This window comes from Maribacter taeanensis, assembly GCF_047345145.1.
In the GTDB taxonomy this organism is placed as follows: domain Bacteria; phylum Bacteroidota; class Bacteroidia; order Flavobacteriales; family Flavobacteriaceae; genus Maribacter_C.
On the sequence record NZ_JBLFER010000001.1, the window covers coordinates 57672 to 115342 of the forward strand.

The 57671-nt window shown below is 37.9% G+C and carries 38 protein-coding genes and 1 tRNA gene (2 of these 39 cut by a window edge); 22 read left to right on the forward strand and 17 right to left on the reverse strand.

Features of this window, described 5'->3' with window-relative positions; translation table 11 throughout:
• On the reverse strand, nucleotides 1-1228 hold the 5' portion of the coding sequence (locus ACKWCD_RS00300; protein WP_413981923.1) for an arylsulfatase. It extends 566 nt beyond the left edge of the window; only the first 1228 of its 1794 coding nucleotides appear in the window; it begins with the start codon at nucleotides 1226-1228; the stop codon falls past the left edge of the window.
• 144 nt (nucleotides 1229-1372) lie between these two features.
• On the opposite strand from ACKWCD_RS00300, the gene ACKWCD_RS00305 reads away from it, so the two are divergent.
• The 15 genes from ACKWCD_RS00305 (at nucleotide 1373) to ACKWCD_RS00375 (ending at nucleotide 10571) form a co-directional block, all read left to right on the forward strand.
• Entirely contained in the window at nucleotides 1373-2095 is a 723-nt protein-coding gene (locus ACKWCD_RS00305; RefSeq protein WP_413981924.1) for a M15 family metallopeptidase, read from the forward strand.
• A 63-nt stretch (nucleotides 2096-2158) separates the two neighbouring features.
• Nucleotides 2159-2232 (forward strand) — tRNA-Pro (locus tag ACKWCD_RS00310).
• Between the two features lie 190 nt (nucleotides 2233-2422).
• Entirely contained in the window at nucleotides 2423-3574 is a 1152-nt protein-coding gene (locus ACKWCD_RS00315; protein ID WP_413981925.1) for an NADH-quinone oxidoreductase subunit B family protein, read from the forward strand.
• 11 nt (nucleotides 3575-3585) lie between these two features.
• Nucleotides 3586-3861: a hypothetical protein gene (locus ACKWCD_RS00320; RefSeq protein ID WP_413981926.1), complete on the forward strand. Its 276-nt coding sequence runs from the start codon at nucleotides 3586-3588 to the stop codon at nucleotides 3859-3861.
• A 12-nt stretch (nucleotides 3862-3873) separates the two neighbouring features.
• Complete coding sequence (locus ACKWCD_RS00325; RefSeq protein WP_413981927.1) at nucleotides 3874-4200, forward strand: hypothetical protein; 327 nt, start codon at nucleotides 3874-3876, stop codon at nucleotides 4198-4200.
• Complete coding sequence (locus tag ACKWCD_RS00330) at nucleotides 4197-4487, forward strand: hypothetical protein (RefSeq protein WP_413981928.1); 291 nt, start codon at nucleotides 4197-4199, stop codon at nucleotides 4485-4487. The genes ACKWCD_RS00325 and ACKWCD_RS00330 overlap by 4 nt, the downstream gene beginning before the upstream one ends.
• A gap of 1 nt (nucleotide 4488) precedes the next feature.
• Nucleotides 4489-4779, forward strand: coding sequence for a hypothetical protein (locus ACKWCD_RS00335; RefSeq protein ID WP_413981929.1), 291 nt, complete (start codon nucleotides 4489-4491; stop codon nucleotides 4777-4779).
• A gap of 7 nt (nucleotides 4780-4786) precedes the next feature.
• Nucleotides 4787-5062, forward strand: a complete 276-nt coding sequence (locus ACKWCD_RS00340; RefSeq protein WP_413981930.1) for a hypothetical protein — start codon at nucleotides 4787-4789, stop codon at nucleotides 5060-5062.
• A gap of 29 nt (nucleotides 5063-5091) precedes the next feature.
• Nucleotides 5092-6966: a nickel-dependent hydrogenase large subunit gene (locus tag ACKWCD_RS00345; protein ID WP_413981931.1), complete on the forward strand. Its 1875-nt coding sequence runs from the start codon at nucleotides 5092-5094 to the stop codon at nucleotides 6964-6966.
• Entirely contained in the window at nucleotides 6959-7498 is a 540-nt protein-coding gene (locus ACKWCD_RS00350; protein WP_413981932.1) for a hypothetical protein, read from the forward strand. The genes ACKWCD_RS00345 and ACKWCD_RS00350 overlap by 8 nt, the downstream gene beginning before the upstream one ends.
• Before the next feature lie 4 nt (nucleotides 7499-7502).
• Nucleotides 7503-7904 (forward strand): helix-turn-helix domain-containing protein, encoded by a 402-nt coding sequence (locus tag ACKWCD_RS00355; protein WP_413981933.1) that lies wholly within the window; start codon nucleotides 7503-7505, stop codon nucleotides 7902-7904.
• Entirely contained in the window at nucleotides 7901-8194 is a 294-nt protein-coding gene (locus tag ACKWCD_RS00360; protein WP_138657691.1) for a hypothetical protein, read from the forward strand. Before ACKWCD_RS00355 ends, ACKWCD_RS00360 begins: the two co-directional genes overlap by 4 nt.
• Before the next feature lie 34 nt (nucleotides 8195-8228).
• Nucleotides 8229-8999, forward strand: coding sequence for a DUF6503 family protein (locus ACKWCD_RS00365; RefSeq protein WP_413981934.1), 771 nt, complete (start codon nucleotides 8229-8231; stop codon nucleotides 8997-8999).
• 12 nt (nucleotides 9000-9011) lie between these two features.
• On the forward strand, nucleotides 9012-9509 hold the full coding sequence (locus ACKWCD_RS00370; RefSeq protein WP_413981935.1) for a hydrogenase maturation protease: 498 nt from the start codon (nucleotides 9012-9014) through the stop codon (nucleotides 9507-9509).
• 78 nt (nucleotides 9510-9587) lie between these two features.
• Nucleotides 9588-10571, forward strand: coding sequence for a DUF6503 family protein (locus ACKWCD_RS00375; protein WP_413981936.1), 984 nt, complete (start codon nucleotides 9588-9590; stop codon nucleotides 10569-10571).
• 7 nt (nucleotides 10572-10578) lie between these two features.
• On the opposite strand, the gene ACKWCD_RS00380 is transcribed toward ACKWCD_RS00375, so the two are convergent.
• The 14 genes from ACKWCD_RS00380 to ACKWCD_RS00445 all read right to left on the reverse strand — a co-directional run bounded on the left by ACKWCD_RS00380 (nucleotide 10579) and on the right by ACKWCD_RS00445 (nucleotide 45387).
• Nucleotides 10579-11349 carry an ATP-binding protein gene (locus ACKWCD_RS00380; protein ID WP_138657694.1) on the reverse strand — a complete coding sequence of 257 codons (771 nt, stop codon included), beginning with the start codon at nucleotides 11347-11349 and terminating at the stop codon, nucleotides 10579-10581.
• Nucleotides 11350-11370: 21 nt separating this feature from the next.
• Nucleotides 11371-11628 (reverse strand): HypC/HybG/HupF family hydrogenase formation chaperone, encoded by a 258-nt coding sequence (locus tag ACKWCD_RS00385; RefSeq protein WP_138657695.1) that lies wholly within the window; start codon nucleotides 11626-11628, stop codon nucleotides 11371-11373.
• Between the two features lie 27 nt (nucleotides 11629-11655).
• Entirely contained in the window at nucleotides 11656-12321 is a 666-nt protein-coding gene (locus tag ACKWCD_RS00390) for a TetR/AcrR family transcriptional regulator (RefSeq protein WP_413981937.1), read from the reverse strand.
• A gap of 7 nt (nucleotides 12322-12328) precedes the next feature.
• Nucleotides 12329-14449 (reverse strand): TonB-dependent receptor plug domain-containing protein, encoded by a 2121-nt coding sequence (locus ACKWCD_RS00395; protein WP_413981938.1) that lies wholly within the window; start codon nucleotides 14447-14449, stop codon nucleotides 12329-12331.
• Between the two features lie 58 nt (nucleotides 14450-14507).
• Nucleotides 14508-15545 (reverse strand): hydrogenase expression/formation protein HypE, encoded by a 1038-nt coding sequence (gene hypE, locus ACKWCD_RS00400; protein WP_413981939.1) that lies wholly within the window; start codon nucleotides 15543-15545, stop codon nucleotides 14508-14510.
• Nucleotides 15546-15584: 39 nt separating this feature from the next.
• A complete protein-coding gene (hypD, locus tag ACKWCD_RS00405; RefSeq protein WP_413981940.1) occupies nucleotides 15585-16685 on the reverse strand; it encodes a hydrogenase formation protein HypD in 1101 nt (366 codons plus the stop codon).
• Entirely contained in the window at nucleotides 16669-18999 is a 2331-nt protein-coding gene (gene hypF, locus ACKWCD_RS00410; RefSeq protein WP_413981941.1) for a carbamoyltransferase HypF, read from the reverse strand. Before hypF ends, hypD begins: the two co-directional genes overlap by 17 nt.
• A gap of 407 nt (nucleotides 19000-19406) precedes the next feature.
• The gene (locus ACKWCD_RS00415; RefSeq protein ID WP_413981942.1) at nucleotides 19407-25010 is read right to left on the reverse strand and encodes a T9SS type A sorting domain-containing protein; all 5604 of its coding nucleotides are present in this window, start codon (nucleotides 25008-25010) and stop codon (nucleotides 19407-19409) included.
• 8 nt (nucleotides 25011-25018) lie between these two features.
• Entirely contained in the window at nucleotides 25019-30577 is a 5559-nt protein-coding gene (locus ACKWCD_RS00420) for a T9SS type A sorting domain-containing protein (protein WP_413981943.1), read from the reverse strand.
• Nucleotides 30578-30590: 13 nt separating this feature from the next.
• Nucleotides 30591-32705, reverse strand: a complete 2115-nt coding sequence (locus tag ACKWCD_RS00425) for a hypothetical protein (RefSeq protein ID WP_413981944.1) — start codon at nucleotides 32703-32705, stop codon at nucleotides 30591-30593.
• Nucleotides 32698-37647, reverse strand: a complete 4950-nt coding sequence (locus ACKWCD_RS00430) for an Ig-like domain-containing domain (RefSeq protein WP_413981945.1) — start codon at nucleotides 37645-37647, stop codon at nucleotides 32698-32700. The genes ACKWCD_RS00425 and ACKWCD_RS00430 overlap by 8 nt, the downstream gene beginning before the upstream one ends.
• A 32-nt stretch (nucleotides 37648-37679) precedes the next feature.
• Entirely contained in the window at nucleotides 37680-38678 is a 999-nt protein-coding gene (locus ACKWCD_RS00435; protein ID WP_413981946.1) for a hypothetical protein, read from the reverse strand.
• A 1-nt stretch (nucleotide 38679) separates the two neighbouring features.
• Nucleotides 38680-42999, reverse strand: coding sequence for a hypothetical protein (locus ACKWCD_RS00440; RefSeq protein WP_413981947.1), 4320 nt, complete (start codon nucleotides 42997-42999; stop codon nucleotides 38680-38682).
• Between the two features lie 12 nt (nucleotides 43000-43011).
• Nucleotides 43012-45387, reverse strand: a complete 2376-nt coding sequence (locus tag ACKWCD_RS00445) for a hypothetical protein (protein WP_413981948.1) — start codon at nucleotides 45385-45387, stop codon at nucleotides 43012-43014.
• Between the two features lie 890 nt (nucleotides 45388-46277).
• On the opposite strand from ACKWCD_RS00445, the gene ACKWCD_RS00450 reads away from it, so the two are divergent.
• Complete coding sequence (locus tag ACKWCD_RS00450; protein WP_413981949.1) at nucleotides 46278-47633, forward strand: exopolysaccharide biosynthesis polyprenyl glycosylphosphotransferase; 1356 nt, start codon at nucleotides 46278-46280, stop codon at nucleotides 47631-47633.
• Nucleotides 47634-47725: 92 nt separating this feature from the next.
• On the opposite strand, the gene ACKWCD_RS00455 is transcribed toward ACKWCD_RS00450, so the two are convergent.
• Nucleotides 47726-48667, reverse strand: a complete 942-nt coding sequence (locus ACKWCD_RS00455) for a glycosyltransferase family protein (RefSeq protein WP_413981950.1) — start codon at nucleotides 48665-48667, stop codon at nucleotides 47726-47728.
• Between the two features lie 568 nt (nucleotides 48668-49235).
• On the opposite strand from ACKWCD_RS00455, the gene ACKWCD_RS00460 reads away from it, so the two are divergent.
• From ACKWCD_RS00460 to ACKWCD_RS00485, 6 genes are all read left to right on the forward strand, one after another.
• Entirely contained in the window at nucleotides 49236-50051 is an 816-nt protein-coding gene (locus tag ACKWCD_RS00460; protein ID WP_413981951.1) for a polysaccharide biosynthesis/export family protein, read from the forward strand.
• Between the two features lie 149 nt (nucleotides 50052-50200).
• On the forward strand, nucleotides 50201-52612 hold the full coding sequence (locus tag ACKWCD_RS00465) for a GumC family protein (RefSeq protein ID WP_413981952.1): 2412 nt from the start codon (nucleotides 50201-50203) through the stop codon (nucleotides 52610-52612).
• Nucleotides 52613-52631: 19 nt separating this feature from the next.
• Nucleotides 52632-53915: an O-antigen ligase family protein gene (locus ACKWCD_RS00470; protein WP_413981953.1), complete on the forward strand. Its 1284-nt coding sequence runs from the start codon at nucleotides 52632-52634 to the stop codon at nucleotides 53913-53915.
• A 13-nt stretch (nucleotides 53916-53928) separates the two neighbouring features.
• The gene (locus tag ACKWCD_RS00475) at nucleotides 53929-55023 is read left to right on the forward strand and encodes a glycosyltransferase family 4 protein (RefSeq protein WP_413981954.1); all 1095 of its coding nucleotides are present in this window, start codon (nucleotides 53929-53931) and stop codon (nucleotides 55021-55023) included.
• Nucleotides 55024-55390: 367 nt separating this feature from the next.
• A complete protein-coding gene (locus tag ACKWCD_RS00480; RefSeq protein WP_413981955.1) occupies nucleotides 55391-56479 on the forward strand; it encodes an MBOAT family O-acyltransferase in 1089 nt (362 codons plus the stop codon).
• Nucleotides 56480-56483: 4 nt separating this feature from the next.
• Nucleotides 56484-57401, forward strand: coding sequence for a hypothetical protein (locus ACKWCD_RS00485; RefSeq protein ID WP_413981956.1), 918 nt, complete (start codon nucleotides 56484-56486; stop codon nucleotides 57399-57401).
• A 112-nt stretch (nucleotides 57402-57513) separates the two neighbouring features.
• Here ACKWCD_RS00485 and ACKWCD_RS00490 read toward each other — a convergent pair whose 3' ends face one another.
• A protein-coding gene (locus tag ACKWCD_RS00490) for an SGNH/GDSL hydrolase family protein (protein WP_413981957.1) crosses the window boundary here: on the reverse strand, nucleotides 57514-57671 show its 3' end. Its footprint extends 994 nt past the window's final position; only the last 158 of its 1152 coding nucleotides appear in the window; the start codon falls outside the window, past its right edge; the stop codon is at nucleotides 57514-57516.

A 57671-nucleotide genomic window follows, 5' to 3' on the forward strand; every position in this document is an offset into this window, starting at 1 on the left:
AAAGGTCATTTTTCTGTTCTCTATCCTTAACCATATCGTATAGTCTATCTTCATTATCTAAACGATATTTTTGGGTTCTAACGCTCGTTTTTCCGCTCCAATGGTTGAAGATTAGTCGGTCTTTCCATTTTGGTTTAGATTCCAATATTAAGGGAGCTAAGCTTATTCCATCCAAGGGCTTTTTGATATTTATAGGTACGCCGGAAAGACTTGCCAAAGTTGGTAGTATATCTATTGCACTTCCGATTTGTGATATAGTTTTGTTCTCTGCTACTGTGCCTTTCCATTGCAGTAGAAATGGTGTTCTAACTCCCCCTTCATCTGTAGAACCTTTTCTTCCACGCATATTTCCGTTCCATCGCCACCCATTGGGTCCATTGTCCGAGAGATAAATGACAATTGTATTCTCCCTAAGTTGAAGTTCTCTTAATTTGTCAATTACTCGTCCCACATTATAGTCAATATTTTCTACCATGGCTAAAGCGGCCTTCGTATGATTGATCGTTGTTGATTCTTTACCCAAGTATTTTAAATTGAGATCCCTTTCCTTGAATCTATCCCAAAATTTATCTGGTACTTGCATGGGGCTATGTGGAGTATTTAAAGGGAGGTATAAAAAGAAAGGGTTCTCTTTATTTTTAGTTATAAATTCTATTCCGTGATTAATCAAATCATCTACTAAGAATCCATCACCTTTTACAATTTTGCCATTGTGTTCTAGCATCGGACTGAAATAGTTTCCCCAATGCCCTGATGCGAATCCGTAATAATCATCGAATCCTCTTGTGTTTGGGTGGTAAGGGGCTTGCATACCGTTATGCCATTTTCCATAAGCCGCAGTTTGATATCCAGCCTGTTTGAATACCTCTGCAACTGTGGTTTCGTGCAAGTTCATGCGTTCTCCACCTGCTGAGGTGCTATGCACACCAAGTCTGGTGAATTGTCTTCCAGTAAGCAGTTCAGCACGGGTAGGGGAGCAAACAGGCTGCACATAAAAGTTGTCAAAGGAAACGCCATTTTTGGCTAAGGCATTAATATTAGGTGTATTGATATCAGTATTACCGTTCATGTTTAAATCACCCCAACCCAGATCATCGGCCATGATGATAACTATGTTGGGTTTTCTAGGCGCTTCTTTATTTGCAGAACCTTGGCTTTTAGATTCTTCCTTACAAGAGGCTATCAGCAATAGAAAACCTATGGAAATGGGTAGAATATTCTTTAGCATAAAAACTTGATTGGGTATAGTTCTTAAAGGAATCTCTTAAAAGTGCAAAAAAAAAGAAGCAAACCCAAATGCTTTAGCCATTACCTTACTTCAATGGGAAATCTTATTTTTTTGACATAAATTCATACATTCTAAAAGATTTCAATGCGATATTTATCTCTCATAATTTTTATTAGCTTCCTATTTTGTTCTTGCAAGAAAAAAATTTCGCCTGAAAAGGAGAATACAAATGCAACAGAAGAAACTGTAGAAACTTCAGATATCATTGGAGAGAAGAAACCAGTCCTTAAAAAAAAGTTCAAATCTTTGAGTGGTCTCGCGGATTCTACTTTTGTCCGATTGGCAGATTTTAGCGATGGTTTTGTCTATGATATGCGTTATGCGACGGATAATAATTTTCTAGAAGCACAGGTTTATGATTGTGCTGAATGCTATACCCGTGTAAAAACAGTCAAAGCATTATTGGCAGCGAATAAAGCATTTAAGACGAAAGGTGTAAAGATCAAATTCTATGATTGTTACCGTCCGAACTCCGTCCAATATAAGATGTGGAAAATAGTTCCGAACCCCCAATATGTTGCGAACCCAGTTAAAGGTTCTATTCATAATAAAGGGGGAGCTGTTGACATTACTCTGGTTACTTTGGATGGAGAAGAATTGGATATGGGCACCGACTTTGATTTCTTCGGAAAGCGCGCTTATCATGATAATTTTGATTTACCACAAGAGATTTTGGATAATCGGAAGCTCCTAAAAGAGACTATGGAAAAGCATGGTTTTTGGTCGACAAGAACAGAGTGGTGGCATTACAATTTGCAGGGCGCACATAAAGACCCGGTTGCTAATTTCAAGTGGAAATGTGATTAGTCAATTTTTTTGAAAATCATAGATAGATATCTCAACTACTTTTCTATTTTTGCAATCCGATTTCGGGATGTAGCGCAGTCCGGTAGCGCACTCGGCTGGGGGTCGAGTGGTCGCAGGTTCAAATCCTGTCATCCCGACGATACGAAAAAGTGATATCAAAAATGATATCACTTTTTTTGTTTTCAGGAGTGGACCAAAATTGAGTTTGGGGCAGCTTCAAGTAAGTACCCTTTCTTCCTCAATTCAAAACAATTAGAAAATGTTTTCTATACTCAAAAGGCATTTTAATTGTTGATTTTGCAGTATTTCCCCTAAATTTATAGGGATATGACACAATCTTTGGTAAATCATTTTCAAGGTCCCATTCCTAACGTTTTTGACGTAGTGCATGCTTTTTGGATTGCAGGAGGCAGCTGCGATGGATGTTCTATTGCTACTGTGGGGGCTACAAGTCCATCCGTCGAAAACCTCTTGAATGGTACGATTCCTGGGGCAGCAAAAGTAATTTTACACCACCCAGTGTTAGCCGTGAATGCAGGTGAGGCATTTATAGAACCGTTCAGGCTAGCTGCAAAAGGAGAGCTTGGTGCTCCATTTGTAGTACTGTGCGAAGGCTCAATAATGGACGAAAGTTTGGCTGCCGAAACCGGAGGTTATTGGTCAGGGCTTGGTGCTGATGAGGATGAAAATGGAGATCCACAACCTATTCCTTCTTCTAGTTGGGTTACCCGAATGTCAGAACATGCTGCGGCAGTAATAGCAGTAGGTACTTGTGCAACTTGGGGAGGTGTTCCAGCCGCAGCTAATAATCCCACCAACGCGGCGAGCGTTATGGATTTGCTAGGTGAAGACTATAGAAGTATCTTAGGGTTACCAGTTGTAAATATACCAGGATGTGCGCCACAAGGAGATAATATTACAGAGACCATTGCCGCAGTACTTTTATTCTTAAACGGATTGGCTCCCCTCCCTGAGTTCGATGAACTCGGAAGACCTCAATGGTTGTTTGATGAAACCGTTCATAGAGGTTGTACCAGAGCAGGATTTTATGAGGAAGGTACTTTTGCCGAAGAACATGGCGATAAAGAATGTCTTGTTGAAATTGGTTGTTGGGGTCCAGTTGTACAATGTAACATAAATAAAAGAGGAGCTATTAATAATGCCGGCGGATGTATGAATGTTGGTGCACCATGTATCGGTTGTACGATGCCAGGTTTTCCAGATAGCTTCGCACCATTTTATAAAACGCCGCCAGGAACAATGGTTTCTTCTAGCATTTCCAAAGTAACGGGTACGGTTATTCGTAATTTGAGGGAAATGTCAATGGCGAATCTAAACAGAACCACAAAATGGGACGAAGATGGTCATGTTCCTTCAGGATGGGGTCATGTTAAAGAACCTAATCTAGTAAAGAAGGTGGTAAAGTATGCATATCAAAAAATGCAGTTTAGTGATAGCCCAAAACCAGGTTCCAATTAAAAGTCATTGCAATGGAAAACGAAACTCTTTTTAACGAATGGTTGATCGGACTTGTAGTAGTCTCGCTCATTGTTGTGATTGCTGCCGTACTTCTGATTTTAGTATTCTTAGCGGCAAAACGAATCTTAAGATTGGCTGGGGCTGCTTTGGAAATAGTTACTCAAATAAAAAACAATACCCTACCCATTTGGGAATTGGAAACTACCAACAAAGTAGCAGTTGATATTCAAAATGAGGCGGAAGCAATTCAAGCACATGCTACTTTGGTAGCAGAAGCTTTGGAATAGAATATATAAAGTATGAGCACAGGAATACAATTATGGATAATCTCATTGGTCATCGGACTAGTAGTCATTGGCGTAGTAGCTTTACTTCTCAGTTTGGTTAAGAAAACGGCCATTAAGATTGATGATACCGCGGCAGACATTTGGACACAAGGAAAACTAACAGCAAACAATACGATTCATATTCCCTTGTTCTTGACCAAAACGAACCAAGTGGCTGGTAAAATATTGAAAGCCGCAGTAGCAATTGTTGGTGGTTCAAAAGCCATAACGCAACATATTGAGGGTTGTCCAGGCTGTCCTCATTGTATCCTGCAATCCTCTGAAAATAATGTCCTATGAGTGTACTATTAATGGTAATTACAATTTTAGCGGTACTCCTTTTGGTGTTTGTTTTGGTGTATTATTTACGAGGAATAATCAAACTCTTAACCAGTATTGGAGGTAGTGGCTCCAGTTATTTAGCCAAACTAAGACTTGGTCTTAGAGCAATCGAAACCGAAACAGGACATCTTCCTGTTCAAGTTACAAAATTGAATGGGGGCCTGACCAAAGTTGCGGGTGGATTAAAAGTGGTTGACGAAGAATTAAAGGCATCAATCGATGCAGCATTAAAACAAAAAGTGTAGTATGGAAGCTGTAAATATATTATGGTTGATATTATTGATAGTTACGGTACTTGTGCTGCCCTACCTAATATATTTGTTACATAAAACTTGGCAGGCATCTAGATCTATTGAGCGATATTTTAAGGAAATGAAAGAGGCGGGTATAGGGATTGCTAACAATACAGAACATGTCAAGGCCTTAAATGATACAATTGGTGTTGCATCTGGTATTTTAGGAGTTGCTGGTTCTATCAATGAAGGCGCGGATACCCTAAAAACTGCATTAGCTACGCGAGCTGAAAAAATAAATTAAAAATTCAATGAATTCGATGACACTATTTATGGCTACTTTAATTATCGTTACCTTGTTGGTGTTGGTATTGGTTATATATCTGATATTGATTATCGTTGCCCTAAGAAGAGCAGGTACCCATTTAGAAGGTTTGGCCGGAGGGCTTCAAAAAATACAAGATGATACTGAGCCTTTAGGAGAAAAAGTAGGGGTTATTAATGGTGCTTTAGGACAACTGCATGGTGGATTATCTTCTGTAGATTCTCATTTAGTGGCCATTGCAAAAGTTTTAAAACTAGTCTGATTAAATTAATTTAAATAAGAATATCGCCTATGTGCTTTAAAAATTTACCGATTGCATTTGATGAAGATGGAAATGCCTATTTAAAGGAAGGTCTTAAAGATCCTTATGAGCACAAAGTGGTCGATTTGGGTGAAGAACAGGAAGTTTTAAAGGGCTTGTTGGAACGCAACGGATTTATCAGAAATATAGATTATGATCCAGTAACCCGTGTTGCTGGGGCACTCGCTTTTCACAGCGTTGTGGACTTGGAAAAAAAGAAAGTCTTATCTACAAATTCCATGGCAACTCTATTTCGTGGTTATGAGGTTATTCTTAAAGGAAGAGACCCAAGAGATGCTGCTTATATTAGTAGTAGGGCTTGTGGAGTATGTGGTGGCGTGCACGCTACAACAGCAGCTTTAGCTATTGAAATGGCTTTGGATATCAAGCCACCACCACTAGGCATTGTTATGCGTAATATTTTATTAGCAATTGAATACCTATACGATCATCCGCTACACCTTTTCTTATTGGCTGGTCCTGACTATTCTGAAGAATTGGTTCGCGAGACCAATCCTGAACTCATAGATTTGGCAGCAGAGACTAAAGCAAAAAACAAGGATGTTCATGGCTATGATACCGTTTTGGATATCATGAAAGATTTGAACCCGCTCAAAGGTAAATTATACCTCGAGGCACTGAGTATGACTCGTGTTGCCAGAGAAGCATACGTTTTAATCGGTGGTAAATATCCGCACCCTCAGTCAGTTGTGCCGGGTGGACTTTCGGTTACGGTGACTGCTTCTGTATTGAATGAAGTGTACAGTAGGTTGATTAAATTTTTCGATTATAGCCAGAAGGTTACTGGCATCTGGGATGATGTCTTTGATTTCTTTTTGGAAAGTAATCCAGAATATGCAAAATGTGGAATTCGACCAGCGACCATGATGGATACCGGAGTTTGGGATAGACCAGACCATTATGATGCCTCCTTTGAAAATTGTGATAAATGGGGAGAAGCAAGATGGTCTACTCCAGGAGTTTTGGTTGATGGTGAAGTAGTTACTACTAAACTTACCGAATTGAACGCGGGTATTGAAGAGTTTGTTGAGCATTCCTATTACGAAAAATGGGACGGACATCGTTTTAAAGAAGATGCGAATGGTATGCCATTGAGTCCAAATCATCCTTGGAACAAAGAAACAATTCCGAAACCCGGAAAGCAAAGTTGGAAAGATCGCTATAGTTGGGATACAGCACCAACCTGGGACAGAATGCCGATGGAAGCTGGTGCCTATACCAGAATGTATATGACTGCAAAAGCACAAAAAGCACCTGCTAGCAAATTTTTGGAAAACACGGGTACGAGCATGAAAATAAAAGTACCGAAGCACTTTTTACCTGAAAAAACATTGGAATGGAAAATTCCAGAACATTGGAACGCATTTGAACGAAATAGAGCAAGGGCGTATTGTATTCCTTACTCAGCTATGGTTGCCATGGAAAATTGGTTGCTTGCGATGGATCTCATCAAGAACGGAGAAACAAAAGTTAGTGTACCCTATGAAATTCCTAAAAAAGGAACACATATCGGTTTTGGCGCTTGGGGTGCAGGTAGAGGTTTCCTTACACATCACCTTATTGTTGAAAATGGTGTCATAGAAAATTATCAAATCATTACTCCTTCAACATTAAATGCGGCACCAAGAACCCCTTGGGGCGAAATGGGTCCGTATGAAGAAGCTGTATTAAACACGCCCATACTTGAAAAATTCGATAAACCAGAAGATTATAAGGGCATCGATATTTTGAGAGCTATCCGTAGTTTTGATCCTTGTATGCCTTGTACTACGCATATAATGGCCAAGGATTCTGATCATATGGTAACAAGGGAGGTAACAACCTGTGCCTGTGGTGTTGAATAATATCCTAGTTGGTACGGTTGGTTATCATTTATTACGCAATCATTCGGTAGGTCCCATTTTACTTCCGCAACTAAACGGAAAGACATGGAATGGCAAAGTTACTGTCGAAGAAATGAACTGGGGCCCTATCGCCATTGTTCAGTATTTTCAAACACTTGAAATTCCATTTGAGCGCATTATCTTTTTAGTTGCTATAGAGCGTGAGGAACGTGAAATTGGTGACATCTCCGTTTATCAATGGTTAGGAAAACTGCCTGACGAAAAGCAAATTCAGGCTTGTGTTGGTGACGCAGCAACAGGGGTGATTTCGGTTGAAAACCTCCTTGTGATAGGTGAATTCTTTAAAATTTGGCCCAAAGAAGTATTTTTAGTCGATGTCGAACCCGGCCCAGAACAGGCAGGGGAGCACCTTACTGACGAGGTAAAAGTTAAGATTCCTGAAATTTTCCGTATTTTAGAAGAGCTAACCTTAGATGGAGAAGTTTTGATGGAAACTAAAAAACTACAAGGGGACACCCTATTCGAAGAGTAAGAATATGAACGATAAAATAGAAGACACCCCATTACGTTCCCTTTTTTGGAAGGATGAGATACTTCAAGTTCTATACTGGATGCGTGGCGAAGGTATTGGGTCAGAAGTAAGTTTAGCTCAGATACTTCCTTTTTTAAATACTTCCTATCAAAATTTGGAATTCCATCTAAACAAAATTAAAGATCAAGGTTTGCTTGTAGGTGAAAAGAAAGATGGTATTATCCATTACAAACTATCTGAATCCGGCAAAAAAGAAGGAGGACGTCAGTTCGCCGAAGCGTTTCAAGGTATGCAAAAAGCTGGACACGGCGAATGCGGTCCTGATTGCGAGTTTTGTTATGGTACGGATGGCGTAAAGCTGGAAAATTGTGTTCATAATTGTGCCAGTAGCCCCCAATCGATATGAGACCAATCCTTTTCAATAACGTAGAGTTCAAAGAAATCATGGAGTATGTGCAAGAATTGGTAAAACAAGCAGACACTATCCCTGATGAAGAAACAAAGGAACTTACCAAAGAAATATTGAAGTACTTTGATTTAATGCATCGCGAGCCACTATCGCGAATGTTGCAGGCAATTGAAAGCAGCTATCCCGATTTAAAAGATACCCTTAAACAAGACTATACCATAAATACATTGTTGGAATTATATGATTTTGAGAATACAAACCTCCCGAATATTGAAAAAGAGACCTAGCGTATTTTTTATAGTATTAGTTAGCTTCCTCATATTGAGTTGCAAAAGAGAAGTAAAAGAAGAAGCTGTAAAGCACGAACAAGCAAATCGTGAATTGAACGAGGCTGAAAAATTGGTCAATGAAGCCATAAAACATGCTGGGGGCATGAACAAATGGGCCTCTAAAAAAACCTTGACTTATACTAAGAATATTCAAAGTTATGATTCTATAGGTAACTTGATTCGCACTGTAGCACAAGTGCATAGGTATCAGTTAAAGCCTTCGTTTAAAGCAAATATGAGCTGGGAGCAAGATGGAAAGAAACATGAAATAGTAAATAATGGAAAACAGTCATGGAAACTGGTTAACGGAAAAATTCAAGATGATAAGGCCGCTGTAAATATTGCTTGGAATTCTTCATTCGGTTCTCAGTATATGGTAAGTATGCCATTTAAATTAAGGGCGCCCGGAACAATATTAAACTATGAAGGGATTGATACATTATCAAATAACCGAATAGTGCATAAGCTGAAAGTTACCTATGAAAAGGGAGCTGGAACTTCAGGAGGAATGCATACTTGGTGTTATTTTTTAAATACAGATAATTATCAATTCGAGGCTAATTTTTTAGACCATGGCAAAGGATTTTCATATACCGATTATGAGACCTTTATAGAAGTTGACGGCATAGAAATTACCAAAGAAAGAAAAAGTTACGGATCGAATGCAAGTATGGAGACTACCTATCTAAAAACCATTTACAGTAATTCTGACATTAAGTTTGATGCGGAATTCCCTGACAATCTATTCCAGGTCAATAATTAGAATTTTTATAAAGTGCAAAAAAAAATCCTCATTGCGGGTGTTGGAAATGAACTAAAGCAAGATGATGCTTTTGGGATTGAATTTGCTAAAATATTTAGACCCAAGGTCGCTCATTTAGATAACATCATGGTCATGGAAGTGGGCATTGGCGGTATTCATTTGGTGCAAGAATTGCATGCTGGTTATGACATTTTGGTTTTAGTAGATGCTGTGGCCTGGGGAGAAGAAGCAGGGCATATCTATTTTCGGGAAATGGAAAAGGTATCTGATATTGAGGAGATGCCTGTTTTTGAAAAACGGGTATTTTTGGCGGACATGCATTATACGAATCCAATTAGGGCCTTAATGCTCGCAAAAGCACTGAAGGTCTTGCCCGAAGAAGTTTATATTCTAGGCTGTGAAGCTGCAGAACATGATGATTTCGCCATAGGAATGACAACTGTGGTTACCGAAGCAATTCCCAAGGCAATAGACAAATTGCTAAGTTGGATGTCTATTAAAACTTCGTAATTTCAGAATTATTGAGCGCGCTTTATTGTTTTAGTATTAAATACAATTTTTGTAACTTTAGAATATAAATAGAATCTTATGAGTCAGGAAGTTAAGTCACCCCAAGGCCCTAAAAAAGTTGAGAAAAAATCCGAAGAAAAAATTCCTTGGTGGTTTAATCTGCAGGTAAAAGATTTGGTAAAACCCATTACCATAAAACGCATGCAATTATTATCTGCTGGGGCATTGCTACTTGCATTAATTGCTGGCGGATTTTATGCATGGGAAAACTTCTTGAGGGAGCCCACTGGAGCTGAATTTGTTGATGAAATTGTTGATGCTGCGGGTGGTCTTGATACATGGAAAGGTATTGAACACGGACAGTTTACACGCACGCATAATTTGTATGACGATTCAGGAGAATTATTAAAGTCTACTGAGGAGACCTTCTATTTTAAAAGAGGAAAAGAAGGCTTAAAGTTACAAGTAAAATCTGTTGGCTCTGACGATAGCGAAGTAGTTGTAGGTAAAGATGACGAAGGATTTTGGGCAACAAAGGACAACCAAACCGTGGACCCAATGATTGCAGCTAAGGATGAAGGAATGATGTGCGATTCTAAATTTTGTGACCCGCAATGCGCTTCTAGCATGGCATTCTTTAGATTTTCAATGCCATTTAAACTAAAAGATAATGGCGTAAATGCTAGTTTAGCTTCAACGGGATTTAATATTGCCGAGTTGAATTTGTTAGGCGGTTCTGGTAAAGAACCAACTTTACTCGATATTTCCTATGACCGAACAGTAGGAAAGGATAGCTGGCGATTTTATGTAGACCCTCAAGATAAGTTGATTCACAAAGTTGAATATTACAACAAGTCTGATAAGGGAGAAATACGACCCGAAGAAATTTATTGGACGGACCATAAAACCGTTGATGGCATAACCTTTAGCCATAGATGGACTAGGTATTGGCCTAATGGTAAGGTTATGGATGAATATGTTTATTCAGATGTAAACTTAGATAGTGAATTGCCTGACGGATTTTTCAATAGAAGAAATTCTTCGGCAATTGCAAACCGATAAAAAAGGCTTATCCAGCTAGGATAGAATCACGTAATTTTTCTAGAGCTTTTACCACTTTAGCCTCAGGGTCGAAATCCATGACAGACTTTCCCTTTAGATCGGCTGCGGTTACCTGTTCGTCAAACGGCACAAACACCGCGATTGGGAGATTTATTTTAGCACAGTACTCACGTATTGCCATTTCATCCTCTTTAGTACGGACCTTATTGGCAATGGCCTCCACTTGACCTATACCCAATTGTTCTGCCATTTCAGCAAATCGCGAGGCTGCTTCCAAAGACCTGTAGTAAGGTTCAACCACGGTATAGATTTTATCTACGTGCTTTGAAGTACCCCTTGTCATATGCTCTAGAGATGCCTCTGTATCCAAAACCATAACTTGACCTTCTTCAGAGGTCATTGCAGCATTGACCAATTCACGAACTACAGTATTAGGACCGCACAAGCAACCGGTACCTGCTTGCTCGGGTTTACCTACCATCAGCAAAGTCACATTATCCGTTACCTTTTGCCCATAGGTTTCCAAAACTTCTTGAAAAGGAATCTTTACCTGAAATTTCCATTTACCATCTTCGGTCTCGACTCTCTCAATAATGTCAGTACTCAAATTTGGAGGACCAGCGTCCGATTTGTCAATACCTAGAACAATCGATAAGTTCGGGTTTGGGTCACCATCAATAGCGAGTACTTGGTCGCCTTTGGCCCCAAAAATTCTACAAAGTGTTCCACTAATAGTAGTTTTTCCAACGCCGCCTTTGCCTGCTATTGCTATCTTCATTACAATTTGAATTAAGTATTATTATTCGTCGTCAGGTCGAATATCGTCTAAATCATCCGTTCCTAACAGAAAATCCATGGTACGTTTTGCCTCTTCTTCATCAACTACACTCATTGCGACCCCTACATGAACCAATACATAATCGCCCTCTTTGGCCTCTGGTACCAGACCTAGGTTGATTTTTTTTACAATACCGTCAAAAGAGACTTTTCCAATCTTGAAGACACTTTCGATATTATCTACAAAGCCTATGATTTTTCCGGGTACTGCGAGACACATTTTTTCGAAATTTAGTTTAAACTAGTTCTAAGTGAATTTACGGAAATCCAGCGAATATGGGTCTCCAGAATGAAATTTTAATTGAGGAAGAATTATGGCTTCGCATTCCATCCATCCTGCTTCAGTAAATAGTGGGAAAAGTTGTGTCCAAATAAATTCCTTGAAATGACCTTCCCCAATTTCGGTCTTACCGCGAACTTGTCTTTGCGTGAGCCAAAAGGTAATAATCATCCATATGGATTCTGAGGTATGTAAATAATGATTTTCACCTTTTTCAGGTTTCAAAATGTCCTTATCCATATTAAGCAAAAGCCATTCATGGATTTGAGCTATCATTTTCTCCATGTATTCCAATCGTTTGGAGTGCATTTTGGGATAGGCTCTTTCCATTTCAAGCATATCCAAAAAGTAAAACGAATACTGATTGAGTATAAAAAAATAGCGCCCTAAATGATTATCAAAGTCGATCAGGGAAGGAAAGTTTTGGTCTATCGAAAGTAATAGTTCCAATTCTTCACCCAATTCAGCATCGATGGCCTGAATTATGGCCTTTTTACTATAATAATGATAGGCTAGGTTTCCCACACTTATGCCTGTGTTATCTGCAATGTGCTGCAAGCGCACATTGACCAACCCTTTTTCATTAAAGAGTTGGATAGCTGATTTTAATATTTTTTGTTTTGTACTGTTCAAAGGCTATTTAATGTTTCCCTGCAACCCCTAATCTAATAATAAGTTGGGCATTAATGCTGCGTCCGGGAGCAAAAAATCGGGTTTGATTGCCTGGTGTTCCTCTAAAGACATGGCTTTGGTATTCCTTATCCGTAATATTATCCGCGGACAAGATTAACTTGGCGTGGGGAAATTTAGGAAAAGCATTGTGCAGATTTACACCTACACTCAGATTGAAAAGCGTATAGGCATCCGTTTCCCTTTCCGTAAGGGCAGGCCTGTTTTGTTTACCTGTTAAAATACCTTCCACACGTCCAAAGAAGGCGTCTTGGTTGTCTCGCAACTGAAACCCTAACAGATTCTGATCGGCGGGCATAAAAGCAAGGTCGTCATCAGTTATTTTATTTTTTCCCCTAATGTATGACCCAGTCCAGAAAACGCTGGACAACTTCCCGATGACATAGCTAAGTTGGTATTCAAAACCTGTTAGCGTAGCTTCTCCCACGGCCTGATTTTGTACAGCGGGAGTGCCTTGAAAATCAACACTGACAGGAACATAAAGATTATCTAAAAAGTTTTGATAAAAATTGGCGCCAAATTTAAATTTGTCACCATCGTAGGAATAGCCTAGCTCATAGAACGTTCCTTTTTCTGGCTCTAAATCTGGATTGGGAATAACTCCATCAGCAAAATTGTACTTAGAAAATAGGTCAGGCCCTCTAAAGGAATTCGCTAAATTGATAGAGAAATCGGATTTTTCCGAAGCATGGATTTTAGCTCCAATATTACCCGTTAAGGCACTATTGTTATCAGAAGTATTATCATCAGTATATAAATCGGCTATCTCTGGAATAAAAAATGGTTCTTCCTCAATTTCATTTTTTACATTGTCATAACGAAGCGCGATTAGTAAATCAAAGGCATCACTGACTTTCCACTCCTCTACAGCAAACAAACCAATTGAAGTCGCATAACTATCGGGCTGTATTTGACCTGGGGGAGGGGTTACTTGGTTTACTTGGACTCCCATGGGATTGAATATATCTACAATTAACTCTCGCTTTGTTCCAAAACGGTGCTCTTTAAGATAATCTGCCCCTACCGTCAATTTGGAATTTTCTGCCAATCGCAATGCCGCAAAAGCCTTTGCACCACCAAAATTTACATCAACATCTAAATTGACATCAATTCTTCTATTGATGTCCATAGTACTCGGAAAAAAGACATTGGTTACCTGAGCTATGTGAAGGCGTTGTTGTTTCGAGTATGCACTAAAGCCGACTTCTTCTAAAGTTGAAGACAAGTTCTTGCCGCTATAGTTAAAATTGTACCCTGTCTGTTCATCTGGTGAAAACGTTCTTACTCGTATTGGTGGGCCAGGTGCTCCGAGTCCGCCTGGGAATCCAACATCTTCATTTTTAAAATACTTTCCGCTAAACTCAAAGCGATGATTCTCTGCTGGCGAATACCCTATGTTCCAATCGAAATAATTAGAACTAAATTGGCTGTTTGGCACTTCTCCACCGGGTGTTTCAGTATTACTGGCATCACGAATACCGCCTCCAATTAAAAAGTCAAAACCATTACCTCTTCCTTCAACTTCAAGTCTTCCGCGGGAATAGGAATTCACAGATTGATAACCGCCATAAAAACTGGCACCTACTTTGAAGTCCTTACCATATCCATTTTCTGCCTTTCTCGTAATTACATTAACAAGTCCACTTACTGCATCACTTCCCCAAAAAGCTGAGGCTGGGCCCTTAATGACTTCTACCCGTTCCACTTGCCAGGGATCAATCAATGAATAAGTTCTAATACGGCCACCAACAAATGAATTTCCGTCAATTAGAATGGGAGCTCGTTCTCTTGACAATCCTCTGATAATAGGAGTACTGGTTATACCACCGTCGTTTTGAATGACAACTCCTGGAGTGTATTTTAAGATTTCCGTTGCGGAGGGCGGTTGTGTTTCAAGGATAGCTAGTTGATTGATTACGGCAACATTAACCGGTAAATTTTTAAGTGGTGAAGAAGACCTTAGTGCGGTAACTTCTACGGGGTCTATTTTTACGGTATCCTGAGTCTGTTCTTGACCATAAAAAAAAGTAGTAGCAAGCACAAAAAATGCGCTGATAGTGTAGTTTTTCATTTGGTTTGTTATTTAGAGCCTAACAATATAATAAAAAATAAAAAACCTTGTAAATTGGTTAGCAAATGCGGGGAAGCTGTTCGCCTACCAACATGCTTACTACACGCTTGCCACCAATAGCACTGGTTATCACCACCTGTTTTGCATGATTTTCTACCACTTCTCCTATGATAGATGCGTTTGAACAATGTTCTATTTTTCGTAGTTTCTCAATAACTTTTTCGGCTATTTCGCCACCAACTGCTGCCATAAAAATACCTTCATTGGCCACATAGAGGGGGTCTAAACCGAGTAATTCACATGACGCACTAACCTCTTTTTGTATTGGTAGTTGTTTTTGGTTGAGTTCTACACCCAGGTTTCCATCCCTTGCAATTTCATTAAGAACAGTTGCCACACCGCCTCGTGTTGGGTCTTTTAGCAAGTGTATGTCTTCTCCAAAATCATCTAACAAACCTGATACTATATGATTTAAGCATCTTGTATCACTTTTGATAGTTGTTTCAAACTCAAGACCTTCCCGAACGGACATGATCGCCATCCCATGGGTAGCAATAGAATCACTAACAATGATTTTATCACCAGGTCTAACATGCTCTAATGAAATTTTCGCATTGTCATGCACTTGACCTACGCCGCTTGTATTTATAAATATTTTATCTCCTTTTCCCTTTTCAACCACCTTAGTGTCTCCGGTCACGATTTGTACCCCAGCCTTTTCAGAAGCCCACTTTATGGCAACCAGAATATCCCAGAACTCAGTCATCTTTAAACCTTCTTCAATTATAAAGCTGAGCGAAAGATACTTTGGCACAGCACCACACATGGCCAGGTCGTTTACCGTTCCATTTACAGCCAATTCACCAATATTACTATCCGGAAAGAAAATAGGGGAGATTACAAAACTATCTGTTGAAAAAGCGGTCTTGCCTTTTAATTCCAGTATTGCCCCATCATGTCGTTGCTGTAAATGCTCATTGTCAAAGAGATGAAAAACCCCCGAATCTAATAGTTTGTTAGTCAGTAGTCCGCCGCTTCCATGACCAAGTGTAATAATGTCGAAATCCAATTTAGGCATCGGACATTGCAATTGCATTTTTATGGGAGTTTTAGACATTCTTTGGAATAAGGTAGGTTACGAAATAGTTTCTATTGCTCCGCTAAAGTGATAGTATGCAGCGCAAGCTCCTTCAGAACTTACCATTGGAGCTCCCATTGGGTTTTGGGGAGTACATTTTTTTCCGAACTGCGAACATTCCATTGGTTTTTTAATTCCTTTAAGCACTAGACCGGCAATACATTCTTTTGGCTCCTCAACCTTCTGAATATCAATACTGAATTTAAGATTGGCATCGAACGAGACATATTCCGGACGCAATTCAAAACCACTCTTTGGAATATTTCCGATACCACGCCATTCTCTATCGGTTATTTCAAAAATTTTATGAAGCAGTTCTTGAGCTTTACGATTCCCTTCTGGCTTTACTACGCGACTATATTGATTTTGCAATACTGCTTCACCTTTCTCTAATTGTTGAACGGTAAGTAAAATACCTTGTAAAAGATCAACAGGTTCAAAACCCGTTACTACCATTGGAATCTTATAATGTGCTACTAAGGGATAATACTCTTCCATCCCCATAATAGTGCATACATGGCCAGCCGCAAGGAAGGCATCTATTTTACTTTCTTCATCTTGAATAACTGCTTCCATTGCAGGGGGTACCAAAACTTGGGAAGCCAAAATGGAATAATTTGTCAAGCCTAAATCATCAGCCTTATCAATCGAAAGCGCGTTAGCCGGAGCTGTTGTCTCAAAACCAACAGCAAAAAAGACTACTTCTTTGTCTGGGTTTTCACTCGCTAATTGAACAGCTTCAAGTGGCGAATATAAAATACGAATATCAGCACCAGCAGCCTTTGCTTGCAACAGACTCTTTTTTGAACCCGGTACGCGAAGCATATCTCCAAAAGAGCAAAGGATAACATTTTTTTCTTCAGCAAGGTATATTGCTTTATCAATTAGGTTTAATGGAGTAACACAAACAGGACAACCAGGTCCGTGAATCATTTGCAATTCTTTGGGTAACAAATCCATAATTCCATTTTTTACCAGACTATGGGTTTGACCACCACAAACTTCCATGATGTTCCAAGGTTGAGTGACGGTAGCACAAATTTCATCTAAATATTTTTTTGCCAAATCGGCATCTCGGTATTCACTTAGAAACTTCATCTTTAGTTGTAATTTGATAATAGGCCAATTGACCCAAAGCAATGTTTTCGTCGTTCGGCGATACTTCTTTATGAAAATACAGCTCAAATTTGTTGCCTAAATACTGCTGTACTAAATCGACCAGGAGTGCATTTTGAAATACGCCGCCGCTAAAAGCTAACTTTACTATACTTTTTGTGGCTGCAAAATTTTCAATCATCTTCACCAAAGTGAAATGAAATTGAAATGCAATCTGATCTATACCCACCCCATCGTTAAGGTCTTTCATTATGCCTTCAATAATTTCTTCGGTGGATACTTCTTCAATATACGATAATTGAGAAACATAGCTTGTATGTTCAATTATTTTGCTTTTTTCATAATACTCTTGAGCAAGGGTTTCGAGTTGCAATGCAGCCTCTCCTTCATAACTTTGGATATCTATAATTCCTAATAAACAAGCAACAGCATCGAATAGTCTACCCATACTAGATGCCTTTAGCACTTGCTTATTGCCAAGCATTTTTTGGTATAACTGCCATTCTTGTTTGCTAAACTTTTTCTTTAACATTTCCATCGCTTTGGCATTTCCATAGGAGTGAGTCAGGGCTGAAATTCGGGGTTCTAAGGCCATTTTGTCTCCCACAATAACAGATACATAAGACAGGTGAGCCATGCGGTTAAACGACCCATTTTCAAAAGTTAAGAATTCCCCTCCCCAAATATTGCTATCATCGCCGTAACCAGTCCCATCCCATATAACTCCCAATACTTTTTCTGATTTAGTCAGGAGTGAATGTTCCGATAAAATTGCTGCGAAATGGGCGAAATGATGTTGTATAGGTACAAGATTTGCTCCAAGGGTATCTGCCAACTGTTTCCCATATTCGGTAGAATAATAATTAGGGTGACTATCAACAAGAATGACCTTAGGTTGACATTTGAGAAAGGTCATGAAATGCTTGAGCGTTCTTTTATAATTCTCAGTACTTTCGAAATAGGCTAAATCTCCCAAGTACTGACTTAAGTATAACAAGCTTTGATAAAACAATCCAAAAACACTTTTTTGTGAAGCACCCATAGCCAAAATTGTAGTGTTTTCATCATTTGATATCGAACCAAAATAGTTCGGTGCCAAACCTCGGGATCTTCGAATAAGTATCGGCTGTTTTTTTATGGGACTAAAGCGTAGTACACTATCATCTTGAGATGTTACAATTTCTCGATTATTACTAAGCACGTAGTCCCAAATACCAGCTAGATCAGAAAATACCATTCTATCTTCAAAAACAATGGAAGCATTGCTCAGGTTAGCGCTGGTTGCAATTATTGGTTTTCCATGTTCTTGTAATAGAAGCTCATATAATGGAGTGTATGGTAACATCACCCCAATTTGGTCAAGACCAGGTGCTACTCCATTTAGCGCAGTATTAGCTTGTTTCTTTTTCAATCGCAATAGAACAATCGGAGCTACTTCCCCGGTAAGCGCTTTACTTTCAGCAGTTGAAATTATAAACTTTTGTTCGGCGTATGCTAGGTTGGGATACATGCATGCAAATGGCTTTGAGGGCCTATGTTTCCGTTTTCTTAAGGTTTTGATGGTTTCCGCATTAGAAGCATCGCAGGTTAGGAGGTAGCCTCCAATTCCCTTAATGGCAACAATTTTTCCTTCCTTCCATAAAGCAACTACTTTCTTAATTGCCAATTCTGGATTGCTTTCAACTTCTTTCCCCAAAGTGTTTGATAGACTTAATCGAATTCCACAATCAGCACAGGAATTGGTCTGGGAATGATATCGTCTATCTTTTGGATTTAAATACTCCTCATTGCAAGTCGGACACATTTTGTAATCATCCATTGCAGTAAATTCTCTTTCAAAGGGGAGTTTTTTGATTAAGGAATAGCGCGGGCCACATTCCGTACAAGTAATAAATGGATAAAACCCTCTTCGATCAGAGTTATTCAAGACTTCTTTTCGACAGTTTTCGCAGATGGCAAAATCTGGCGGAAGCATCATTGCCGCAGTTTTTGCTTCTTTTTTTTGTAAAATTTGGAAGCCTTCAAAACTTCGGTCATCAATTTCATAAAGCTCATGTCCAGTGATTTTCGTCAGAGTGGGCGCAGCCTCAATTAGTTTTTTGTAAAACGGAATTGCCACTTCCTTGCTAGCCAAAAATTCAACATGTACTCCATTAATATCGTTGTATACAATTCCGTTTAGTTTCTGTTTGGTAGCCAATCGGTATACATAGGGCCGAAACCCTACGCCTTGTACTCTTCCTGTAATATGTATATGCCAAGAATTCAATATCCTACCAATATAGGAAATTATCATACGGTTATTGTTCGTATGGTATAATAGAAAATAAGAATTTATTATATGAAGTGAGAGCGAAAATAGCTTTACTTCATTTCGGTAAAACCGGATATAGGTTTTGAAGGTATTTAGTCTCAAGTAATTTTATTCACGAAATGAATAAAACCAATAAAGTAACAATACAAATAATATGTGATGATTATTTGTATTGATTTATTACGTAATTTAGTATAGCAAAAGACACATAAAATTTGTATCCAATTGTGCCATTTCGAACCGAGTTTAGAGTTCGGTTTACCATTTAAAATGAAGGCTATAAAAGTCTGATAGTTAACATATTGTGATGATGGAATTAGTTCTGTCATCCCGACGATACGAAAAAGTGATTTGTACTAGCAAATCACTTTTTTTGTTGCCCGTTTGTATTACCTCACAATAATTTTTCTAAGTGTGTTTCCTTGTTCAGTTTCAAGTAGTACTGCGTACACTCCTGGAGGAGTCCCAGATATATCAAATTCCATTAAGTAGTTGTCGGTTCCTCTATCTTTTTTAGATGCTATCATTTGGTTGTTTGCGAAGCTGAATATTTTGATGGCGATATTTCCTCTTTCAGCCAGACTAACATCTGCTGTGAACTGCCCAGAAGTAGGGTTGGGGTATAGAATAAAGTCTCCAATGGGTTGAGTGTCGTTTTTAGAGTCTGTAGATACTGATGCGTCTCGTTCAACGATGATTACGGTTTTAGTTTGACTCTCAGAACAATCTCCTTTTTGGGTGATAAGGGTTACTTCGTATTCTCCAGGAGTATCGAATACCATTTCTGCCTCGTCTTGATTTTGGTTTATAACTGTAGCCTCTGTGGGTAATATCCATGCGATGGAATCTGGTCTTGGATTACTGGTATCTACTGCATAGACGGGTTCCCCTGTAAAAGCTTGAGAGGACATCACGAGTTCTGCGCCAATTTCTTCTGAGCTTGTAGTGATGGTAATACTTCCAGTAGCAGTACATCCTGAAGGGGAAGTAACATTCACACTGTAAATACCTTGATCTGCAATAGTTACTATAGGCTGAGTACTTGTAAATCCGTTATCGGCGCTCCATAGATATGTTGATGCTGGATCAGCAGCTGTAACATCAAGTTCGATGGATTGATCTAGACATAAGGTTCTGTTCTCTCCAAGTTCGACAGATAAAGGCTCTGGGTCTTCTAAAATATATGTGCGTTCAACGGGCCCGTTAGGAAGCCCTGTTACTGTTACGCTATAGCTTCCTGCAAGCAGATCGGTTATGGTATCAGTGGTTGCCCCGTTGCTCCACTGATAGGTGAAGGTGCCATTCCCTTCATTAACCAGTAAGCTAATACTACCGTTGGCCTCACCCGTACAGATGGGATTAACAAGGGTCTCTTCTACAATATCGGGTTGATTTATTTGATAGGTCTCTGTAAGATTACATCCGTTGGCATCGGTTATGGATACGGTATAAAAATCAGCAGCAAGGTTGGTAATGCCAGCGGTACTTCCCGCATTGGAATTATCGGAATCTCTAGTCCAAGCAATAGTATAGGGCAGGGTTCCTCCCGAGAGGGTTAACGTGATACTTCCGTCTGCGGCAAGATATGCGGATGCATCTGTTTGCGCTACATTGTCAATTGTTAGAGGATCTAAAGGTTCTGCAATATTCACATCGATATCAGTGATACAACCATTTGCATCTACTACATCAAGGGTATAATCTCCTGAAGGGATGTCAGTAAGGTCTTGTGTAGTACTTGTATTATTCCACGAGTATTGATAGGGAGGTGTTCCTCCAGTAATGGATACATCAATAGCACCTGTTGCCAAACCTTGACATAGAATATCTGTTTTACCCTCTAGTACAATGGAGAGTCGATCAGGTTCTGTAACGACTATGCTGGATGCATCAACACTAATGGAATTAGCATCAGTAACGCGCACAAAATACTCTCCAGCGCCTAAATCAGCAATGATATCTGAGGTCTCGGTAAGTAGGGTGTTACTTCCACCATTTACTTGGAACCATTCGTAGGTATAACTACCATCAGGGAAAGACACACCACCTTGTACATTAGTGATAAGTTCTGCAAAGGCGTCGTCTTTACACTCTAAGAATACACTTTGGGTTATAGAAGCTAGGAGAACTCCGGGTTCAGCAATGACAAAAGACTGGGTATAGGTACATCCTGTATCAACAGCTGTATTGTAGTTGGCATCTTGAATAACTAGGGTATAAGTACCCCCTGCTAAATTGGATATATCTTCATCAGAAGAAGTAAACCCATTATCGGCTGTCCATATAAAATTATAAGGCGGTGTGCCTCCAAAAGGAAGAATAGCTATTGCCCCATCATTTGCACCAGCGGCAGAAAGACTGGTTTGCTGGTCAATATCGAGCCCCATTTCTTGTGGCTGGACTACTGTTATGGGGTTAGGCAAAATAAACTCACAATTATTTAGATCTCGAACCACGGCAGGATAACTTCCAGCGATAAGATCAGTAAAAGTATTACTCGTACCAAAAGCTCCCCCATCAAGAGAATAGGTATAGGGAGGAGTTCCTCCGGTTGCGTTTATCTGCACGCTACCATCATTGGCACCGTTGCAAGTAACATCAAAGGCAGCTCCCGTAGCATCTAATGCTTCTAAAGGCTCGTCAACAACAATATTTATGGATTCTGGCGGATTGGCCGACGCATCGGATACGGTTAGGGTGTATGTTCCTGCTACGATATTTTGTAAGGTATTGGTATCGGCTCCTGTGATTACGCTACCACCAATACTCCATGTATAGGTTATCGGGGCATTACCCGATACGGTAGCAACAATACCTCCTGTGGCATCTCCTTTACATTCCACATCTGTAGCTATGATGGTATCTATGGACAATGGCCCTGGTTCAGAAACAGAGAAACTTTGAATAAGATAGCATCCACCGGAATCAGTAGTATGATTTGCATCACGAACTACTAAGGTGTAGGTTCCTGCGATGAGTCCTGTAATATCTTCGGATGTGCTTGAAAAGCTAGGTCCTGTCCAAGTGATGTCATAGGGCATTGTTCCACCTGCAATGGAAATAGCTAAAGCCCCATCTGAACCACCAGATACAGATACGTCTGTTGTATTATCAAGGTCAAGGGTTACTATGAGTTCATCGGGTTCGCCAATAAGGGCCGTAGTTCCAAATCCACAACCATTAAAATCGCGCACATCAATGGAATAGGAGGCGGGTGTTAGATCTGTAAAAGTGTTACTTGCTTGAAAAGCTCCTCCGTTTAGGGAATAGGTATAAGGTGCGGTTCCACCTGTAGCATTGACTAAAATACTACCATTAGTACCCCCAAAGCAAGACACATCGGTTGGTAGGGCAGTAGCGTTTAAGGCCAAAGCTGGTTCTGTTATCGTTACATCAAGAGTTACCTCAGGTGTTGGTGTGGCATCGGTGAGTCTTAGGGTATAGGTACCTGCTTCTAGACCGGTAATAGTTGCTTGATTGGGCGCCGAAAACCCAGGATCTCCCTGTCGCTCCCAAACAAAATTAAAAGGAGGTGTACCTGTTACCGTAGCGGTTATAGCACCCGTAGCTTCTCCTTTACATGATACATCAATCTTGCCATTGGTAAGTGATGTAATCCCTAAAGGCCCTGGTTCAGTAATGATAATGGGAGCAGCAAGACTTGCGCTACAACCATTGCCGTCAATGACGGTAAGGCCATAGTCACCCGCTGGTAAGTTAATCAAACGGGTATTTGTTGATCCTGCAGGTGGCGTAAAGGCTGTACCGTTACGTGTCCAGTTATAGGTGGTTGTACCTATATTATTTGCTATGGCTACTTCTAGCTCTCCGGTGGTACCTGCGTTGATGGTATTATCCACATGAGAGGCTACTACTTCTGATAATGTGATTGCTGGTGGTTCGATGATGCTTAAGGTTCCTGAATACGATACTTCACAATCATTGGCATCACGGATGAAAAGTGGGTAGTTGCCTGCTACGGTTATAGGAATGTTTCCTGAAGCATCAAGATTGGTAAAACCTCCAGAATTAGCAATACGATAACGATAGGGAGCTGTTCCTCCATTTACGGTCACATCAATGGATCCGTCATTGCCTCCAAAGCAAGAAATAGCATTAGTAGTAGCACTTGTTATGGATAGTTGTGTTGGGTTGTTCAATACAATTGACCTGGAAACGGTAGATGCGGGTATGGATAAATCCCCACCTGCCGAGGCCACGGTTAGTTCATAGGTGCCTGCGTTTAATCCAGAGAGGCTTGATCCACTGCCAGATATTGCAGTGCCATTGCGTCTCCAAGCATATTGATAAGGTGTTTGTCCCCCTGAAATACTCATAGCAATAACCCCATCGGAGTCTCCAAAGCATGAAATTTCATTAGTTATATTGGCTGAGACAACACTGGGTACTTCAACGGCAGACACTACTATGGATGTTGGGAAATTTACACTACACGGATTGGAATCTGTGACGGTTAGTGTGTACGAACCATTTTGTAAGTCAGGTATGATGTTCGTGCCGATACTTAAACTTCCAGTATCTGGAGTCGGTCCTGAAATAGAATAGGAGTAAGGACCGCTACCACCTGAGATACGAACCGCAATTGAACCGTCAGTTGCTCCTGGATAGGAGGCCATATCCGATTCTTGGGCAAATTCAATGATTAATGGGTTCGTTACTGCATTGATAGTAACATCAATAGGAGTAGGGGAAATACATTCTACACCGCCCGCTACGGTTATTCTGCTTCTAAAAGTATAACTGCCCGGAGTAAGGTTATTGAAAGTTGCACTGTTTTGCCATGTTCCATTATTCACAGAGTACTCGTAGTTGGTAGCTGTTCCTCCGTTAGCTGTAAGGGTAACCGATCCGGTATCACCTGGACAAACCGGTTGAGATGTCGATACTTCAGATACCGTTACCACACTTGGTCGGTTGATCGCAAAATTCCCTGTCTCCCCAGTACTGCTGGGTACCATATTACCCATGCCATCGTCAAAAAAGGTTTGATAGGTAATGGTATATGTACCAGCTTCGATATTGGAAAAGGTATAGGAGTTATCAGCGGCAAAATTGGTCACGATAACATCAGCTTCTGGAATAGCGAAACCTTCAGGGGTTATACCACTTAAAGTAGCGCGAAATTCCTCTCCGCTTCCACTATCAAGCGCCCTATCGAAATTTAGTTTGGCACTACCATCATCACTATCAGAACAACTTACATCGATAGGAATTGTGTTGTTTAAAACGGGAGGGCAGGGTATGTAGGAATAGGTGAGTATATCGGAGAATCCTCCTCCGCCATAGTTAATTCTAACTCTAACATTTTCTCTTATGTTTAGTCCCATAAAATCAGAATAGTCAAAAGAAAAACTAAGTGGATTTAACCCGTTGGGTAATAATGTTTGCCATATAGAACTTCCTTGAACTTGATACTGTACTCCATACTGCATCTCTGCATCAGTACAATATCCTTCACCTACTATTAGGTTTTTAGTACTACATGTCGAAAGTAGATTACTTGTTGAATTATAGTTATTCAACTCTGCTAAGGGAGGTAATTTGGTAATCCTTAAGTATCCTCCTGAGGCTGTGGGAAATAAGCTTATGATATCAGCTTCATTATAACATCCTATAGGTATGCGGGTATTACTAGTTCCACTTCTAGTACATGAAGATGCTGTATTGGGACCCGTATATCTTGTTTGGATATTGATGTGAGTATACTCAATATTACTATTAACAACCATATTCGCCCCGTCACCGCCTCTTGTTACAGCTGTCCTGCAACCTTCAACTTGATAAGATAAAATACGATTTGATGAAGTATATGCAGGAGGTGTAACTAAGTAGGCATTAATATCCATTCCTGGACCACTATGAGATCCAAAGGCACCAATGCGCGCTTCAATTCTATATTTATATTGTGCGTTAGCATTTACACTACTTAAAAGCAGTGCGAAAACCCCAAGAAGGAATACAAGTTTTCTCATAATTTTAATCACCTCACAATAATTTTTCTAAGTGTGTTTCCTTGTTCAGTTTCAAGTAGTACTGCGTACACTCCTGGAGGAGTCCCAGATATATCGAATTCCATTAAGTAGTTGTCGGTTCCTCTATCTTTTTTAGATGCTATCATTTGGTTGTTAGCGAAGCTGAATATTTTAATGGCGATGTTACCTCTTTCTGGCAGATCAACCTGTGCGGTGAATTGTCCTGAAGTAGGGTTGGGGTATAGAATAAAGTCTCCAATGGGTTGAGTGTCGTTTTTAGAGTCTGTAGATACTGATGCGTCCCGTTCAACAATGATTACGGTTTTGGTCTGACTCTCAGAACAATTTCCTTTTTGGGTGATAAGGGTTACTTCGTATTCTCCAGGAGTATCGAATACCATTTCCGCCTCGTCTTGATTTTGGTTTATAACTGTAGCCTCTGTGGGTAATATCCATGAGATGGAATCTGGTCTTGGATTACTGGTGTCTACTGCATAGACAGGTTCTCCTGTAAAAGCTTGAGAGGACATTACGAGTTCTGCGCCAATTTCTTCTGAGCTTGTATTGATGGTAATACTTCCAGTAGCAGTACATCCTGAAGGGGAAGTAACACTTACGCTATAGATACCTTGGTCTGTAATAGTCACTATAGATTGAGTACTTGTAAATCCGTTATCGGCGCTCCATAGATATGTTGATGCTGGATCAGCAGCTGTAACATCAAGTTCGATGGATTGATCTAGACATAAGGTTCTGTTCTCTCCAAGTTCGACAGATAAAGGCTCTGGGTCTTCTAAAATATATGTGCGTTCAACGGGCCCGTTAGGAAGCCCTGTTACTGTTACGCTATAGCTTCCTGCAAGCAGATCGGTTATGGTATCAGTGGTTGCCCCGTTGCTCCACTGATAGGTGAAGGTGCCATTCCCTTCATTAACCAGTAAGCTAATACTACCGTTGGCCTCACCCGTACAGATGGGATTAACAAGGGTCTCTTCTACAATATCGGGTTGATTTATTTGATAGGTCTCTGTAAGATTACATCCGTTGGCATCGGTTATGGATACGGTATAAAAATCAGCAGCAAGGTTGGTAATGCCAGCGGTACTTCCCGCATTGGAATTATCGGAATCTCTAGTCCAAGCAATAGTATAGGGCAGGGTTCCTCCCGAGAGGGTTAACGTGATACTTCCGTCTGCGGCAAGATATGCGGATGCATCTGTTTGCGCTACATTGTCAATTGTTAGAGGATCTAAAGGTTCTGCAATATTCACATCGATATCAGTGATACAACCATTTGCATCTACTACATCAAGGGTATAATCTCCTGAAGGGATGTCAGTAAGGTCTTGTGTAGTACTTGTATTATTCCACGAGTATTGATAGGGAGGTGTTCCTCCAGTAATGGATACATCAATAGCACCTGTTGCCAAACCTTGACATAGAATATCTGTTTTACCCTCTAGTACAATGGAGAGTCGATCAGGTTCTGTAACGACTATGCTGGATGCATCAACACTAATGGAATTAGCATCAGTAACGCGCACAAAATACTCTCCAGCGCCTAAATCAGCAATGATATCTGAGGTCTCGGTAAGTAGGGTGTTACTTCCACCATTTACTTGGAACCATTCGTAGGTATAACTACCATCAGGGAAAGACACACCACCTTGTACATTAGTGATAAGTTCTGCAAAGGCGTCGTCTTTACACTCTAAGAATACACTTTGGGTTATAGAAGCTAGGAGAACTCCGGGTTCAGCAATGACAAAAGACTGGGTATAGGTACATCCTGTATCAACAGCTGTATTGTAGTTGGCATCTTGAATAACTAGGGTATAAGTACCCCCTGCTAAATTGGATATATCTTCATCAGAAGAAGTAAACCCATTATCGGCTGTCCATATAAAATTATAAGGCGGTGTGCCTCCAAAAGGAAGAATAGCTATTGCCCCATCATTTGCACCAGCGGCAGAAAGACTGGTTTGCTGGTCAATATCGAGCCCCATTTCTTGTGGCTGGACTACTGTTATGGGGTTAGGCAAAATAAACTCACAATTATTTAGATCTCGAACCACGGCAGGATAACTTCCAGCGATAAGATCAGTAAAAGTATTACTCGTACCAAAAGCTCCCCCATCAAGAGAATAGGTATAGGGAGGAGTTCCTCCGGTTGCGTTTATCTGCACGCTACCATCATTGGCACCGTTGCAAGTAACATCAAAGGCAGCTCCCGTAGCATCTAATGCTTCTAAAGGCTCGTCAACAACAATATTTATGGATTCTGGCGGATTGGCCGACGCATCGGATACGGTTAGGGTGTATGTTCCTGCTACGATATTTTGTAAGGTATTGGTATCGGCTCCTGTGATTACGCTACCACCAATACTCCATGTATAGGTTATCGGGGCATTACCCGATACGGTAGCAACAATACCTCCTGTGGCATCTCCTTTACATTCCACATCTGTAGCTATGATGGTATCTATGGACAATGGCCCTGGTTCAGAAACAGAGAAACTTTGAATAAGATAGCATCCACCGGAATCAGTAGTATGATTTGCATCACGAACTACTAAGGTGTAGGTTCCTGCGATGAGTCCTGTAATATCTTCGGATGTGCTTGAAAAGCTAGGTCCTGTCCAAGTGATGTCATAGGGCATTGTTCCACCTGCAATGGAAATAGCTAAAGCCCCATCTGAACCACCAGATACAGATACGTCTGTTGTATTATCAAGGTCAAGGGTTACTATGAGTTCATCGGGTTCGCCAATAAGGGCCGTAGTTCCAAATCCACAACCATTAAAATCGCGCACATCAATGGAATAGGAGGCGGGTGTTAGATCTGTAAAAGTGTTACTTGCTTGAAAAGCTCCTCCGTTTAGGGAATAGGTATAAGGTGCGGTTCCACCTGTAGCATTGACTAAAATACTACCATTAGTACCCCCAAAGCAAGACACATCGGTTGGTAGGGCAGTAGCGTTTAAGGCCAAAGCTGGTTCTGTTATCGTTACATCAAGAGTTACCTCAGGTGTTGGTGTGGCATCGGTGAGTCTTAGGGTATAGGTACCTGCTTCTAGACCGGTAATAGTTGCTTGATTGGGCGCCGAAAACCCAGGATCTCCCTGTCGCTCCCAAACAAAATTAAAAGGAGGTGTACCTGTTACCGTAGCGGTTATAGCACCCGTAGCTTCTCCTTTACATGATACATCAATCTTGCCATTGGTAAGTGATGTAATCCCTAAAGGCCCTGGTTCAGTAATGATAATGGGAGCAGCAAGACTTGCGCTACAACCATTGCCGTCAATGACGGTAAGGCCATAGTCACCCGCTGGTAAGTTAATCAAACGGGTATTTGTTGATCCTGCAGGTGGCGTAAAGGCTGTACCGTTACGTGTCCAGTTATAGGTGGTTGTACCTATATTATTTGCTATGGCTACTTCTAGCTCTCCGGTGGTACCTGCGTTGATGGTATTATCCACATGAGAGGCTACTACTTCTGATAATGTGATTGCTGGTGGTTCGATGATGCTTAAGGTTCCTGAATACGATACTTCACAATCATTGGCATCACGGATGAAAAGTGGGTAGTTGCCTGCTACGGTTATAGGAATGTTTCCTGAAGCATCAAGATTGGTAAAACCTCCAGAATTAGCAATACGATAACGATAGGGAGCTGTTCCTCCATTTACGGTCACATCAATGGATCCGTCATTGCCTCCAAAGCAAGAAATAGCATTAGTAGTAGCACTTGTTATGGATAGTTGTGTTGGGTTGTTCAATACAATTGACCTGGAAACGGTAGATGCGGGTATGGATAAATCCCCACCTGCCGAGGCCACGGTTAGTTCATAGGTGCCTGCGTTTAATCCAGAGAGGCTTGATCCACTGCCAGATATTGCAGTGCCATTGCGTCTCCAAGCATATTGATAAGGTGTTTGTCCCCCTGAAATACTCATAGCAATAACCCCATCGGAGTCTCCAAAGCATGAAATTTCATTAGTTATATTGGCTGAGACAACACTGGGTACTTCAACGGCAGACACTACTATGGATGTTGGGAAATTTACACTACACGGATTGGAATCTGTGACGGTTAGTGTGTACGAACCATTTTGTAAGTCAGGTATGATGTTCGTGCCGATACTTAAACTTCCAGTATCTGGAGTCGGTCCTGAAATAGAATAGGAGTAAGGACCGCTACCACCTGAGATACGAACCGCAATTGAACCGTCAGTTGCTCCTGGATAGGAGGCCATATCCGATTCTTGGGCAAATTCAATGATTAATGGGTTCGTTACTGCATTGATAGTAACATCAATAGGAGTAGGGGAAATACATTCTACACCGCCCGCTACGGTTATTCTGCTTCTAAAAGTATAACTGCCCGGAGTAAGGTTATTGAAAGTTGCACTGTTTTGCCATGTTCCATTATTCACAGAGTACTCGTAGTTGGTAGCTGTTCCTCCGTTAGCTGTAAGGGTAACCGATCCGGTATCACCTGGACAAACCGGTTGAGATGTCGATACTTCAGATACCGTTACCACACTTGGTCGGTTGATCGCAAAATTCCCTGTCTCCCCAGTACTGCTGGGTACCATATTACCCATGCCATCGTCAAAAAAGGTTTGATAGGTAATGGTATATGTACCAGCTTCGATATTGGAAAAGGTATAGGAGTTATCAGCGGCAAAATTGGTCACGATAACATCAGCTTCTGGAATAGCGAAACCTTCAGGGGTTATACCACTTAAAGTAGCGCGAAATTCCTCTCCGCTTCCACTATCAAGCGCCCTATCGAAATTTAGTTTGGCACTACCATCATCACTATCAGAACAACTTACATCGATAGGAATTGTGTTGTTTAAAACGGGAGGGCAGGGTAAATAAGAGTAAGTTAAGACGTCTGAATATTCTATGGTACCTGTATTATTATACTGTAATCTAAGCCTAAGGTTTTCAAAATTATCAAGTCCAGGAAAATCATTTTTTTGAAAACTAAATGAGCTACTTCTTCTACCGTATGCTAAAAGTGTACTCCATACAGCACTACCTCCTACTTGGTATTGCACGGCATAACTTGCGGTACCACATGAATCTGAATGAACCATGAGCGATGATGATTGACATTCAGATAGTGTATTATTGGTTGCGCTATATCCGTTTACTGTCGAGAAGGGCAATATTTTATAAACATTGAAGTATGAAGCGAAAGAATCACCGTCATTTAAAATATCCCTTCCTAAGGGCACACTACAAAAATCGTAAAACTGATTCCAGCCACTTATATCTCTATTAATTCCTAAATAGTTAGTAGATGTAGATATGATATAGTCTTCTTGATTAAAAGAAGTTTCAATTGGACCTACAACAACGTTTCCACGAAAAAGACTAGGACCGCTAGAATCTCCACTAAAGTTTGCCAGTCTAAAATTATAGTCAAATGCAGAAGAATTTCTGAAATAAACTTCAATTTGAAATTCTATTTTATACTCATGTTGCGCATTCGCATCCATTCCATAAAAGAATAGAAGTACAAAAAGAGAAAATATGAAGTAGAACTTTTTCATAATGCTTTTTTCATTAGTAGCTAACCTTAGCTTTCTTTAATTGCGATTGTGTACCATCTTTTTCAACTAATCTTAAACCGTAGGTATACATTTTATTAATTACCAGGTTGGTATCAACAAAATTATTTTCCTCTGCGCTTACGGTCTTATAAAGTGTCAATGGATTTTCTCCTGTAGCACGGTAGATTAAAAATTCTGAGGCATTTGTACTTTCTGCTTTCCAAGAAAGCCTTATGAATCTAAGTTCTCTATCGGCAATGCCATTAAAGCGTGTTATGTAGTCGCCAAACAATTTTTTAGGTGCTTTGACAACCAATTGATCAGAAGGGGTACTTTCCCAACCTGTCTTGTCCTTAGCCACTATGGTATATGCATAAGATTGGTTTGGAATAACTGCTGCATCTATATAAGAAGTTGTGTTTTCTTCTATTTTTATCACAACAATTTCTTCCCAACGTTCTTCTTCACTTGCCAATGCTTTTCTGTAGACTGTATGCCCGGTAACATCTTCACTTGAGCTAGGTACCCAGTTTAATTGTATACCTTCTTCAGTGCTGGTATAGTTTTGTATTACCGGAGATGAAGGCGGAATAAGGTCTGGTTTTTCTATGGTCAACATTTCTGAAAGTTCAGATTGATTGTAACGCTGATCCACAGCCATGACTTTGTAATATATGTTTGTGTTTAAATTTTTTACTTGTAAAGTATCGATATAAGTGTTCTTACGATTTGGTTCTAAAGTACGTTGCGAGAATTCAGCATCTGGGTTATTTGCTCTGAACACGCGATATCCTGATAAATCTAGTTCTTCATTTGCTTTCCAAGAAAGCTGCACGATTCCCGTAGTATCGATTGTGCCTGTTAATTCTATAGGTGTTTTTGGCGGAATAGAATCTACTGGCTGCACAATTGCCGGAAAAGAGGGTTTCTGAGTTCCGTTTTTTCCTAAAGCCATTACTACGAAGTAGTTAATACGTTTGAGTCCTGTATAACTTATTTTTCTATTTGTGGAAGGAATGTTATTTACGACAGTTTCATAAGGTCCTTCCGCCTTATTGGCTCGTTTTAGTTCGAAGCCTGTTATTTTGTCGTTTCCTTCTTCTGAAAACTCCCATTCGATCTCTACTGTTTCATCCGTTGGTATTCTTTTACGCGTTATATGAGGTGTAAAATCCAATACGTCTTTTCCCATACCAGATTCTACATTTGAAGCTGGTCCTATTTCTCCGAAAGGGGTAATACCCTTAACTCGGTAATAGAACTTTTTGTTATTGGGTATACTATCATTGTAGAATAGGGAGACTTGCTTACCTTCTTTGGTTTCCTCAGCATTGAAAATGGGTTGACCATTTACTTGCTGAAAATTAGTGCCGTCAGTAGATTTTTCTAATAGGTATGTGCTATAAGTTTGTTTTAGTAAACTGAAATCCCAATTTAGCATTACGTTTCCATCAGCAAAAATACTTGCAAAGCCTAATGGTTTTGGTAACTCTTCAAAGAACTCTGTGCTGGCATAAGCACTTCCTTCTTTAATTTGTAAACTCGAGTCAGTTGGTATAGCAATCCGAATTTTATAGAGGTATTTTTCTCCTGCTATCACGCTTTTATCTTCGAAAGCCCAACCCGCTAATTTTGCTGCCTCATAGTTTTGCTCTGCCGCCATTAATGAAAACGTAAAACGTTGTTCGAGTTGACTGTTCATTGCTAAGATATTATCTGCACTGCCAATCGTACTTGTTTCAAAACCTTCACCGTAAATCGCTTGCGCAATTACCGCGGCATTGTCATCACTTGTAGCAAGTGTTTCCCATTCTTCAAGTGGTTTTGGTTTTAAAGGATAGGACGTAATCATGGTACTTTCCACTGGAATAACGGCATTGCCATTTCGTGAAACCGTATATCTTTCAACAAGATAGCCTAGTTCATTACCTTTTTTCCAAGCAAAAGGAGTATTGGCAGCCCAGCGCAGCATGATTTTATTGGATGCTGATTTAGCCAAAACTTGAACCGATGCTTCCTCTTGCGCAAAACTATATCCAGAGAACATAAAAAAGCAAAGAGAGGCTAGTAAAAGACTATGTGCTTGTTTTTGAATGGCGTGGTTCATTATTTGGGTTTGTTTAATCATTTTTAAATTTAATTTCAAAGCGATCGGTGTGCACATTTCCAGGAGTTCTATAAATCAGATAGGTTTTAAAATCTCCCAAGGGAAGCGCAGGAAATTGTCCCTCTATCAAATACTTAAATTCATTGTATTTGGCCTCATTCGGAGTATTGTTTATGTATCTGTTCACAATTGAATATTGTAAGTGCAGGAAATCATTTTTATAATGAAGGGGTAAATTGTAAGCTACTGGGTAACGTTCGGTAACATAGGTAGATGTCGGTTGCTCCCGCAAGTAAAAACTATACCAACTCGGAACCTCTAAACCTCTTACAGGAGGTACTCCTAGTACGTTTTCATCTCTATTTACTGTTATGTTACCATCTAAAGGATAGTTTTCATAGTTCAGTGGATAGATTTGCTTTTTGTAATAGTTATCTTTTAAAATAGCTTCACTATATACCATAGATTTTCCCTCAGTATACTTAGTACCTAGAACTTCTGGGATGTCAAAATTTTCATAACGTTTCAATCGAAGATGAATGCTATGAACATCTGCTGCTATTATGTCTGTGATATTGTCAACGATGCTTAAGGAACGCATTTTACTTTTGAAAGTAGTGTGTTGGCTCGTTGTAAAATTGTAGTTTAGGAGTGACTTAGGTTCAGCATTTGCGATCGTTACATTCGCTGCTTTTTTATTAGCTACGGTAACACTGCCACTTGTATCTTCCGTTGTGGTGGCGTCATTTACGGGGTCGTACCAACTTGTATCACCTGATTCTTCATCAAACTCTGTAGTTTCTTCTATAACCACAACTTCTGAAGGTTGATTATCTCCAGGAGGAAATGCCATAATATCTAATATCATGAGGTTTGAAGTACTCATCTCTGGTAAGTCAAAATTCACCATTTTGTTTGCGGAGTTGTACCCTAAATTCGTGCGTGTCGCAGTGCCATTCTCATTGATTTGAGCTTTTACAGTGTAACCTCCATCGAATAAATACGTCTGTCCTCTTTTTAATTTTATATATCCTTTATCGAATTCTTTTGGATAAAAATTCTTCTGATCAATAACAGGATACATGTAAGCAATGTTTTCCAAGGGAATATGATCAGGGGCGATATCTGTAATAAATTTGGACTCTCTTTTTTCAACACCAGGCTTTCCGTTCTGCATAATGACTTGCCAGTTTCCATTTACTTTTTCTTGAAAAGTGACTTCCACTGTTGCCACCACATCTTTTTTGGATGGTAATACTTCGTCTGGAATGAAAGTAACTGCGTCTAGATCAGAATTCCATTCCAAAGTACCTGGAACAATTTTTCCTTCTGATTCTAACTCAAAGGATTTTAAGTTAATCTTGAAAGTTTGTTGACCTTCTGAAGTATCAATGGTAAAGGGTTTTTCTATAGCGTAATTGAAAACCGCTTGAGGAGCCGTAAATACATCTACATCATCGGAACCTGATTGTGGTGTTAGATCTGATATAATAGGTACTTCAGTAAATGGGTTGATATTTTCTAGAATACATTTTTTATCTCCAAACTCAATTTTTAGGCGTAACCTACCTTTGACAAGTCCTCCGAGAACACTAAAATACATGCCCACATAGCCTCTAAAATTTGAGGGATTTGGAAACTGACCTTGCAGCAAGGCTGCTATACCCGCTTCTCCAATTTTGATATCCTTTTTGATGAATAGTAATTTAACCCCAACACCAAACTCTCCATAGAGCCAGGTATAAACATTTCCCGAGGAATACCATCCATTATTTCCGACAGCTCCTGGCCTTCCTTGACAACGCGCATCAGGATAATATCGATGCATTACATCAAGTCCTGCACCTACTTCCAATGTTGCATAAAATATGAGGTATTGAAAACGTTTTCGAATGGAGAAACTTAAACCGAAGGCAAAACCTTTACCGGCGGTTAACTCATTTGGTCTCCTATTCTTATCAAGAATGTCATCACCTAGAATTTGTAGTATTCTTGGATGCGGAGCTAATTGCGTGGGTAACATATCACCGGTCATATAGTAACCACCAACTTCCAATTCAATAACATCGCTAAGCGTAAAGACAAGTCCTAAGCGATCCGTTGGTGAACCTAAATGCATGTACCATGAATCCGGACCAGAGTGAAAAACTGCTCTTCCTGCTCTATTGGAGGGGCCAGCACCTCTTAAACCTTTGGTAGAAATGTAAAGTTCAAATTCGCCATGAAAAGTACCTGTAGTAAAATCTTTCTGTATACCAATATAGGCTCCTATTTTTCCACTGGCTGCTATTTCTCTTACCGGTATGATTTCTTCTGCTGCTGCCGTATATTCCCCAGCCGCAACTAAAGCTTCATAAACTCCAGGATATTTTGCTTGAAAATCTTTTACTCTTATTTCGAAATCATCAAGTTCCTTTTTAATGAGTTCTTCACTAGGTGTATTATCTACAGCTGTCATAAATGCTGCTTCACCAGTAAAGCCGATTCTATTTAAACCACCTCCGCGGTTGTATACCATTTCAAGCATGGCTTTACCTCTGAAGGTCGTTTCTTTTTGAACACCAATTGTTACTCCGGCGCGTATACCTAAACCTATTTCTGGGTCTGGGGTATATACGGCACCTGTTGGGGTCCAGAAACTATCTGCGTTTTTTCGGCGCATTCGGTTTGAAAGTCCGCCGCTAAAAGCATCTATGAGAAATTTACCTTTGTCCTGTCCCTCTTTCTTAGCCTTTTTGGTCCAAACGTCAACAAACCAATATCTGAAAGATTCTTCTGCATTGTCCTCTAATGGTTTGGCACCAAACATGGCTTTTCCACCAACTTCGATGGAAAGATCTTTTACTGTTGCTGTAACTTCACCTGCAAAGCCATCTCCGTATTCCGCATTATCATTCATGATTTCAAGTCCACCTTTAATACGGAATCCATTACGATCAAAATCAACAACTATTTTATCGATGGTTACCTTTTCAAATTCCCATGTATGTAGTTTGTTAGAGTCATCTAATTTTCCAAGAATACTCATTGAGGTTTCGGCTCCTCTACCTTTTTCATCAAGATGTAAGGCCATGTCAAATTTGAGTCCCGCCTTATCATTCCCTTGGGTTGCCAATTGTACTCCTGAGATGGTGACCGGGAAGAACAACAATTGAAACTGCCCTTCAAAGCCAAAATAATCTGCGGAGATATAGGGTTTGTCAGGTTCAGTTTGAAGCACTAATTGTTGAAACTTGATACCTTCAAACTCAAAGCCTTTTGCTCTTTTTGGTGGTTCTGGTCTTTCTGGATCGTCATCTTTTGTATTCTCATCCTTTTTTTCGGGGGTGTCGTCCGCTTTTTGATTTATGCCACCCGCAACAGTTAGGGTGCCCGTTAAGTTCGCAGAAGGGTAGAAATTTCCTTCTTTTACTTTTAAAGCAACACTTGAGTTGGGCTGCAATTCGATTTCACCAAGAAAAGCGGGAGCTTTGTATTTTACGGTATCTTGTAAGGCAACTTTTAGCCCATATTCATTTTCTGCAATCCATCCTTCGTAACCTAAGGGTTGCTCCATTATCGGAACCTTGATATCTCCGGCAAGTGTTCCTCCCTTTATACTATTTGTTACTAAAGTAAGACCAAGGGAATCAACAGTAAATCCCCATTTTCCAGCTGCTCCTTCGCCACGTTTTAAAATATTTGTTGCCGAAAATTTACCAGAAAGACCAAAACTGTCTAGAATGAGGTCATTGGCACTAAAACTAACTCTCTCATCATTACCAGTTATTTTTTTGAAAGATTCTGGGAGTACAATCTTAACCTGTTTTGCATAAATACCTCTCCACAGATTACGATTGTCTTGTGGCAGTAATTGATTGTATGCTTCGGGGAAAACAACATTTGCTGAGTTCCTTGTATCACTTAGATCAAGTACGGCATCTTGTAATTTGAAACCCCAATTTTTAAGACCCACCATTTCAAAATCAGGAAGTGTAACATCAATTAGGACATCATTCCAACCGGAAGAAACGACGCTAAAAGAGGTTTCGACGTAACACATACCTTCTCTAGCCTTTTTTTTTCCGTTGTCATCTTCGGGGAAATTTTCTTTAGAGTCTCCGCACATATAGGAACCATCATCTTTTAATGGCAAGAGCATATTTCTAGAAACTTTTAAATTCCCTTCAAGACTAACTTCCTTTAGCCCGTTACAGTCTATTGAAATATAACTTTTACTGGTAAAATTACCAGTCTTTAAATTTTGCCCACCCTTAAGTGTTAAGAGCCAGTTGTCACCATTGAATGCAATCGGAAAATCACCTAATAAGACTAGTTTGGCGTCTCCTACCAAGGCACCTTGACGTGAAAATTTGACACCTTCCGCACCAAAAATTAGGGATTTATTACTTTGAGGGATATCCATTTTTGCCCAAAGTTTTAGCTCGGCATATTCTGAATGGAAACGTACGCTACTTACCGCAATCACAATTTCATTACCGGAAGTAGGGTCTTTTTTACGTAACCCAACAGGTAGTGATAGAAGGTCTTTGCCCGTAAGAACATCGACAAAGTTTCCTAACTCTTTTAGTTTTTCAATAAGTTGTTCTGCCTTTTGTTTTAGGGTGTCAACACGACCCGATTGTATGAAATTTTCCGCTAAGTAGAGATCATTAAATTCTGGTTCAAAACTTTGATCATAGTTTACATGAAACTCTTTATTAACCGCCAGTTGTTTGTCGAGTTCAGGAAATGATTTAAAAGTTTTTGGAGCGCTAGCACCGTAATTTTCTAGACCTAAAGTGGCATTTGAACGCAAGGCCAATTGCTGCATGCGTAGCTGCACCGATTCGTCAATTTGACTTTTAGTTTCGGTGCTGTCTTTACCCTTTGTTGGGTCAACACGATTGTCCGTAGGGGCGGCGGCAATCCATTGGGCGAGCAGCAGCGCTAGGATGAGGAGTTTTTGTGGGGCGGTTTTCATATTGTTAAAAAAGAATTTTTATAAATTTAAATTTACTTGGTTGGTGTAATTTCCTTTTCGAAAACGTGGAGTCTATTACCACCATCTAAAACATATACTTTTTCTTGGCCATGCTTGATCTCTTTAATCGCGGGGTATCCGTTGACCTCTAAAATCTGGACAAACTTTATTTTTTTTGTCTCTCTATCAAAAACTCCAAACTTAGGGTTCCCTCCCCCTTCCCAGAAATATATGAGATTGCCTTCCCAAGAACCTAACCTAGTTGTCTCAATTTTGTATTTCTGAGCATCTTCTTTCAAAGAATGCACCTTTGCCAAATTAGATGATAAATTCAATTCAAAATATTTACTTGAACCTATAGAAAATATCACTCCTTTATCAACGTCTAAACAGAGATTATCTAAAACAACATCTTCGTCAGTATATTCATAATTAAATTTTTCCTTACCACTTTCGACACTGACACCTATTATTAATTTATTACCAGCCTTAAAATATAAGCAACCATTATGCAAGCCAATATATTCTTGAATATCTATTGGAGTGGATTCCGAGTTCATGGTATAGGAGTTATTTTTTTTAAATAAATCTAAATGCCAAATTGATTCACCTGTATTTGGGTCAATTCTAAATAGTTTTGACTTCAACGACCCAAATAAGTTACCCTCACATAAAAATGGTTTTCCAAAATAACTTTCCTTTTTCCAAACCTTGGCATCTTTTATAAAATCCCATGCGTATAATATTCTTACTGAAAAATCTTCATTCCACTTCCCAAGCAACAACATATTATTTGATATAATAGGACCATTTTTATCAACCTTATATTGATTATTGGTTGCTTTATCGATTATAATCGTGCCTGAACTTTGTGTTTGAATCACAACAAAACGCTCATTAGTATTCACCAAAACTATATCTCCATTAAACAATAATTTTTTATTCAATAAAACCCCATTCTCTTTCCAAATTACTTCATCTTTAGCTACATCATAATAATTGACTTTGTCTAAAATTTCAATCAAATTCATACTAGTTCGTTTTTACAAAAGATAGGGCATTATCCCTAAATGTTTTATTGTTAGATAAAAGATTCTTAAACTCTGCAACATTATCGAAAACAAAATTGTCAAACTCAAATAATTGCTTCATTTTGGCTAAACCAATACCTCCATTGGCTGGGGTTTTAAACAAATCAATAGCATTCTTGTTTAAAAAATTCTCAAGACCATCTTGGGCATCAGCTAAATTCAATTTTGACTTATTAAAAATATAATTGAATTGATTAAGGTTTGTTACATCATTCAAATAGTTTTTAAATTGTGGTAGCGGAATTTTAGAAGCATTTAAATATGATTTATACTCTAGTAATTTTAAAGGTTTCGAAGAAGTAGGAATTAACTCAACGTCAAACCGACAACCTTCACATGGTAATCCTTCGCCTTCAAATTTCGCATCAATTCTCCTAACCTTTGAAGGATCTAAGCCATCTATGTGCTTCATAGAATGCCAAGCTCCATCTTGACTTGCAAAGCCTTTTTTTGCTTCTTTAAAAATATCAATACCGTTCTTGTCAGAATAGCGCTTTGTAAGTTCTACAACTTTGTCAATATATTCTTGCGGATTATCTGGCAGGTATTTAGAAGGGTTTCCACCAGTACAAGCTTGGCATTTCCCGGTATATTTTTTAATTAATTCGCCAAAAGCATTTTTACCCGCTTGAACATTTCCACTACCGATTACATTCATGAAATCTAAATCATCTAAATGCTTACTTACAGATTTTAGAATGTCTACAGATATTTTCTTGGCGCTATCGATGCCAGTTGCATCACGAACAAAGTCCCATGCATTAATTAATTCCGGATTATTATCAAACGCATTTTGAAGATTAACATTTGTAATATCACCGTCTAATAGTTTTAATGTATCATCATCTAGCGTTTCTAACTTTTCAAGGAGCTTTTTGTTATTTAAAGTATTTATCCAATTTTCTAAATTAGGTTGGTCTGAGAGACGGTCAAGTAGTCTTTGTCTGACTTTACTTAATCCAATGTTTCTAATGAATCTTACAAAATCAGGAATATTTTGTTTGGTGAGCTTTTTGCCAAGCTTTTCTTCTACAAGTACTTTTAGCTTTTTTAACTTCTTAGAACTTATAAGATATTCAGCGAAACCTACAAGAACCCCTTCTCCTACAGAATTAATAATAATTGGCTGCCAATTGATATTTCTTACAACTAGTTTAAGCTTCGGCTTTCTTCCATTCGCCTGACTTAAACTATCAATAGTAATTTCGTACTGCTTTGCAGTCTCTGTTGCGAAACCTGTAGCGGCACCACCCAAGGCTGCTAAACCTGCTTTTAACTTTCTACTTGTATCAGGAGCTAAAAAACTCGGAGCATTCGCAGCACCACATGCTATTGCTGCGCTTGTTGCTGCTTCTCCCCAACTGAAATCCTTATAGTCCTTTACTTTTCCAAATTCAGCAAAACTTGGTTTGTCACCTTCATACTGATCATCTATTTGAATCATTACCCAAATAGAGGTGTAGTAAAATGCAAAATCTATGGTAGCGCCTGATAAGCAACGTATAACAATGGGGGCAAACTCCCCATCCCCATCATCATCAAACAAATACAACTGAATACCAGCATCACCAATAGCTTCCCAATCTCTTTTAGCAAGTTGATTGCCCTTGCCTTTATCCATTAACCAATCGGTATCCAAATCATTATCGGCAGGGTGACTTATACCCAATACACCATGTCCGATCTCATGGGCAACAACATCTGCTAGTGTCTGTTTGCTTTCTAGACCCGTCGTTGAAACATTAGCTGAGAACACATAGCCGAATTGGGTGCCTCTTGGCATAAAACCAGCGAGGTTTTGACCTGGTTGTACGCTTTGATCAAATAAGAATACGTAGTACGTATCTGAAGAATAGCCTGAGTAGTTGTTCTTAAAGTCTGTATAAAACTGTTTAAAGCTATCGGGGTGTTTAGATAGAAGCCCACTTTCTGTATACTGCAAACCTGAGGTATCTCCATTAAAGGCCGCGCCCATTGCAATTTTTAAATTCGCAGCTGCGATATCAAATAGGTTTTTTACTTGATTTTCTATTCCTTGAGCTGGAGCGTAACCGTTTACAGGAATCAACGTAACGTTTACTTCACCTCTAGGCCTTAAATGGTGGATAAAGAAACTAGAGACGGCCACCTGTTTTTCATCACCCTCTTTATAGGTTATAACAGCTTCTTCGCTTCGATATCCTCCTGAACCAGCTACGGTTACTTTGAGTCGATTTGTACCAGCGGCTTCCGTCTTAATTTCAAGTCCGTTGACCGTTTTAAAAATTAGGTCTTCAATCGCTAAACCATCTTTTTTAATGTCAACATTTACATAAAAAGTATCTGTATCTCCATTTTTTACCGCTTTATGAATAGGGTAGAAAGTAGAACCACTTTGTGAGCTAACTTTTGGATACTGTTCTTTTTCGTAAGAACTGGTTGCTTCATCCCAACCATACTTTGCAGCTGAATCCTTATCATAAGTTATGATGACATCATTATCTGCAAATGTCGCAACTGATGGGTCATCGGCAGTTCCGGAACCTCCAGAGTTTACTCCTGTTGTATTGGTATCATTTACTGGACCTCCTTCGCCCTCTGGTCCTAAAGGATTCAGATTACCGTTTTCATCGATTGAGAAAACGCCGTTGGTACCCGTAATTTGATAGCGATCTTCTGAATCATAATTATAAATAACCTCAGTTGGATTCCCATCCGCATCAGTACCTCGTATTGTAATCTGATCACCATTGATTTCAACGCTGTCTATATCAAAATCTACAGGTTGATAGACTGTAAAATCTCCTCCGTTTATTATATCATCCAAATCATCAAAAGTATCCCAAGGGTCAACAATACCTTTTAAGCTTGGGTCATATAGCGTAATAACATTTCCTTGTTTGAGCTCTCTTAATTCATTAATAAAAATGTTGGTGAATTCAACCGCAACCTTAATGCTTTTTAAATACGGGATGGTTACATACCCTTTTCCATTGAAATAGCCATTACTACCATTAACTTCTAGTATAGTTACTGGAAAATCACCAGCTGTAAATTTTTCACCTGTATTTAAATTCGCTAAAGGTGTTTCATTAGTAACATCAATATTTGGGGCTATACCGCACTCATAGGCACTATCATCGTCATCGAAAAGATGTGTTCTAAATGTTTTGATTGGGGAGTATTCACTTTCTGCTAGAGCGCAGGTCTTTGCCAATTGGTATTCATATTCAGTACCTGCTTCTAAATCCCAAATGGTAACTAAGTTGGCTGTGGTTTTGGAGTAGAACCATTCTTTATCACCTCCCGTTTCTCTATATCGAATTTGAAATTCTGGAGACTCAGAGGTAATATCATCCCAAAAGATGTTAGCGTTTGTAGCACCTTTTACCTCATGATTTATTCCGATTGGTAAATCACAAATACCAGTATTTCCAAAAACAAAAATGGTACTATAGCCTTGATTCTTGAACAAACCAATTTCCTCTGTGCCTTGTTTTGCTTTTGCTTGAACGCGCCAAGCATAGTTTTTATCTGAGAGTAATTGAGGGTCTGCGGGTCCATATACATAAGTTGTATTGGGAATTGTAGTTTGAAAAATAGGAGGGGAGCTTAAAAAAGCAGCTTGATGATCTATCTGATTATCCCAAATTTCGACGATGCTCAACTCATATTCTACATTACTAACATTGATATGTCTTGGTGTCCATTGAAAAACGATGTTTTGTGGATTCCGCTCTTCTACAATTGATTTATTAAGGGGAGAAATTAAAATGGGTGGATCGTTCTGAAAGATGACCGTACCCGCACAAGTTCTATCACTGATACGATTCCCTGAGAAGGCATCAAAAACTTCAAAACAAAAACGATAAGTCCCTTCTGGTATGGGTTGCCCATATACATTGGGAGATATACCAACAATATTTTCAAATTTGAAATAGGGGGCAAGCTCAACATTGGTAAGGTTTAGTGGAATGCCCGATTCAAGAAATAATAAAGGTGCCCCCGAAACAATTGCATTGCTTTCGAAGGCGATTCCGTTCCCTTCAAAAGAAGCTTTTAATCGCACCTCTTTACTAGCTACTTGTAGATCGTTAAGAATCAGTTGAACTCGTAACGGACTGGTTATGGTACTCTCATCTGCGTAATCTGAAAAGTAGATCGGCGCTGGTGGAAGTGCCTGCGGAATCACTTGAACAGGAAAAGATTGAGCAAAGCTCAACTGTGTTCCTGTTAAGAACAAGACAAGGATAAAATGAAAAAGAAGGGCAAGCTTCTTCATAGTTTGGTTCGTTTAGTTTTTGTTGATATATTTCAACTCAAAGGTTTCTGGGTTTACAATACCCAGCGATTTTTTATAATAAAAATCAATGATCTCGTTTTCTAAAAATAGCTTCAATTTTTGCAAATCGGGCTCTTTCTCGTACATCAGGTATGCTTTTTCCGACATACCGCGCTTAAATTCAAGCAAATAACCAATTGGTCGTTCGATGGTCTCTTTGGATGTAAAATTGTTGAATTGATTCTGCATCCAACGATGACCAACTAATTTTTCCAAACGATCTTTCTCTTCCGTGATAAGCGCTAAGTAACTCTCTTCTTGACTTTTATCTTCTTTAGTATAGGTGTCTTTTGATTTATTCTTTAAAGGATGTGCATCAAGTTCTAATTTTTTGATTACGAAGAGTTTTTCCAAGGCCATATCAATTTCTAACATATCTTCTTGAACTTTTAAAATAACTTCGTACAAGGCCTGATCATATAATTTTAAGAAGTCTTCATAGCTATACAATTCCTCGAGGAAAATAATGGCACTTTCTTTATAGGGCTCTTCTTTGCGTTGTTCTTTTACGAAGGATAGATTTTGATTTAATTCTCCCTTTTTAAAGGTGGGAATGCTAGCAAATTTTGAACTACCATATACATTGGTCAACTGGGTGTTGATCTCTTCCATAGTTCCATTATAGGTAACCCCGCGATGTCTGAAGCTTAAGGTTCGGAGTTGATTAGAAGGTACTTTTTCACGCTTTTTGAATTTCAGTTTGAAATTGTCGAAAGCATAACTATAGCCAAAGGTTAAGGTAAAATCATTACTATTGGCTAGTTCTGTATTTCTAAATAAGGACAGTGCATTCAAATTAAAATTGTGTCGCTCTAACCAAACATAAGTGGCTCCTAATCTAAAGTTATAGATGTTGTTCTGTTGTTCCCCATTGTTGAAAGCGGTGTTATAAGAGCTGGAAAAATTTGTTCGCAGCTTTTTATCAAAAAATTGTTTTGAAACGGCTAAAGTGGGTCCAAACGTTAAGCTTTTATCTTCTATACCAATACGATTATACGATGTATTTGCAGCTAAGGAGATATTTAAGGCATTGTTAGGAAATCCCCAAGTATGTGATAACATACCATTGTAAAAACTACTATTTCCTCCTTCAATTGTTTCTCCTTGCTGTTGATTATCAGAATTTTGATATACCAAATTCAGATTTGCGCTATGTTGTTTAGACTCGGTTTTTTTGGTAATCAAATTGACTCCTAGATTGGCATTCTGCGAAATTTGTCTATAGTTTAGTGTATCGACATTATCAAAAGCACCTACCTGATTGATATAATCGAATTGATCTTGGATATTAGTGTAGGACTGGAAATTGGAATACGACCCGTTGATACCTAGTCGTTCAGATGCTGTATAATTTAAATTGACCGAAGCAACTATACGTTGCAAATCTGAGGATTTGGTTTTATCTAAATTATCTTGTTGTAAACCAGCGTTTACACTGACATTTAGTTTGTTATCAAAAATACTTTGGCTTGCGTTAATGGTAATGTTTTCCAAATCATTATTGAAGAAGTAAGCCCCTAAGGTTTTATAATCTGGGTCGATTCTTTCATAACCAACTCCTAGAACACCGTTACCTGCTGGGTAATTGAAAGAAGCATTGAATGCATTATAATAGTTGGTGGTGATGTTTTCATTCAATAAGAAAGACAACAAGCCACTTTCGCTTCTAGCTTCTGTCAGACGCGTATCTTCTGTTACTCCTGAAATGGCGTATTCAAATCTAAACTGTGCCTTTTCGAATAGCCTAAATTCTGACTCGAACGATACTACTGTATTCTCTTTTGGAGCTAGACCAATTTCAACGGGAAATGGATTTTCCAATGAACTTTCCTCATCTTTAGCTTGGAATAGGATAAGGCCTAGTTTAATTTTTTCAAAATCGTATGAAGTTTTTATTCCGTAACCAGTTCTTTTGTAGGCCGTTATAGCTTGCGGTTCTTCTTCGTTGTATTCTGTAGCCCTTAAAAAGCGCCCGTACATAGCACTTATTTGAAAAGGTCCTTCTGGTGTAAGATCAACACCAACTCCCGTAAACTGATGACCACTTAAGGTATAAGGTGAAAATGTCATATTCGCATCACCAATATGCGCAGCTACCCACTTGTAAGACGGATTCAAACTTAGGCGATTGAACTTAAACGGATTCGGAAAATTAAAATCTTGATTGGAATAGGTAAATGAAAGGGGAATATTATAGAGTCCCGCAATATTGAAGTTGAGGTTACCAGTCAGAAAATAGGTTAGTGCTTGTCTGTTTGCCGTACCATCATAATAAACTGCATTGGCAGCAATGCCGCCGTTGTAGCGCAATAGCTTATCTTTTCCCACATTGTCAAAATTTACGCTTTGAGAAAAGCCAAATTTTGTAAATAGAAATAGAACAGCGATAAGCTGGTATGGGACGAACTTTTTAATAGTGGACAATTTTGGTTGGGAGAATTCGTAAGAAAGCTCCTAACAATACTACAGATAATGCCCGGTTCTATTAAGTTTTTGTTGTGAAAGAGCTGTTTATGTGGTTTTTAAGAGGGAAAGTTGTGGTTAAACTCTGATCAACTTGAGCTTCTTCATCATATTTTGAGATTCTATTTTCAACGATTTTTATGGGACAGAAATTTGGTTTAGATTGAATATTTCATTGGTAAATGCATTCTCTTTTTTTAAACCTTCTTACTAAAATATTTGATCAATAAAGTCGCTAAATATAAGTCTTGAAATTTCACAATTTTTTTTTAAAGCAGTATGTTTTTAAACGCTGTTATCTGTTACCTTAAAATTTCCAAAACATTTCAACGTTATTTTGAGCATTTGAACCTCAAGGAGAAAAAAATATTTTCTTTTAAAAATAGTACACTTAGTATTCAGGCGACCAGCTATAACACTCTGTAAACTCTGTTTTTTATTGACATTTTATTTTTTGCTCCTTAATTTATTAGACATAAAATAAATCAATTTTAAAACAAAAGAATTCAGCTTTGATTGTAGATTTTTGGCATAAAATATATCTTTGTCGTTATAGATAGTCAATGTTCCCCTCTGGCTATTTACTTCTGAACTTTATTTGAATTGATTACTGAAAAGATCAATTAATAAAACCTTATCTTATTGCTGATCAAAGATTGATGAGTACCTTTATAACCTTTTTATTGGTACAATATTTTTTATGGTAAAGCTGGTTTAAGTTATATATCAATAGTTTTATACAGTGCTAAAGGTTAATGAAGAAGTATAAAAAGTCAGATTTAATTATTCCAATTTCGATTCTAATACACTTGTGTATTATCAACGGAATTTTGTGGATTCTTACCCCAGAAACATACTTTAACGGTATTAATTATATTTATTATAATTTCTCGTGGCTTCTGATTACTTATAGCCTTAATTACTACCCAACAAAACGTAATGATCGTTTTTTAACCAAGATTCATAAAACCTTTCAACTCTATCTAGTCTATGGTTTGGCATATTTTGCCTTATTTGGTTTTGGAAAACAGTCATATGACTCCTTAGAATATCAAATGTTGATTATTGCATTGATATTTCTTTGCATTACATGGTATCGAGTTATTTTCTTTTGGGTTAGAGGTAAGTACCGTAAAATTGGGGGAAACTCTGTTAACGTTGTAGTGATTGGTCGTGATACTGTGCTTCAAAAAATTCGTAATGTTTTTGACGACCCTTTTTTAGGCTATCGTTACTTAGGTTATTTTGACGATAGTGATACAGAGGGCCCGACTTATCTAGGAAAAGTTCTCGACTCTTTCTTATTTATTCTTGAAAACGACGTAGATGAGATTTACTGTGTTGCTTCTAATTTTAACAGTAAAGAGTTGCAAAATTTGATCAATTTTGCCGATAACAACCTAATTAAAATTAAAATAATTCCTGATAATAAGCAGATATTTTCAAGGGCCATGTCTATCGAGTCTTATGATAACGTTCCGGTGCTTAATTTGAGAAAAGTACCTCTTGATACGGAATATGCCCGCATTATAAAACGCAGTTTTGATATTGTATTTTCAGCTGCAGTTATTATTGGAATACTTTCATGGTTGAGTCCTCTGCTTTATGTTCTTGTAAAATTGGAATCTCCAGGTACTCTTTATTTTAAGCAGAAACGTCACGGATTAAAAAGAAAACCTTTTTGGTGCTATAAGTTCAGATCGATGACTACAACGGCAGATGCCGATATAAAAATGGCTTCTAAAAATGACATGCGATTGACTAGGTTAGGAAAATTTATGCGCAAAACAAGTATTGACGAGCTTCCTCAATTTTTTAATGTTTTTATGGGTGATATGAGTGTTGTAGGTCCGAGACCCCATATGGAATTACATACTCTGGATTACGAAGTGTCTGTAGACAAATATTTAGTTCGACATTTTGTAAAACCTGGTATTACCGGTCTGGCTCAAATAAAAGGATATCGGGGGGAAATCGTCAAAAAAGCAGATATTTTGAATAGAACAAGGCTAGATATATTTTATGTGGAAAAATGGAATTTATGGTTAGACTTTGATATAATTTTCAAAACCGTATTTAACGTTTTCAAGGGAGAGGAAAGAGCCTATTGAGTTTAAAGTTATTCTAATAGGACTATGATAAAGTATTTGGGGAGAAATTTGATGTGTAAAATTGAGCTTAGGTAATTTTATAATTTCGACACTCACATTATTTTTTTTATTCTGTCTTTTAAAGATTGTGGAAACAACCCTAATAGAATTTGTCTACTCAATGTTCTTCTTTCAAATATCGCGTCATATTTCCTGTCTGGCATAATAAATTCAGGATGTTTCAGTGGAAATTCAATATTTTCAGTTTCTTTATAGCTTTGTTTTCCTTTACCAATAGTATGGGTTGCATCATCACCCCAGCCAATATTGGAGATTAAATTATGCTTAGGGAAAATACATAGCTGGTTTTGACCCGATAAGGAAAAATACCATTGGTAATCCCAAGCATCGGCAAGTTTGTTTTCAACCTTATAGATGGCATTTTTCCAATGACTATGACTTATTCTACTATAGCTAATATTCTTAATAATAGCCATCTTATTTGATTCTAACCATGTCATATCATGATCCATAAATTGCCAAGATCTTTTCCAAGTAGCCCACCCCCAAGAGGTGAAGGATTTAGAAAATAAGTAAGAATCCTTTAAATTATAATAATTAGTAAGATGATTAGCGCCACTAATCATGCCTATTCTATCATCATCAGCATACCTTTTTAAAAGCTCTTCACAATATTGAAAAAAGCTAGGCACTGGCAAGCAATCATCTTCTAGGATAATTCCGTATTCTTCATTCTCAAAAAACCAATCAATTGCTAGTTTTACATTTTTACCACAACCCATGTTCTCTTCACGGAATAGCGTTTGTACCTTACAATCCCAATCTATGTTTGACAGTAAATACTCCCTAGTTTTTTCAACTTTAGAAAAATCCTCTTCAACATTAAGTCTAGGCCCATCTGAGGCTATATAAAGCCTTTCAGGTTTTATACTTCGTATAGCTTCAAAAACTTCTTTCGTAAAATCTGGTCTATTGAAAACGATAAATAAAATCCCAGTTTTAAAACCATTATGTTCAAACGTGGAGTTTTCCATAAATCTATTTTTAACAAAACTATAAATAATTAGTTATATTGTGGATACATGATAAAATAGACCAGAAGGCATTTAAATCAGGTGAAGAATGTGTTTCTGAAAAAAAATGAACACAAACTTTGTAGTCTAAATTTACTCATTTTAGACCTAAGCATCCTTACTAAATATGGGATTAAGTGGTAATTCACCTAGAATTTTCCAGAAAAACAGGAGCCAATTTTTTTGAACAAGAATAGATTGCTCGGTATGGAATATTTAATACTCAATGTTTTAATTCAAACAAACCTAGATTTTCTATAGTAGGAAAAAACAATTTATAGAAGAAACCCCACAAAATTTACACATTAGTTTTACAGTGGAAATACCGCTTATTAAAACTAGAAGTATTTACTTTTACCATCCGTTTAAAACCTTTTTCTATTCTTTAACGTACTTATGGTAAGGTAAACACAATAAACATTAAGTTCAACGGTTTTTTTTGCGGTAAAAAATCAAATGAGGTATTTTTATGGATTGCATGAGCAAACTTTAGCCTAGTTTTGAACACTAAATAACTAAAATGAAAACCATGAATTCAAAAAGACGAAGTAGATACTTTTTTAGATTAAAAATTTTTAAAATTTCTTTCGCTGTAATAGCTACTTCTCTTTTCTTAGTTTCTTGCGGCAACACAAAAAACGCTGTCTATTTCAATAACCCCACTAGTTTAGCTATCAACAATGAAATAGCTGATTTGGAGCCAGTAATTCAATCAAATGATCTACTTAGTATCGTTGTGAGTAGTGTGAATGCTGAGGCAGCTGATCTATTCAATTTATCAAGAAATAATTCGGACCAATCGTCATTAAATTCAGGAAATACATTTAAAGTTTCCGGTTATTTAGTAGACCAAGATGGTTTTATTAATTTTCCAATATTAGGAAAAATTAAAGCTTCAGGTATATCTAAGAAGACACTTCGTGATGAAATTACTTCTAGATTAGTCAGCGAAAAATTACTATTAGATCCTATAGTTGAAATTAGATATTTGAACTATAAAGTTTCGATACTTGGCGAGGTTAAGAACCCTTCAGTTTTGAACGTGCCAAGTGAAAAAATATCCTTATTGGAAGCTTTGGGTATGGCTGGCGACATTACCATATATGGTAGAAGAGACAATGTTACATTGATTCGTGAAGAAAATGGAGTAAGAAGAATACGAAAAATTGACTTGACTTCTAACGAAATTTTTAGCTCACGATATTATTATTTGCAGTCAAATGATATAGTTTATGTTCAACCCAATAAAGCTAAAGTTGCTAGTTCCACTGGAACGAAAGAATGGATTCCTGTAGTTTTAAGTGCAATTTCGTTAGCCATAATCATAGCGATAAACGTAAAATAAAAACATGACTAGCAACCTTTTTCATTGAGTACAAAATGAATTCATTGATGAAACTGGTACTGTAAAAATCGAAAGACTATTCAAATTAGGCGAATATAAATTGATCATTTAAAGCCCGAAATGAAATAACTAATTCAAGATACTATTTGATGTCAAGCGAAAACACTAATAATAAAGATAATTTGTTCAGCCTTTTAGCGGACAAGTATATTCCTTTCTGGCCTTTGTTTTTAGGCCTTTTCTTGTTGGGACTGCTTGCCGCTTGGACGTTTTTGTTTTTCTCAACCCCTACCTATGAGGTCTCTGCTGCTTTAATAGTAAATGATGAGAAAAAAGGTGTAGACGATTCTAAAATAATTGAATCAATCGATGTTTTTACTTCTAAAAAAATTGTCGAGAACGAAGTCGAGGTACTCCACTCTAAAGAGTTAATAAACGAAGTCGTTAACGAATTGAATTTGTACTCCCAAGTATATGAAAACGGACTGTTTAAAGATAATGCCGTATATGATACTTCTCCAATTCACGTAAGACTAAAAGACCCAAAAGACACTAGGTATTATCAAAATGCTATTAAAAAGAGTTTTACTTTTGATGGTATAAAGGGCCTAGTGCGAATTGATGGTAAAAGTTACCCTGTTGATGAGTGGGTCAAGAACCCTCTAGGTGGTGATCATATCAAATTTATAAGCAACCCCAAGTTCGAAACTTCAACTGATAAAGAAAAATCATATTATTTTACCTTCACGCCGCCGAAATTAGTTTCTAATGGTATCTACACTAACCTATATGTGGGTTCTTCAAGCAAACTTTCTACAGTAGTTCGAATAAATTACGAAGACACTAGTACAAAGCGTGGTGAAGATATTGTGACTCAGCTCATACAATCATACATGCAAAAATCAACCAGTGAGCGAGATACTCTAGCAGCTAATACGCTTGCATTTGTAGATAATCGAATGGAACAGGTTGGTAGTGAACTAAAAGTAGTAGAGAAGGAGCTAGAATCCTACAAATCTTCAGAAGGCGTTGTTAATATTAGTAAACAAGGAAATCTCTATTTAGATAATGTAGGCAGTTACGACAGAAGGATAGGAGATATAGAACTGCAACTTACGGTTTTAAGAAAAGTAGAAAACTATGTGGTTTCAAAGAACAAAAAGGCAGGTATTGTTCCTTCTACATTAGGTATAAATGATCCCATACTTGCGCAACTTTTAGATAGACTTTACAATGCCGAATTGGAATATGAGGAACTCCGTAAAACTACAGCTGAGAATAACCCTATTCTAGTAGCAGTAAGAAATAAAATCAATCAAATACGACCTGGTATTTTAGAAAATGTAAATAGCCAAAAAGCCAATCTTAGAGCCAGTCTCGGAAATTTAAATTCTTCTAGTGGGAAATATAATTCGGCACTTCAAGTACTACCTGAACAAGAAAGAAGATTGGTTGAAATCACCCGAAAGAAAAAAAGTATAACAGAATTGTACGACTATTTAGCACAAAAAAGAGAAGAAACGGCTCTCTCATATGCACCTACCCAAGGTGATGCCAGAGTTATCGAAACGGCTGAGGCGTCTTTGAGACCAGTTAGTCCTAAAAAAACATTTGTCTTCGCGATTGCTCTTTTCCTCGCACTCGCACTAGGTATATTAATTGTTACGGGCAAAGAACTATTTTCCTCAAGAATTTTATTCCGATCTGATTTAGAACGTTATTCCAGACTTCCCATACTAGGAGAACTTGCATTTTTAGATAAGAAGGATGCGGAATTATTGGTTGACAATCATAAAGATGTTTTCATATTAGACCAGTTCAGACACCTTTTGTCATCCTTAGGTGTATACCAACGTTCAACAAAAATAAAAACGCTAATGATCACCTCAAGCATAGCAGGTGAAGGCAAGAGTTATGTAAGTGCGAATCTTGCGCAAACCATGGCTTTTTCTGGTAAAAAAGTTGTGTTGATCGATATGGATTTGAGAAACGCTTCTCTTACCACAATGTTCGACTTGGAAGACCGAGATGGGGTAAGTGATTTTTTATCGAATAAAGCAACTATAAAAACAGTGATTCATAAGTCGGACTGCGCCAATTTGTACATGATGCCCTGTGGCGAAAAAACTTTTGCATCATCTGAACTTTTGTCGAGCAGAAAACTTGAAGAACTTTTTGATACGTTGTATGGTACTTTCGATTACATCGTGATCGATACACCACCAGTAACTATGGTGTCTGATGCTGCCATAATAAGTGATTTTAGTGACAAAACACTTTTGGTAGTACGACATGATTACACTCCAAAACATATTGGAAAACGCATTGATGAGACCCTAAATAATAAAAATTTAAAAGACAGTAACATTGTATTTAATGGAGTAAAACAAAGAGGTATAGCAACCGAGAATTACGGATATGGTCATGGGTATGGGTATGATATTGTAAAACCGCAAAAATCAAATACCCTCCTCAAGGGAATAACCGATTTCTTCAAATTGGCACCAACCTTAGAGACCTTGAAAAAATTGACGCATATGATTCAACCTACTAAAAAGTAGTTGTTATAATACAAGTTTTATGCTTCAATATATCCTCGCTTTACTAACCATACTTACTTTCGGTTATTTTCTTTTTAGAAAACCAACTTTAGAAACATATGTTGTATTCATAGCCTTCGCATTACCCTTTATTGATACTAAGATACTACCCTTGGCCTACGGCCTAGTGAAAGTTTTTGATGTGATAACCGTCGTTTCACTGGTGTTTTTTTTTAAAGACTTTATCAGTTTTAGGGCATCCCAAAAGGGAAAAATTTATCTGGTTTTAGTGGTGCTATTTTGGGTATGCTTGGTACTAAGTAAAATGAATTCAGCATATCCTTTGAATAATCTTCATTTCATATACCAACCCTTCACTATTTTTATTTTTGCACGATTTCTTCTTATTTATTTGGAGGAAGAACCAGAGGCCTTCTATAAATTTATTTCGGCTTTTCAATTAAGTGTAATTGTTTTGGCAGGAATTGTATTTCTGCAACTGTTAGTAGGTCCTTTCTCTTACTCAGCAGATATAAGCGGTAATATTGTTAATGAAGATACGGGTCTTATTCGCTATCCTGGCCTTTTTCAAGATTCACAAATCTGTGGACAATTTTTGGCTATGGGAAGTTTTAGCTTACTCTATTTTAAACCTGATATCGAGCTTAAAAAGAAGAGACTCTATCTGTTATTTTTCGCCTTTATAACTATTGCCATTATTTTGGCAGCAAGTCGTTCTGCCTTGGGAGGATTTGGTATTGGCGTCATTCTACTTTTGTTGTTTCAGAATACTAGAACTAAGCTAATTGTAGGTTCATTAGGTATTGCACTTGGGCTTCTTGTATTTATTATACAACCGAAAGAAGGTGTTTTTAGTAGAACGGATTCCATTTCTGAAGATTATTTATTTCGCAAATCCATTTGGGAAGAGACCGGTGAAATAATTGATCAATACCCTTTACTGGGTATAGGTTTTGGCAATTTTCAGAAATACATCAAAATATATAAGCAAGATTTGTACCTGGAAAAATCTGGCGGAGAGTTCTATTATTTCAACCAACCTGAAAATGGGTATTTGAAAATTCTAGTCGAGCAAGGTTATCTCGGATTTTCCATTTTTCTGACTCTAATGGTGGTTCCAATATTGAAAGGTATTTTGAATGCCAAAGTAAAAAAAGAAATCATGTACTCCATAGCGGCAGTTTTGGCTTGGGCGGTGGCATTCAATACTAACTATTCACTTTTAGATTACCGAATTTTATTGGCAGTGGCCACATTTGTATGCTTAACAATATTTAATAATCAACCGAAAACAGCTGTATAGCTAACATCATTTTATGAAAGAGAAAATATTATTCGGAATGTCGCCTGCAACTCACCTGATTTTGGGCCTTGATGAACTGGCGGGTTTAGAAGAATTGGGTTATTCGTGCTCCCAGGTAACGTACTCTCGAGATAAATTGAATATTAGTACCATAAATAGAATGTATGGTGTTATACTAAACGCGTTTAAAGTTTTGGTTCAACTTTATAAAAAAAAGCCGGACATTCTATACCTAAATTCACGAATAAATGTTAATGGTAGCTTACGCGATTCCTTTTCCATATTTTTATTTCGCTACTTATATTTTCGTCCTTTGAAAATAATAATTAAATCGCATGGTTCAGATTTGAGTGTTTTTGAACGAAAATCTTTTATTTTCTCAAAACTTGTTATTCCCATTATTTGTTCAAAAGTTGATGCATGGCTGTTTTTGTCACAAGAAGAAGTTGCCACCTTCAACACCTATAAACCTGAATTAAAAAACAAGGCTTTTGTCACTTATAATATAATAGACCCCAAGCGCTCTGTGTATTCAGAAAGTTTTCAGCAAAAACACAATTTACCTAAAAATAAATTCAAATTTTTGTACGTGGGTCGCATGATTTATGAGAAAGGTGTTTTTGCTATTTTAGAGGCTATCGCAAAATTTCAAGAAAGAGAAAACTGTCTTTTTCTTATGGTAGGTGGCAATGATGAAGAACTTGAGAACGTGAAATTGAAAGTTGACAAATTGGGTATTTCAGACAACGTTCGATTTACCGGTTATATTAAAGAAGAAGAATGTGACCATTTTTATTCAAATATGGATGCTCTCGTTTTTCCATCACATGATGAAGGCTTTTCCATGACTTTATTCAAAGCTGTAGCAGCTGGTTTACCTGTAATTACTACTCAAATTAGAGCCGCAAAAGATCAACTCACAGCTCCAGACAATTGCTTATGGGTAGATGGTAAGTCGGGTGATTCTGTGGTATCTGCTTTGAGAGAACTATATAAAGATGAAATTCTTAGAAATTCAATGAGATCTAACAACATAAAGCTTGCAGAAAAGTTTGGCAGAGCTAAGGTATGCGAAAATATACATGCAATATTTCAAAAACTATCTTAGCATTAAAAAAATCAACAAATTTGTATGCTAAGATATGCTGTTTAATTCCTTCAATTTTTTACTTTTTTTTCCAACGGTATGTCTGTTATATTATATAATTAATAAGAGGTATAGATGGCTTCTTCTTCTAGTTGCTAGTTATTATTTCTATATGAATTGGCAGCCAATTTATGCCATTTTAATTTTCTTTTCGACAATAGTGACTTACCTATGCGCCTTTCAGGTTGAAAAGACGGAAAAAAAGTCTAGGAAGAAATTTTTTTTGGTCGCAAGTTTATTAATCAACTTATCAATTTTATTTCTTTTCAAATACTATAATTTTTTCAATACTTCCGTGTTTGGGCTTTTACAAGATTTTGGTTTAAGAATGGAGTTGCCGAGGTTTGACTATTTATTACCTGTTGGCATTTCTTTTTATACCTTTCAAGCCATAGGATACACCATAGACGTTTACCGAGGTGAAATTAAACATGAAAAACATTTTGGGGTGTACGCCTTGTTTGTTTCTTTTTTCCCCCAATTGGTTGCAGGTCCAATTGAAAGAGCCAAAAATCTATTGCCCCAATTTAAGACCTTTAAAAAATTTGACTACGAAAAGGCAGTAATGGGCATCAAATTAATGGTATGGGGGTTCTTTATGAAACTTGTAGTAGCTGACCGACTAGCTATATATGTCAACTCAGTCTACGGCAATGTAGACCACCACAGTTCAATTACGCTATTGACTGCAACTGTCTTTTTTGCAATACAGATTTATTGTGATTTTGCAGGTTATAGCAATATAGCTATAGGATGTGCTAAGATTATGGGTTTTGATTTAATGACCAATTTTAGAAGGCCTTATTTTGCCCAATCATGTGCAGAATTTTGGCAAAGGTGGCACATTTCATTATCTACATGGTTCAGAGATTACATCTACATTCCACTTGGTGGTAATCGGGTTAGTAAAAAAAGAAATTATGTCAATTTAATGGTAACCTTTTTGATAAGTGGACTTTGGCATGGTGCAAATTGGACGTACATAATTTGGGGTGGGCTAAATGGTCTTTATCAGATCACTTTTAAAATTTTGAGATTTAGTCCCAGTAAAAAGAGAATCAAACAAAGATCTTCCATTACTTACTTTTTCAATATTTTTTTGACCTTCGTATTGATTTGTTTTTCATGGATTTTTTTTAGAGCTGATAGTTTTTATCAAGCTTTAGAAATATTAAAAAGAATTGGAAATGAACACGGACCTATTTTTAGAGGAGATAATAGCTCTTTTGTGTATGGCGTTTTTGGTATTGTAGTATTGTTTTTAAAAGATGGTTTTGATGAATTTTTTCCTTCAAAAAAGTTGTTTTTTAGTAGTTCGCATCAAATAGTTAGAACGGTATCATATGCCGTTGTTGTTATATTGATTATGTTAATTGGTGTTTTTGATGGGGGGCAGTTCATTTATTTTCAATTTTAATAAAATGAAAAAAATTATATTACGTCTGATTTTGGGTTTAGTCATCATTACATTATTGGACTTTGTAATAGGCAGTACATTAAAACATTTTTACTTTAAACAAGATTCAGGATTCCAATATCGCACAACGCATTCTTTGAATTATGCAGAAGATAAAATAATGATTTTTGGATCTTCGAGAGCTAACCACCATTATGATCCTAAGGTTTTTGAATCTAAATTGAAGATGAGTAGTTATAATACCGGACGGGATGGAACTTATTTTTTTTATCAAACGGCTCTTTTAAAAACAATCCTAAAAAGACATCAACCGAAAGTAATAGTTTATGATTTCTTCGGAAGTTTTGAGTATTCCCAAAGCGACTATGATAGATTAGCTTCTTTATTACCCTATTACGAAGAACATGAAGAAATTCAGGAAGTTTTAGAACTTAAAGGACCATTTGAAAAATTCAAAACCTTTTCAAAAATCTACCCGTACAATTCTTTGTTATTCAATATAATTATGGGCAACATGGAATTTAACAAAGAAAAAAATAGTGATTTTCAGGGCTATGTTCCCTTATCTGAGGTTTGGAATAATCCAATACAGCCATTAAAAATTGCGAATGCTTATAAATTTGATTCTAACAAGCTAAAGGCTTTTCAAGAATTCATAGCGCTATGCAAAAGAAATGAGATTAAACTGTTTGTAGTCGTTTCTCCTGTGTTTTATGAATATGAATCTGATGTTTCAATAACTACATGCCAAAAAATATGTTTAGAACAGAATATCCCATTCTATGATTTCACTAAGAATGATGAATTTTTGAAAAAACCAGAGTGGTATGCTGATGTTTTACATTTAAATCAAAATGGGGCAAAAGAGTTTTCGGGTATATTGGCAGATTCATTAAAAGCGAATGTAGCTTATTTAAAATGATAAAAGTCATATGAGTATTCAGTTTGAAGGCCTGAAGATGCAATTTGAAAATGATTCAATAAGACTCTTTGAATTTATTTTGATGGCGCTTATTTTGCAACAGTAAACTGAACTAAGGCTTTTCTAAAAGTTCAGGGCTTGGAACACTATTGCCGGTATTTTTTGTAGCTATCTCCGAACTAGTTTTTAAATATGTTCTGATTTGTTTTGAAATAAAATCATGCCCATATTCATTCCAGTGTCCATCAAGTTCAGAATTGAATTGAATTT

Excerpts from the sequence above, each read along its gene's own strand:
- ACKWCD_RS00305 (WP_413981924.1), top strand. The coding sequence starts at position 1,373 with ATGCGATATTTATCTCTCATAATTTTTATTAGCTTCCTATTTTGTTCT.
- ACKWCD_RS00315 (WP_413981925.1), top strand. The coding sequence starts at position 2,423 with ATGACACAATCTTTGGTAAATCATTTTCAAGGTCCCATTCCTAACGTT.
- ACKWCD_RS00320 (WP_413981926.1), top strand. The coding sequence starts at position 3,586 with ATGGAAAACGAAACTCTTTTTAACGAATGGTTGATCGGACTTGTAGTA.
- ACKWCD_RS00325 (WP_413981927.1), top strand. The coding sequence starts at position 3,874 with ATGAGCACAGGAATACAATTATGGATAATCTCATTGGTCATCGGACTA.
- ACKWCD_RS00330 (WP_413981928.1), top strand. The coding sequence starts at position 4,197 with ATGAGTGTACTATTAATGGTAATTACAATTTTAGCGGTACTCCTTTTG.
- ACKWCD_RS00335 (WP_413981929.1), top strand. The coding sequence starts at position 4,489 with ATGGAAGCTGTAAATATATTATGGTTGATATTATTGATAGTTACGGTA.
- ACKWCD_RS00340 (WP_413981930.1), top strand. The coding sequence starts at position 4,787 with ATGAATTCGATGACACTATTTATGGCTACTTTAATTATCGTTACCTTG.
- ACKWCD_RS00345 (WP_413981931.1), top strand. The coding sequence starts at position 5,092 with ATGTGCTTTAAAAATTTACCGATTGCATTTGATGAAGATGGAAATGCC.
- ACKWCD_RS00355 (WP_413981933.1), top strand. The coding sequence starts at position 7,503 with ATGAACGATAAAATAGAAGACACCCCATTACGTTCCCTTTTTTGGAAG.
- ACKWCD_RS00360 (WP_138657691.1), top strand. The coding sequence starts at position 7,901 with ATGAGACCAATCCTTTTCAATAACGTAGAGTTCAAAGAAATCATGGAG.
- ACKWCD_RS00375 (WP_413981936.1), top strand. The coding sequence starts at position 9,588 with ATGAGTCAGGAAGTTAAGTCACCCCAAGGCCCTAAAAAAGTTGAGAAA.
- ACKWCD_RS00380 (WP_138657694.1), bottom strand. The coding sequence starts at position 11,349 with ATGAAGATAGCAATAGCAGGCAAAGGCGGCGTTGGAAAAACTACTATT.
- ACKWCD_RS00385 (WP_138657695.1), bottom strand. The coding sequence starts at position 11,628 with ATGTGTCTCGCAGTACCCGGAAAAATCATAGGCTTTGTAGATAATATC.
- ACKWCD_RS00395 (WP_413981938.1), bottom strand. The coding sequence starts at position 14,449 with ATGAAAAACTACACTATCAGCGCATTTTTTGTGCTTGCTACTACTTTT.
- hypE (WP_413981939.1), bottom strand. The coding sequence starts at position 15,545 with ATGCAATTGCAATGTCCGATGCCTAAATTGGATTTCGACATTATTACA.
- hypD (WP_413981940.1), bottom strand. The coding sequence starts at position 16,685 with ATGAAGTTTCTAAGTGAATACCGAGATGCCGATTTGGCAAAAAAATAT.
- hypF (WP_413981941.1), bottom strand. The coding sequence starts at position 18,999 with ATGATAATTTCCTATATTGGTAGGATATTGAATTCTTGGCATATACAT.
- ACKWCD_RS00415 (WP_413981942.1), bottom strand. The coding sequence starts at position 25,010 with ATGAGAAAACTTGTATTCCTTCTTGGGGTTTTCGCACTGCTTTTAAGT.
- ACKWCD_RS00420 (WP_413981943.1), bottom strand. The coding sequence starts at position 30,577 with ATGAAAAAGTTCTACTTCATATTTTCTCTTTTTGTACTTCTATTCTTT.
- ACKWCD_RS00425 (WP_413981944.1), bottom strand. The coding sequence starts at position 32,705 with ATGATTAAACAAACCCAAATAATGAACCACGCCATTCAAAAACAAGCA.
- ACKWCD_RS00430 (WP_413981945.1), bottom strand. The coding sequence starts at position 37,647 with ATGAAAACCGCCCCACAAAAACTCCTCATCCTAGCGCTGCTGCTCGCC.
- ACKWCD_RS00435 (WP_413981946.1), bottom strand. The coding sequence starts at position 38,678 with ATGAATTTGATTGAAATTTTAGACAAAGTCAATTATTATGATGTAGCT.
- ACKWCD_RS00440 (WP_413981947.1), bottom strand. The coding sequence starts at position 42,999 with ATGAAGAAGCTTGCCCTTCTTTTTCATTTTATCCTTGTCTTGTTCTTA.
- ACKWCD_RS00450 (WP_413981949.1), top strand. The coding sequence starts at position 46,278 with ATGAAGAAGTATAAAAAGTCAGATTTAATTATTCCAATTTCGATTCTA.
- ACKWCD_RS00455 (WP_413981950.1), bottom strand. The coding sequence starts at position 48,667 with ATGGAAAACTCCACGTTTGAACATAATGGTTTTAAAACTGGGATTTTA.
- ACKWCD_RS00460 (WP_413981951.1), top strand. The coding sequence starts at position 49,236 with ATGAATTCAAAAAGACGAAGTAGATACTTTTTTAGATTAAAAATTTTT.
- ACKWCD_RS00465 (WP_413981952.1), top strand. The coding sequence starts at position 50,201 with ATGTCAAGCGAAAACACTAATAATAAAGATAATTTGTTCAGCCTTTTA.
- ACKWCD_RS00470 (WP_413981953.1), top strand. The coding sequence starts at position 52,632 with ATGCTTCAATATATCCTCGCTTTACTAACCATACTTACTTTCGGTTAT.
- ACKWCD_RS00475 (WP_413981954.1), top strand. The coding sequence starts at position 53,929 with ATGAAAGAGAAAATATTATTCGGAATGTCGCCTGCAACTCACCTGATT.
- ACKWCD_RS00480 (WP_413981955.1), top strand. The coding sequence starts at position 55,391 with ATGGAGTTGCCGAGGTTTGACTATTTATTACCTGTTGGCATTTCTTTT.
- ACKWCD_RS00485 (WP_413981956.1), top strand. The coding sequence starts at position 56,484 with ATGAAAAAAATTATATTACGTCTGATTTTGGGTTTAGTCATCATTACA.